We start from the raw sequence: 57,671 nt of genomic DNA, 5'->3' as shown, positions 1-57,671 counted from the left end.
ATGCTATTAGCAAGCTAATTCTAACAACACCAGTAGTTGGATTAACTACAATATCTCTTGCTATGCTGTTTGTTGCAAGCCTTACTTCACAAGCAATGTTGCAAAACTCTGTAAACCTTGGAAGAAAAGCCCCTTCAAATACTGATGGTAAACATAGCTCAAAGAAATTTGTCAATAAAAGTGGATTTTCTGCTGTACCTACTGGCACATTTGCAGTTAATGTAGCTACACATTCCTTATCACAGTCATCAGTAAATAAAACATCGATTTCTATTATTACATTACCTGTTATTCTGATGTTTTGTGTTCCAAATATAGGTGTTCCTTTACCAAGCTCATCACAATCATGTGTATCAGTGTAAACTAATCTTTCACTAGCAAAACCATCAGGTCCTATTGCAGTCACAGGAATTCCATTTGCTGTCTCAACAAACTCTGCACCTGAAAGGGTAGTATCAGGGTTTGCTACTAGATTTTCAGGGTCATTGATATTGCCAGGATTGAAAAATTTTCTACATCTAATATCTAGTACTCTTATAATTCTTGCTCCCCTGCCTAGGGCTGGAGAAAATGTTTGATTAGCAACAGTTCTTATTGCTTGAAGATTAAATAGCTTAGCATCATATACCTTTTGGACGTATATAGGTTCGGTTACAATTTTTTTAAGATTACCATCAAAGGGACCACATCCAGTAGTAGCATTACAACATCTATCAGGTAAGCTAAGGTTTATCGGTCCAGATTTATTGCCACAAGACATAACTAATCCTCCTTTTTTAAAAGATGAATGTATTTCTTAATTCCAATATATTCCTTGTCAAAAATTGTGTTACATGCATGACTTATAATGTAATATTTTTAATAGTAAAAAAATATAATTATATGAAAGGGAATATTATGAATTATATAATATTTTATGAATTAAAGCTTTGAGAGGTTACAGAATATTATTTATGCTATGGAGGTATTCTTATGGGTTTTATGAACATACATGAAATACTTTTAATGGATAAAGATGAAAATCTATATAGAATATATAAATATGAAAAAAAAATTAAACTGACCTATTATGATAAATTAAGCGGAAAAACAAATGTAAGCTTAATTATAGATGACTGCTTAGATGAGTATGATGCAGCTATATCTAAAAATGGTATAGTATATTTAATATGCCAAAAGATAGATAAAAGTGTAATATTGATTTCAATAGATAAAGAAAGTTATGAAAAACATATACTTGCAGACGAATTTAAGGGTAAACTAATAAATTTAAACATCAGAGTGATAGATGAACAAACCCATATTATATATTGCGTGGAATCTGAAGAAGAGAATGAGATACTAAGAATATATCATCATTATTTATTAGGGGATATATGGAAGACACATGTGGTTTCTAACATTCGTAAAAGGGAGATAATAAACCCAATATCAATAGTTGAAACAGATGGAAAGCTAATAATTAGCTATTACGATATCGCAGATAATAATGAGCAAATTTTTATCAGTTTATATGATATACATACCTGCACATGGTCAGACAAAGTACAAATTACTGCAGATAATAATATGAAAATATATTTAGATATGATTAGCTATGACAACAAGGAAATAGACTTATGCTATAGTCAGTTCATAGAAGGAAATTTTGTGGTGAAATATGAAAAATACAATATTTCAGGTGAAAATTTAGTAAAGCAATATGAACATGTTTTATCAAATCCAGCAAATTGTATGTATCCAAACTTTGTATATAGTAGGGAAACCCTATGGATTACATGGATAGAATACAATAGTGTCTTAAGCTGCTTTTCAAATGATAGTGGACTAAGCTTCAGTCCTCCATATATATGGGAGAGTTCGAAAAGAGATAATTTTGCTAGATATAAATTTCTTACTAATAATATATCTATTTTAAATGATTATAGACTTAATTATACATTTGGCACGTATGGAGAGGATATTTCATTTATTGGCTTTGGTGATATTAAAGCTGCACTAGAAGTTCCACTAAAATCTCAGCTTAAAAAAAAAGACGAGGATGAAAACATGATTGAGACAGAGATTAAATGGGAGAAGGAAGTGAACAAAATGGAGGATTCTTATGATATTCAAAAAGAAATAAAGGAATTAAATGAAAAGATTACTAAAATAGAAAATGATTTATTGTCAATAAAAGATGAAATCCAAAACATTAAAACAGAGCATAAAACAAAAGATGAAAAACAATTGAACCAATCAGAATTTGCACAGGACATAGATAAACGTTTAGCCCATGTTGAAATGTATTTAAACAGAAGGGGCAGAGGTTTTACTAGAGGATAAAGAATCGGCTTGAATTATACCAAGCCGATTCTTTATCTATTTTGTGTATATGTCCTTTTCAAATATGTCTTTAATAGTTTGAATATCATTATATATGCTTAAAAGAAGCATAAGCTTTATACGAGCTTTTTGTCCTGGAAGATTATTCCCAAAGATTGCCCCGATATTTCTTAAATTTTTACCACCACCAGGATAACCATAAGTGTCAAGAACTCTGCCAGTAGGACATCTTGACACAATAACTACAGGTATATTTTTTTCAATACTTCTTTTGATACCTTTATACATTTCGATAGGAACATTTCCACGGCCCATGGCCTCTACTACAATACCCTTATATCCAGCACCTATACAATAATCTATTAAGTCAGAATCCATACCTGCAACACTTTTTAGCAGCGCAACCTTAGATTCAATGTTTTCGGTTTCAATATGGTCATGATTTATAATATCTCTATAAAATATAACTTCATCATTATCTACGATTCCCAAAGGTCCAAACTCAGGAGATTTAAAAGTATCAAGAGAAAGTGTATTTGTTTTAGTTACTTCAGATGCAGCATTAACCTCATTGTTCATAACAACAAGAACACCTTTATTAACGGCTTCTTTAGAGATAGCGGTACAAATTGCCGCTGATAAGTTGCTTGGTCCATCATATCCTAGCTCAGAAGAGTTTCTCATAGCCCCAACAATAACAATTGGCTTTTTAGGTTTTATTGTCAGGTCAAGAAGATAAGCTGTTTCTTCAAGAGTATCGGTACCGTGAGTGACAACTACACCTGTTATATCATCTCTTGAGATAGTGTTTTTAACAAGCTTTGACAATTCCATCATCATTTCTGGATCTATATGAGGACCAGGATATTCACCAAAATTTATCCTTTCAATTTCAGTGAATTTCTCTATATTAGTCACCATCCCCATTATTTCTTCACTAGTTAGACCAGGAATCGCAGCATTCAATCTTGGGTCTACCTTCATAGAAATTGTACCACCTGTAAAAATTACTGCCACCTTATTACCCACTTTTAGCCCTCCTATGGAAACGAATTTAATCCAATATAATTCTACCATAAAAAATAAAGTATTGGAAACAAATGAAAATAATTTAAAATAACAATTTATGCATAAATACAAAAAAGACCCCTTAGGGTCTTTTTTGTGCATTCCTACCTTCGAAATAGGATGCAAAGTAAACCGTTCAAAAGGGGTATTGGGAATAGAGATCTTTATAAAGGCTACCAGGGGTGTAGCCTCAAACAAATTATAACAAAATGCGACAGACTCTGCAACAATTTTAATTAAAAACATTTAAAATTTATATAAGTTTGTTAACTAGACTTTAAACTTTTACAATATTTATATATAATAGTAAGGTATAGCTAACATATTAGCAAAATTAGCTGGGGTATATAATTATTGAAAATTTACAAAATACTAAATATAGAATAAAAAGCTTGTTTTTTATTTTGGAATACACTTGAGGTGATTTAATGAAGGTATATTTAGATAATAGCTCTACTACAAGACCAAGAGACGAAGCGATTGATGAAGTAATCAGTATGATGAAATATGAATATGGTAATCCATCATCACTTCATAGAATGGGATTGGAAGCCGAAAGAAAAATAGAGAGTTCTAGAAAAAATATTGCTGATTTTCTAAAATGCAATAAAAGTGAGATATTCTTTACATCTGGTGGAACTGAATCAAATAATATTGCAATACAAGGCTTAATCAATAAAAACATAAAAAGAGGCAATCATATAATAACAAGTAAATTTGAACATTCTTCTGTACTAAAAGTACTAAAGCATTATGAAAATAAGGGATTAAAAATAACTTATTTAGATTTAAATGCGCATGGCATGATAGATTTAGAACAATTAAAGGAAATTATAAATGAAAATACTATACTAGTATCTATAATGATGGTAAACAATGAAATAGGTACTGTTTTACCTATAGAAAGTATTAGCCAAATTGTTAAGCAAAAGAATAAAGATACAAATCTTCATGTAGATGGGATACAAGCTTTTGGAAAGATAGAAACAGATGTAAAAAAACTGAAGGTAGATACTTTTTCCTTTAGCAGCCACAAGGTTCATGGACCAAAGGGGGTTGGGGGGCTGTATGTGAAGAAAGACATAGCTCTTGAGCCTATATCTTTTGGAGGGAGTCAAGAAAACGGATTAAGGTCTGGCACAGAAAATGTACCTGGAATAGTTGGGTTTGGTAAATCTATTCAAATATTAAAAGAGACATATGACAAAGAGATACAGCATATTAAAGAAGTTAAGAATTATTTTCTAACAAATTTGAAATCAAATATTGAAGGTATTAAAATAAATAGTTTACAAGATGACAGATGTGCTCCTCATATTTTAAATATTTCATTTATTGGAGTAAGGGGAGAGGTATTGCTGCATTACTTAGAGGATAAAGGGGTTTATGTGTCTACAGCATCTGCTTGCTCCTCTCATGGAAAGAAAAAGAGTCATGTCCTAGAAGCAATAGGACTAAGTGATGCTGAAATAGAAGGAGCAATTAGATTTAGCTTCTCACATTATAATACTATAGAGGAAATAGACTATGCTATTGAAATACTAAAGGAATCAGTAATAGATATTAGAAAAATAACTATGAGGTGAGATTATTGAATAAAGTGTTAAGCGTTAGCTTCGGTGAAATTGCTTTAAAAGGTAAAAATCGTTTTTATTTTGAAAACAGACTAATAAGAAACATTAAAAATATATTAAATGAAATTGGAGAAAACAAGGTCTATAAAGAACAAAGCAAAATTTATATTGAAATAGAAAACGATTATATAGATGAAGCCATTAGAAAGCTGAGAAGAATTTTTGGTATTGTTAATATTAGCCCATGTTATAGGATAGAAAAAGATATAGATGAGATTATGAAGAGCTCATTAGAAACACTAGAAGAAGCTAGAAAACTAAAAGGTATAAAAACATTTAAGGTTGATGTAAATAGAGCAGATAAAAGGTTTGAACCTAACTCAGTAGAATTAGCTAGGGAAGTAGGAGCTTATATATTAAAAAACTCAGAAGGCTTCACAGTAGATGTTCATAATCCAGATGCATATGTGCATATAGATATTAGGACCAATTGTTATATTTATACTGACAAGATTAAAGCATATGGCGGATTACCAGTAGGTACAAATGGAAAAGGCCTATTACTGTTATCTGGAGGAATTGACAGCCCTGTAGCAGGTTTTTTAATAGCTAAAAGAGGAGTAGAGATAAGTGCAGTACATTATCATAGCTATCCATTTACGAGTGAAAGGGCAGAAGAAAAGGTTAAAACACTTGCAAAAATACTTACAAGATATTGTGGTAGAATTAAGTTGTTTAGTGTAAATATATTAGATATTCAAAAAGAGATTAATGCAAAATGCCCTGAAGATGAAATGACTATTATATCTAGAAGATTTATGATGAGAATCGCAGAAAAAATTGCATTAAAAGAAGAAATAGATGCATTGATTACAGGAGAGAGCTTAGGTCAAGTAGCTAGTCAAACGATTAAAGGAATTAATGTAACTAATTCTTCAGTTAACATACCTGTATTAAGACCTCTTATAGGTATGGACAAAGTTGACATTACAGAGATATCAAAGGATATAGGTACATATGAAACTTCAATTCTTCCATTTGAAGATTGCTGTACTGTTTTTTTACCAAAGCATCCTGTGACAAGGCCGAAATTAGAAGATATTGAAGAATCAGAGAAAGTATTAAATATTGAAGAGTTAATAGATAAAGCAATAGAAAAAATGATAGTATATAAAGTGAAACCTGAATAATCAACAGATTATTTTAAAACTAAATTCTAATAAAAAATATAGTTTTATGGATTTGGAAAAAGATTAATAATGTAGTATCATAATTATATAGAAGCTTTAAGAATAATAGATGGATTTATTAGCAGAGAATTTTATAGAAGGAGAGATGAAATTATGAAAAAAGGTTTAATGGTGCTAGTTATTGTTCTAGCAATAATAATAGCATTTGGTTTTAGTATTGCAGGTAGCTACAATGGTCTAGTAAGATTAGATGAAGAAGTAAATGCTAAATGGGCTCAAGTTGAGAATCAGTTAAAAAGAAGGGCAGACTTAATACCTAACTTAGTAAGTACAGTAAAGGGATTCGCAGCACAAGAAGAAAATGTTTTATTAGGAGTAACTGAAGCAAGAAGCAGGCTTGAAACAGCTAGAACGCCTGGAGAATTTGCACAAGCAGATGCCCAGCTTACAACTGCCTTAGACAGACTCAATGTAGTTGTAGAATCATATCCAGATCTAAAGTCAAATGAAAATTTTATTAGATTGCAGGATGAATTAGCAGGTACTGAGAACAGAATTGCAGTATCAAGGATGGACTATAATGAATCAGCAAAAACATTTAATAGCAAGGTAAGAAGTTTTCCAACAAATATTATGGCCGGTATTTTTAGATTTGAGCAAAAAGAATATTTCGAAATTAATGAGCAAGATAAAGAAGTGCCAAAAGTTGAATTTTAGTAGGGTGAAATAAATGAAAAAAAACATATTTAGTATTTGTTTTTTGTTGATAATTTCCATGCTTTTATTTAATCCAATTGCATATGGAAGTGAAATTAAATTACCTGAACCAAGTAAAGAATTTTACGTTTATGATGAAGCAAATATAATAGACAATCATTTAGAGAATTACATTATAAATATAAACCAACAGCTTTATAGTCAAACTGGATCACAAATAGTAGTAGCTTCATTAAAGTCTCTAGATGGAAATAGTGAACAAGAAGTAGCAGTAAGACTTTTTAGAAAATGGGGAATCGGTAATAAGGAAAAAAATAATGGTATACTAATGCTAATAGCTCCAAATGAAAAAAGGTTATGGATAGAAATAGGATATGGACTAGAAGGAGCCTTACCCGATGGAAAGGTAGGAGAAATACGAGATAAACATATATTTCCCTATTTTAAAGAGGAAGATTATAATACAGGAATACTAAAAGGGTTTGATGCTATATTATTTGAAGTAGCTAAAGAGTATAATATAGAAAATAATTTTCAAAGCTCAAATTTTCAAAACAATTATGAATATAATGAAGAATATGGCTTTAGCTCGAATGGCGTAAAACCAATCCTAATGATTATAGGAATAATAGTATTTCTAATAATTGATTTTAAGTTCTTTGGTGGTATGCTCACAATGATGCTACTTCGTTCTTCTACTAGAGGAGGTAGGGGAGGATTTAGAGGTGGCGGTCGAGGAGGAGGAGGTAGCCGAGGAGGTGGTGGCTCCTCTGGAGGTGGTGGCGCTGGAGGCGGTTGGTAAAGTGTAGATTATTTCTACGCTTTTTTTTCTGTAAATTTATAAATTAATCGCTATGAAATACATAATAATGTTATAATTATTTTTACTGGGGTAATAATAATCTACAAAAGCAAATGCAAACTATTTGCATTAGATAGGAGGAAACATATGAAGACAAATATATTTAAAGGAACTCTCATTATTATAATGATGTTAACTTTATTGTTGAGTGGATGTTCAGGGAAAAGTCCCAATGGAACCTATGAAAGTGGACTTAAGGTTTATACAAGCTTTTATCCTGTATATTATTTAGCAGAACAAATAGGAAGGGATAGAATTGATTTAAATGTTATTATTCCAAATGGTTCAGAGCCTCATGACTACGAACCTTCAATGAAGGAAATGGCTGATGTGGAAAATGGAAGTATTTTCATATTTAATGGAGCGGGAATGGAGCCTTGGGCAGAAAAGCTAGCTCATAATTTAAATGGAAAAGGTATTAAAACTTTAAATTTAAGTCAATATGTAAAGCTTATAGAAGTATTTGAAGAAGAGCATGATGATCATGAAGATGAAGACCATAACCATGACCATGGGCTATATGATCCTCATATATGGCTTGATCCTATTAACATGGAGAGAATGGCTTATGAAATAATGATAGAATTCTCAAAATTAGATAATAAAAATGAAGACTTTTATAAAAGGAATTATGAGGAACTTTCTTTAAAGCTTAAAGAATTAGATTTAAAATACCAAATGGAGCTTAGTAACAAAAACAGAGACACTATATTGGTCTCTCATCAAGCCTTTGGATATATGACAAAGCGATATGGACTAAAGCAAGTTTCCGTTACTGGTATAACTCCTCATGAAGAACCTAGTCCAAAAACAATTGCTAGACTTTTAGATATAATAAAGGATGAGGGCTACGAATTCATATTTTTAGAGAGCTTAGCTAGTCCAAAAGTCGTGGAATTATTAGCTCAAGAAGGAAATTTAAAAATACTTGAATTAAATCCTATTGGAGGACTTACTAAAGAACAGCAGGACAGTAAAGAGGATTATATTACTTTAATGGAGCAAAATCTAGAAAATCTAAAAAAGGCACTGGTGAAATAATATGAAAGAAGCAATAATAAGTGTAGACAGTTTAAGCTTTGGATATGACAGTAACTTAGTTCTTGACAATGTAAGCTTTGATATAGAAAGAGGAGATTATATAGGAATAATAGGGGCTAATGGCTCTGCTAAAAGTACACTGCTAAAGCTAATCCTTGGGTTACTTAAGCCTAATAAGGGAAGTGTAGAGATATTCGGACATAACATAGAGGGCTTTAAAGATTGGAATAGGGTAGGATACTTGCCTCAGAATGTGAAGGATTTTAATACTAGGTTTCCAGCAACAGTAGAAGAGATAGTAGGATGTAGCCAATATTCACAAATGGGAGTATTGAAAATATTAAACAGGAGTATTAAAAACTCTACATTGTCTGCATTAAAAGCTGTTAATATGGAAGATTTTAAAGATAGCCTCATAGGTAACCTTTCTGGAGGACAGCAGCAAAGAGTTTTTTTGGCAAGACTTCTTGCAAATAGCTCGGAAATAATTATTATGGACGAACCTTTAATAGGTATAGATGCAGAATCTCAGGACATATTTTTCCAAATCATAGATAGGTTAAATAAGACTCTTGGAATTACTATTGTAATTGTTCTGCATGATATGGATATATTAAAGGACAAAGCAAATAAAATATTTCATCTAGGTAATAGAAAAATCAAAATAGATAATATTAAAATATAAATACATATAAGGTTATATTGAGGAGAGAAAAAACATGGCTATGTTATCATATTCTTTTATGCAAAGAGCATTATTTATTGGCTTAATTATATCTTTAATAAGTTCAAGTATGGGATTATTTCTAGTATTGCGTAGGTTTTCTATGGTAGGAGACACACTTTCTCATACAGCACTAGCTGGTGTGGCATTGGGAATGGTAACTAATACTTATCCAGTATATGCAGCTATATTGACCACATTATCAGCGTCATTTTTAGTTGAAAAGCTGAGAAAGGAATATAAGGAGTACGCAGAAATATCTCTTGCCATAGTTATGGCAGCAGGCATAGGCTTTGCAAGCCTATTAATAAGTATAGGGAAAAATAAAACAATAGGAATTATGAATTATATGTTTGGAAGTATATCCTTAGTTACGGAAAAGGATTTAATAGTTGTTACTATTTTAGGTGTAATAATTTTTGCAACTATAATAGTGTTTTTTAGAGCATTGTTTTATATAACCTTTGATGAAGGAGATGCTTATTTTAGAGGAATACCTGTAAAAACTTTAAACCTAATATTTTCTATGCTTGTGGCTATTACTATAACCCTATCTATGAGAATAGTAGGAATTTTGTTAGTATCATCAATGATGACAGTACCAGTAGCTACTAGTATTCAAATAGCTAAAAGCTTTAAGAAGGCTTTTATATACACTAATTTATTTGGTATGATTTCTGTAGCAATGGGTCTATCTGCATCATTTTATTTAGATATAGCTCCTGGTGGTGCAATAGTAATAGTATCATTGATAATTTTATTTATTGTAATCATATATAAGAGGCTATCTATTCTACTTACGAAGAAGAAAACAACCTTCACCTTAGATGGAGGTGCAGATAATGAACAAACTATATAGCTTATATGAATGTATTCAAGAAAAAGGATATAAATTAACTGAAAAAAGAAAGATCATACTACAGGTATTAGTAGATAATAAGGATTATTTATTAGAACCATCAGAAATTTTTGAAAAGGTCCTTAAAGTAGATAAAAATATTAATTTTTCAACAATTTATAGGAATCTTGAAATTTTCCTAAATGCTGGTATTGCAAAAAAAGTTAGTTTAGAAAATGGCAAAAGCTCCTACCAAATTATTTTTGAAAAGGAACATGTTCACAGCATGATATGTAAAATATGTGGTAGAGTTGAAGTAATTAACACCTGCCCATTTGAAAAAATAGATAATGAAATATTTGAGAAGAAAGGATTTCTTCCAGAGTCACATAAATTTGAAATTTACGGATTTTGCAAGGAATGTTTATTAGAAAAAAACTTTTGAAGGGCTTCTGTTGAGAAGCTCTTTTGTTTTTTGAAAGAAGCCACACACTTAAAGGGTTTCAGCATAAAAAAATATTTTTTTACTCTATTGACTTTTTAAATAAACTTTGTTTATAATATACTAGTTGGCAAAATAGTTTAGTAATGATAAACAAAAAGTTTAATAAATAGCTAATTTAATCAAGGAGGATTTCCCGTGAAAATAGGTGAAAAGATTAGACGACTTAGAGTCAAAAATTCTTTGACACAAGAGGAGTTGGCTAATCGATGTGAACTAACAAAAGGTTTTATTTCTCAGCTGGAAAGAGACTTGACATCTCCATCTATAGCTACACTGATGGATATTTTGGAAGGCTTAGGGACTAATTTAAGAGATTTTTTTAATGAAATAGAAGAAGAAAAAATTGTGTTTGTAAAAGATGATGTTTTTGTTACGGAAAATGAAGATTATAAATATACCTTAAATTGGCTGATACCAAATGCTCAAAAAAATCAGATGGAGCCAATACTTTTGGAGCTAGAGCCAGAAGGTAGCTCAAAAGAAGACTATCCCCATGAAGGTGAAGAGTTTGGGTACGTTCTATCAGGTATTATATCTATCCAAATAGGGAATGAGAAGCATAAAGCTAAAAAAGGCGAAAGCTTTTATTTTAAACCTCATGCTAATCATTTTATAAAAAATATAGGCAAGACTAAAGCTAAGATACTTTGGGTGAGTACGCCACCAAGTTTTTAACAAGCTAGGGGGAATAAAAAAATGGAGAATAACATAATAATAGACTTAAAAAACATATCAAAAGAATATGATGACCTAGAGGTATTAAAGAATATCAATCTTTACATCAGAAAAAATGAATTTTTAACGCTACTTGGACCCAGCGGTTGTGGTAAAACAACTACCTTAAGAATAATAGGGGGTTTTGAACAACCAACGAATGGGAATATTATTTTTGAAGGAAAAAGGATTAATGACCTTCCACCATTTAAGAGACAAATTAATACTGTATTCCAAAAATATGCTTTATTTCCTCATATGAATGTCTATGAAAATATAGCCTTTGGACTTAGGATTAAAAAGGTTCCTAATAGCGAAATAAAAGAAAGAGTAAAGAGGATTTTAAAATTAGTGAACTTGAGTGGATTTGAAAAAAGGGACATCGACTCATTGAGTGGAGGCCAGCAGCAGAGAATAGCAATTGCAAGAGCACTAGTGAATGAACCTAAGGTTTTATTATTAGATGAACCATTAGGAGCATTAGATTTAAAACTAAGAAAAGAAATGCAAATTGAATTAAAGAACATGCAAAAAAGAGTTGGAATTACTTTCATATATGTAACTCACGATCAAGAAGAAGCATTAACTATGTCTGATACTATAATAGTTATGGATAAAGGAAGAATTCAGCAAATTGGCACACCAGAAGATATATATAATGAACCGAAAAATGCATTTGTTGCTGATTTTATTGGAGAGAGTAATATAATCGAAGGCACTATGATAAGGGATTTGTTAGTTGAGTTTGCAGATACAAAATTTGTATGTGTAGATAAAGGCTTTGGGGAAAATACATTAGTGGATATAGTTATAAGACCTGAAGATATAAAGGTTGTACCTGAAGAAGAGGGCATGCTTACTGGAATGGTAACATCCGTTACATTTAAAGGTGTTCACTATGAAATGCTAGTGAAGGAAAGGGAGAGAGAATGGATGATACATAGTACAGTAATGGAACCCGTTGGCTCACAAATAGGCATGGTGTTTGAACCTGAAAGTATTCATATTATGAAAAAGGTGATTCAAGAATGAAAAAAAATGTTGCCTCCTTCCCATTTGTAGTGTGGATAATATTGTTCACTGTATTGCCTCTTCTATTAGTTTTATTGTTTAGCCTTACAGAAGGAAATGTACAAAATATTAAAGAAATGAAATTTACCTTAGATAATTTCAAGAGATTTTTGCAACCCAATTATATAAATGTACTAGGTCGTTCGGCAGGATTGGCATTAATATCTACAATTATATGTTTCATATTAGGATATCCTATGGCCATGATATTAGCCAGTATTGAAGAAAAGAAAAGAAATTTTTTAGTGCTTTTATTTATAGTTCCTATGTGGATGAATTTTCTTTTAAGGACCTATGCTTGGATGACACTTTTGGGAAAACAAGGACTTATAAATAGATTATTAGAATTTCTAAATTTACCAACTTTAAATTTACTATATAACAATGGAGCAGTTGTCCTAGGAATGGTATATAACTTTTTACCATTTATGGTGCTTCCAATATATACTGTTCTTAGCAAAATTGATAAGAGTATTATAGAAGCAGCAGAGGATTTAGGCTCAGATAGAGTAACAGTTTTTAAAAAGATAATTTTTCCCCTAAGTATACCAGGGGTAGTATCAGGTATTACTATGGTATTTATGCCAGCAGTAAGCACATTTGTCATATCAAGACTTTTAGGTGGAAATCGTTATATGCTTATAGGTAACTTAATAGAGCAACAATTTTTAACAGTATATGATTGGCACTTTGGCTCTGCTATATCTATTATTATGATGATAATGATTCTTATAGCCATGGCCTTCATGGAAAGATTTGATAAGGACAAGGAAGGGGGCAGAATATGGTAGAAAAGTGGATAAAAAGATTCTATGCATTTTTGCTATATTTGTTCCTATATGCCCCAATAATAGTTCTCATAGTATATTCTTTCAACAACTCTAAATCAAGAGGAAACTGGGATGGCTTTACTTTTAAATGGTATATTGAACTATTTAAGGATAAACAAATAATGAAATCTTTATACTATACCATATTAGTAGCTTTCCTTTCATCAGGAATAGCAACAGTAATTGGTACTCTAGCAGCCATTGGGATACACAATATGGGACATTTAAAGAAAAAGATTATGTTGAATTTAAATTATATTCCAGTGCTAAATCCTGATATAGTAACAGGAGTAGCCTTGATGTCCCTGTTTGTATTTGTTGGAAAGCAATTAGGATTAGTAACAATGCTGCTTGCACATATTACTTTTAATATTCCATATGTAGTATTATCAGTGCTTCCTAAGTTAAAGCAATTAAACAAACACTTAGCAGAGGCAGCAATGGATTTAGGCGCCACACCTTTCTATGCCTTCCGAAAGGTGATATTGCCTGAAATAATGCCTGGAATTATATCTGGTGCATTAATTGCATTTACAATGTCAATAGATGATTTTGTTATAAGCTTTTTCACTACTGGCTCAGGAGTATCAAATTTATCTATTACAATATTTTCAATGGCAAGAAGAGGAATTAACCCTAAGATAAATGCTCTTTCAACTCTTATGTTTTTAAGTGTATTAATTCTTCTTATTGCAATAAATAGAAGAACTTCATTAGAAATTAAAGGAAAGGATGATGTAGCTTGAAAAAAACCTTAAGATTAGTATTATTATCCATTGTGATATTAACAATGGTTTTAGTTAGCTCAGGTTGTAGTAAAGAAGACAAAATTGTACTTAATGTTTACAACTGGGGAGACTATATAGATGAAACAGTAATAGAGGATTTTGAAAAAGAATTTAATATTAAAGTAAACTATGAAGACTTTGCTACAAATGAAGAAATGTACGTAAAAATCAAATCAGGTGGAACAGACTATGATGTTGTTTTCCCTTCTGATTACATGATTGAAAAAATGATAAAAGAAGACTTGTTATTAAAGCTAGATATGGCTAATATTCCTAATTATGAGAACATAGATGATAGATTTAAAAATCTAGACTTTGACCCTAATAACGAATACTCTGTTCCTTATATGTGGGGAACTGTAGGAATATTATATAATCAAAAAATAGTTCAAGAGCCTGTAGACAGCTGGGATATTCTATGGGATAGCAAGTATAAAGGACAAATTTTGATGCTTGATAGCCAAAGAGATTCTATAGCTGTAGCATTAAAGAAACTAGGCTATTCAATGAACTCCAGAAACCTTCAAGAACTGGAAGAAGCAAAGGAAGAGCTAATAAATCAAAAACCTTTATTATTGGCATATGTAGGCGATGAAGTAAAAGACATGATGATAGGTGAAGAAGCTGCTTTAGCAGTAGTTTGGTCTGGAGATGCTGTATATATGATGGAAGAAAACGAAGATTTAAGATATGTAGTGCCAAAGGAAGGAAGCAACTATTGGTTTGATAATATGGTAATACCTAAAACTAGCAACAATAAAAAAGAAGCAGAGATGTTTATTAATTATATGTCTAGACCAGATGTTGCATTAAAAAACACAAGGTATATAGGTTATTCTACTGCAAATGCAGAAACTATGAAACTACTTGAGCCTGATGAAATAAACAATGAAGTGGCATATCCAAGTGACGATGTAATAAACAACTGCGAGGTCTTCCTAGACCCAGGAGAATTTATAAAAGAATATGATAGAATATGGACTGATGTAAAAAGCTAAAACCACGGGCAACCGTGGTTTTATTATGGAATTATAACTGATTAAAAAATTGACAAAGGGGTAATAAATAAATTAAGAGATTAAAGTTAAAGAAAAATACTAGGAGGGGTTTTATGACACTGAAATATGTTATCATAGGAAACGGTATGGCAGGTTTATCGGCTGCAAAAGAAATAAGAAACTTAGACAAAAATGGAAGTATAACTATAATTTCTTCTGAAGAGTATTTAACTTATTATAGGCTTAAGCTTTCACATTACATAAGCAAAACCTTCGAGGACAAGGAGCTTTTAATTTACAAAGAGGATTGGTATAGGAAAAATAATATTGAAGTTATTTTAGAAAAAATAGTGGAAAACATTGATACAGACAAAAAGCAAATTAAGCTAGATGACGGAAAAATAGTTACATATGATAAACTATTATTAGCAAATGGAAGTAAGCCTTTTGTGCCGCCAATAACAGGAAAGTTTAAAGAAGGTGTGTTTGCACTAAGAACATTAAAAGATTTAAAGTATATCAAAAATTATTTTGAAAAATGTGAAGATATAACTGTAATAGGAGGAGGACTACTAGGGCTAGAGGCTGCATGGGCCATTAAGCAATTAGGAAAAAAAGTGAATGTAGTTGAGTTTTTCCCTTATCTTCTTCCAAGACAGCTAGACAAAGAAATGGCTGATATAGTTAGCAAGAAGCTAAGTGATAGTGGATTAAAGCTTTATTTTGATACTGCAGCTGAAGAAATATTAGGAGAGGTTAAGGCTGAAGGTCTTAAATTTAAAGATGGGGGACAAATTAAAACAGATGCTATATTGTTCTCTGCAGGTATTAGACCAAATATAGATTTAGTAAGAGAAACATCAATAGAATTTGACAAAGGTGTAAAAGTAGATAGTTATTTAAAAACTAATATAGAAGATGTATATGCAGCAGGGGATATTGCTGAGGTAAACGGCATAGTGCTAGGGCTTTGGACAGCAGCTACAGAACAGGGTAAAATAGCAGGTGCCAACATGACTGGCGAGAATAAAGAATATAAGATACCAGAACCATTTACTACATTATCCATAGGTGATATTTCTTTGTTCTCCATAGGAAATGTTAAGGATTATACTGAAGTATTGAAGCATGATGAAGGAGAAAATCATTTTAGGCTATTTGTAGCAGACAATAAGCTAGTAGGTGGAATTCTTCTTGGAGACATTTCAAAGATGAATAGTGTGAAAAAAGCAGTAAATGGCAACATGGACATATCAGACCTTATTAAAGAAGGCTTAAGCTGTAAAGAAATAATCGAAAAGTTATAACAAAAGTTTTTATATAGTAAAAGCAGATAGCATAAAAATACTATCTGCTTTTATTTTATTTACACTAATTAGGTTTTTGAGATTTAGGAAAAATATGCTCATATTTTAAAATTAAGCCTGTAGCCATTGCAGTTATAGGGATGGCTATAATTAATCCAATACTACCTGAGAGAGCTCTCACGATTTCTGTAGCTATCATATCTAAATTTATTATTTTTATAATTGAAGTTTCATATGCCATAAAAAGAAGCATTAAAGGGACAGAGCTTCCTGTATACGCTAGAATCAAGGTATTTGACATAGTACCCATAACATCCTTGCCAATGTTTAAACCAGAGACTATTAATTTATTAGAAGAAATCTCAGGATTAAGTGCCTTCATTTCATACATTGCAGAGGATATTGACATAGCTACATCCATTACCGCACCTAAGGTACCAATAATTATTCCGGAAAACAAAAGTCCTTGGAAGTTAAAGCTAATTTGCTGAGGAATAAACATAAGCATATTTGCCTCCTCGCTATGCAGTCCAGTTAATTTAACTAAGGAACCAATAGTATAAGCAATAAAGCCTGCAAAAACAACACCCCCAACAGTACCTATAATAGCTGAAAATGATTTAAAATTAATTCCGGCTATTATAACAAATGATATAGAAGTGATTATTGTAGCAGATAATATAGCTACCCAAATAGGATTAAATCCTTTAAGTATCATAGGCAGCATAAATTTCAATATAACAGTACCAGTTATAGCAAGAGAAATAATAGATTTAATACCTTTGATTTTTCCAATAACAATTAGCAATCCTGCAAAAATTAATAAGAGAACTCCTAAATATGTATCTCTTATAAAATCTGTTATATATATAGAAGGTATTCCTTCTGAATCCTCTTCAATATCTAATAAAACCTTATCGCCATTTTTGACTATAATATCAAATACTGGGTTACCACTGACATGATTTTCAATGATGAATTCTTGCCCTTTATATTTACCGCTAGTAATCCTTATTTTCAAAATTTGAGTATCTATATTCAAACTATTAATATCATTATAATCTATGCCTTCTACATCTGATATTACCTCAATAACTTCACCTCTGGCATAGAAAAAATTCTCTTCTAAATCATTATATTCATCTTCAGAAAAACTAAAAGAAGAATTGACTAAGAATATTAACAGGATTATAATAATAAACCTTTTCAATAAGATTCCTCCTTTTGTACTTATTTTTCTACATTATATCATAAAGAAAATGAAAACACGATTTTATAGTTGATTTTGTTCATAAATAAAGCTTGCACTAGATATTAGTATCTGGTACTATAAACTTATACTATTATTAGGAGGAATACAGATGAGTAGGATCAAGATTATTACAGATAGCACAGCATATGTAACTAAAGAATATGCTAATAAAAATAGAGTTGAAATAGTTCCTCTTTCAGTAAATTTTTGTGGAGAGATAAATAAAGAAGGATTTCCTGGGGAATTTAATGAGTTTTATGAAAAATTAGTAAACACAAAAGAGTTTCCAACTACATCACAGCCTTCAACAGGTGACTTTATTGAAGCATATAAAAAGGCTTTTGAAACCGGAGATGAAATAATTGTTTTAACCATTTCATCAGAACTAAGCGGTACATATAATAGTGCTAGACTGGGTGCTGATATGCTTGAAACAGATAAAATAACAGTAATTGATTCAAAGACATCTGCAGGTAACTTAAAGCTTCTTGTAGAGAAGGCGGTCTTACTAGTAGAACAGGGATTTAGAAGAGCCGAAATAGAAAAAGAGATACTAATCCAAATAAAAAACATGAGCATAAACCTTACTGTAGATACATTAGAGTATTTGAAGCGTGGCGGAAGACTATCTAATGCTACTGCTTTTATAGGAACATTACTCAATATTAAGCCTGTAATTGGATTAATAAATGGTAAATTAGAACCTATAGGAAAGGAAAGAGGAAAAAAGAGAGCTATGGAAGCAATAATATCTATGGTTCCTGAAAATGTAAAGATAATCTCAATTGCACATGTGCAGAATATAAAGGAAGCTGAGGCTTATAAAGCACAATTAGAAAAGAAATTTACAAATGCAATTATTACAATAGATGAATTAGGTCCTGTTATAGGATCTCATATTGGTCCTAAAGCTATTGGTCTATGTGCTAGTTGGTAATATGAAAGTAGTGATATAAACATACTTAACACTTATTTTTCCCCCCAGATAAAAGGAGCTATGGAAGCCTTATGGCTTTACAGAAGCTTCTTTTATATATTATGTTTGAAAAATTAATGCAATCAGACTAGCTGCATAATTTAATTATTATGAAGTATAAGAATAAAACATTGACATTTATAAGATTATATTATACCATGTTATTGATAACGATTATCATTACGATTGGAGGGGTTCTATGAATAGTTTAGATAAGTTTCCTGTAGGTTCAAAGGTAAAAGTTAAAGAAATATCAAAAGAAGTGCAAATTAGAAAAAGGCTTCTAGAGATGGGTATAGTACCTGGAGTCAAGTTAGAGATTACAGGCAAGGCTCCTTTAGGTGATCCTATGGAAATTCTAGTAAGAGGGTATAAGCTTTCATTGAGAAAAAATGAAGCTGTTAGCATAATTGTAGAATAGTTTAGATAGGAGGATATTTTTATGACAAGTAGACCTTTAAGTTTTTTTATGGAAGGTGAAATTGGTATGGTTGATAATATTGCGGGAGGCGAAAAAGTCTCTAAAAGACTTTATGAAATGGGTTTCAACACAGGTTCAGAAGTAAAAGTTATAAAAAATGACATAGGTCCTATTATAGTTTCTTTAGCAGGCAGTAAGATTGCTCTTGGAAGGGGACTGGCTCAAAAAATAATGATAAGGGCTAATTGAGTCATTAAATTTTTTTGACTAGCTATTGAGAATGATTATTATTAACGCAAGGGAGGAGATTATTTGAGTACTATAGCTTTAGTTGGTAATCCCAATAGTGGGAAAACTACAATTTTTAACGCTCTTACTGGAGCTAACCAGCATGTAGGCAATTGGCCGGGTGTTACAGTGGAGAAGAAGGAAGGCACTCTTAAAATTAATGACAAAAGATACAAAATAATTGATTTGCCTGGAACATACAGCTTAGGGGCTTATTCTGAAGACGAAGTAGTTGCAAGAGATTTTATTATGAAGGATAATCCTGATGTAGTAATAAATGTAGTGGATGCAACTAATATTGAAAGAAATTTGTACTTAACTACTCAATTATTAGAAATGGGCACTAAGGTTGTTATTGCTTTAAACATGATGGATGAAGCTAAGGGGAAAAACATAATTGTTGATATTGAAAAATTATCAAAAGAATTAGGCATTCCTGTTATAGCAACTGTAGCTTCTAAAAATAATGGTATTGATAAATTAATTGAAAAGGCTATCCAAATAATAAATTTGGATAAAAAAACTGAAACACCAATAAGTTATGGTAAAAATATAGACGAGCAAATTGATAAGTTAAAGGAAGTTATAGAAAGCTCTTCTATAAACAATGAATATCCTTCAAAATGGCTTGCTCTAAAACTACTTGAAGGAGACAGCTATATACATGAAATGATAAAAGAAAATAACAGCTCTCATATATTTGATATACTTAATGATAATACAGATGATGCCCATGATTCTATTGAGCCTGAGCTCGTAATAGTAGATAAAAGATATGAGTTCATAGGGCATATAGTTAGTAGAAGTGTAAAGAAGCCTGAAGTAGAAGTTACGACTAGATCTGATAAGATAGATAAGGTTTTAACTCATAAATGGTTAGGGCTTCCAATATTTGCTTTAATAATGCTAATTATTTATCAATTAACTTTTGTTATAGGGCAAGATCTTCTTGGAGGAGTTGTAGCTAGTGGAATTGAATTTATTGGAGAAAAAGCAGGAGAATTTCTTATAAGTATTAATGCACCTGAAATGTTAATTTCTTTTGTAAGTGAAGGTATTATTGGTGGTATTGGAGCAGTTTTAGAATTTATACCATTGATTTTGGTTTTGTATCTATTCCTTGGACTATTAGAAGATAGTGGGTATATGGCGAGAGCGGCATATGTTATGGATAGAATAATGAGATCCTTAGGTCTTCATGGAAAGACTTTTATATCTATGTTAGTAGGAGTAGGTTGTAATGTACCGGGAATAATGGCTACAAGAACCTTAGATAGTAAAAAAGACAGAATGATAGCCATGCTAATCAATCCGTTTATATCCTGTGGAGCAAGATTACCTATATACTTAGTATTTATAGCAGCCTTTTTCCCTAAACATGGAGGTATAGTTTTATTTTCTATATATGTACTAGGCTTTTTAATTGCATTGTTAATGGGCAAGGTATTTAGCAAGACCTTATTTAAGGGTGAATCCTCTTATTTCATTATGGAACTCCCACCATATAGAATGCCTACAATCAAAGGAACATTGCTAAACATGTGGGATAAAGTAGGCTCTTTCTTGAAGAGGGCAGGAACAGTAATATTTGTTGTTGTTACAGCTCTTTGGGTTCTATCTGTTTTACCTTATGGTGTTGAACCCTATAGTGAGGCTAGTATACTTGGGAAAATAGGCAATATTATTGCACCTATATTTAAACCTGCAGGATTTGGCACATGGCAGGCATCGGTAGGGTTATTTGCAGGTATTGTTGCAAAAGAAGCTGTTGTGGCTACATTGGGCATGGTATATGCAGGAGTTGAAGAGGGAACACAGCTTATTACCGCTATACAAGGTGCTTTTACTCCTTTAAGTGCGGTTTCATTTATGATTATGACCCTTTTATATACTCCTTGTGCAGCCGTAATTGGTACTATCAAAAGGGAAACAAATTCAAAAAGATGGGCTTTATTTGCTGTAGTTTATACTTTTGCCATAGGTTGGATATTGTCTGTAATTGTGTTCCAAGCTGGCAGATTGTTGGGGCTAAGCTAACAGATACAAGGATCTGGTAATTGTAGCTTGTTAATATTTAGGAGAGGATTATATGATATTAGATGTATTAAAGGAATTAAGCCAAATGTCGACTTTTTCAAAAAAAACATTGGCTATTAAATTAAATACTAGTGAAGCAATGATTGAGCAAGTACTTGATCAACTAAAGAGAATGAAATATGTGGCTAGTGAAGAGGATAACCCTATTTGCAGTGGTGGATGCAGCGGATGTACTATCGCATGTGCAACAAGTCCGGTAAATACCATAACTATTACAGAAAAGGGAAGAAAGCTATTATCTTCTATTTAAAAGATTAGATGGATTATTGTTATCTATATAAGTGTATTTAAATCTTATAGCTAAGTCTCACTATATAACAGGGTTTGAATTGACAGTATTTACAATCCCTGTTATAATTTTTAGACGTACAGATCTAATTATTGCAAATATAGGAGGGTGGGACTGAGTGAAAAAAGAAATAGTATCATTAACTGAATGCAAAAATTATGATTATATTAAAGTAAAAGAATCTATTGAAAAGAGCTTTAATAATCTTGGGGGTATTGAGAAGTACATAAATAAAGGTGAAACTGTACTTTTAAAGTTAAACCTTCTGATGAAGAAAAAACCAGAAGAAGCTACAACAACACATCCTATATTTGTAAAAGCTTTAGCAGAGATTTTAATAGAATATGGTACGAGGGTAGTTATAGGAGATAGTCCAGGAGGACCTTTTAATGAAAGAATACTAAAAGGAATATATAAGTACTGTGGTATTCAGGAAATAGCTGATGAAGTAGGAGCAGAATTAAACTACAATACAAACTCTGTAGAAGTTAAGAATGAAAAAGGTAAGATATTAAAGAGTATGGAAGTAGTAGAAATGATAACTAAGGTTGATAAGGTTATTTCTGTTTCTAAACTCAAAACTCACGGGATGATGCTATTTACTGGAGCAGTAAAAAACATGTTTGGAATTATTCCAGGAATACTAAAGGCGGAATACCATTTTAAAATGCCTGAGATAAAAGATTTCTCAGAGGCATTAGTAGATATTTGTTTAGCAGGAAACCCCATACTATCATTTATGGATGGAATAGTAGGTATGGAAGGAGCAGGCCCATCAGCTGGAGAGCCCAGAGATATAGGCGTAGTATTAGCCTCCACTTCACCTTATCATTTAGATGTTGTGGCTACTACTATAGTTAATATACCTCCATTAAAGGTACCTACTATATTAAGATGTGTAGAGAGAAATATGATTAAGGGTAATTTAGAGGATATAGAGCTTGTTGGTGAAGATATAAATAATTTTAAGGTTTATGATTTTAAAGCACCGGGTATTCGAAGTGTTCACTTTATTAAAGATAATAAACCTTCTTTTATAAGAGCTATATCAAATAAACTTTTACAGCCTAAGCCAGTATTCATTCATAAAGATTGTATAGGCTGTAGAGACTGTGCAGATAATTGTCCAGCAAAAGTTATTGAAATGGTAAACAATAGGCCTATAGTGAATCTTGACGGATGTATAAGATGCTACTGTTGTCAGGAGCTTTGTCCTAAAAAGGCGGTTATTATTCATAGACCTTTAATCATGAAGCTAATATCAAAGCTATAAGGATTTTTTGAAAGTATTACTGACTATTAGTTTTAATTATAGAGATAGCAATGCTGTCTAAAATAAATAGCACCATGAACTGTTAAGCATTTCGTCCTTTCTCATAAGGACGGAGTGCTTTTTTGATTTATTAGCCTTTGAAAGTTTTTATCAAGTCATTTATTTTTAAAAGCTTATGCAAGCTTAAAAAATGATAGGATTGTACTCAATCTTTTAGTATGTAATGATATAGGTATATATGCCTTAATGAAATTAGTAGATTTTAAATAGAAAATATAGGATAATAAATATTATACAAAGGTTAAATAGAGGTGACTTAAGGTGTACAAAATTAAAGTAAATTTAGCTCAAAAAGACTATCCGATTTTAATAAAAAGGGGCATTATTAATAGTCTTGACTTTGAAATAGGAAGAATATATAAGAACAAAAAAATTGCAATAATTACGGATCACAATATTAAAGGTATATATGGAGATAGGATTATTGAGAGCCTTAGTGCATATGGGTTTCAAATTCATACTATTTTAGTAAATCCAGGAGAGGGTAGCAAATCTATCCAAGTTTTGAGCCATGTTTATAATCAGTTATTAGATATTGGAATAAATAGAAAGGATTTAATTGTAGCCTTTGGAGGTGGAGTAGTGGGTGATTTAGCAGGATTTGCAGCCTCCACCTTCTTAAGAGGTATTAGATATATTCAAGTTCCTACATCATTATTGGCACAAATAGATAGCAGTGTAGGGGGTAAGGTTGGAATAAATCTTCCGAGGGGGAAAAATCTAGTAGGAAATTTTTATCACCCTGAGTCTGTATTTATTGATCCAGATTTATTAAATACATTGCCTAATAGATATTTATATGATGGAATGGCAGAGGTTATAAAATATGCCTGTATAAGAGATAAAACAATGTATGAAAAGTTATTATCAATAGAGAGTAAAGAAAAGCTATATGAAAATATTGAAGAGATAATATATAGCTGCTGTAGCATAAAAAAAGAAATAGTAGAAAAGGATGAGAGAGAATCTGGTGAGAGAATGCTGTTAAACTTTGGGCATACTATAGGTCACGCTATTGAAAAGTTTTTTAACTATGAAACTTTTACTCATGGTGAGGCTGTAGCCATTGGAATGTATTGTATTACTAGACAAAGTGAAGAGATGGGTATAACTAAGAAAGGAACCTCTAGCCTGATTAAAAGGATTTTGGTGCAATATAATTTACCATTTGAAATAGGTGAAATAGATAATAGCAGGCTTTTAGAATCCATAGCCTTAGATAAAAAAGGAGAAGAAGATATTTTAAATATAGTACTACTTAAGGAGATTGGAGCTGGATTTATTAATAAAATAAATAAAGAAGATATAGGTGAATTTGTCAGTCATTTATAGATTTTAGAAGGGAGCAGTAGAGCATGAGTCATATTCAAATAAGGCCTTCAATTCTTAAAGGCAATATAAATATTCCGCCGTCAAAAAGCTTAAGTCATAGAGCTATTATATGTGCAGCATTAGCTAAAGGAAGGAGTAAAATGGAAAATATTATATTTTCAGATGATATTATAGCTACTCTAGAAGGAATGAAGTCTTTTGGTATGGAAGTAGTGGATATAGCTACCGACCCTAACACTAACAGAAGCTATATAACTGTAGAAGGCAAAGGAGAATTGACAAAGAGAGCAGAGACGATCCATTGCAAGGAATCCGGCTCTACATTAAGGTTCTTAATACCTTTGGCTTGTGTAGTGGGAGAAAGGTTCAAACTTGAAGGTAAAGGAAAGCTTGTAGAGAGACCTTTAACCTCTTATTATAATATATTTGATAAGCAAGAAATTAAATACTCAAATATCGCTGGCAAGCTCCCGCTTACTATAGAAGGAAAGCTTAAGCCAGGGACCTTTGAATTAGAAGGGAATATCAGCTCTCAATTTATTACGGGGTTAATGTTTGCATTGCCCCTATTATACGAGGATTCGGTTATAGAGATAACAACAGAGCTTGAATCTAAGGGATATATTGATTTGACAATAGATATACTAAATAAATATTCTATTAAAATAATAAATGATAACTACTATAGGTTTTATGTTCCAGGAAATCAGAAATATAAGCCATTAGACTATATAGTAGAAGGAGATTTTTCTCAGGCAGCATTTTGGATAGTGGCAGGAATACTGAATGAGGATATAGTATTAAAGGGTCTAAATATCAACTCCCTTCAAGGAGACAAGGAGATATTAGATATAGTGAATAGAATGGGAGCCAATATTATTAAAAAGAGTGAGGACATTATAGTGAAGAATTCCCAAACTAATGGAATAGTAATAGATGCTTCCCAATGGCCTGACTTAGTACCCGTACTAGCTGTTCTTGGAGCATTGAGTAAAGGTAGAACAGAAATTATAAATGCACAAAGAGTTAGGATAAAAGAATCAGACAGATTAATGGCTATATCAAAAGAATTGAACAGAATAGGTGCAGATATAGTAGAAACTAATGAGGGACTTATAATAAATGGAGTGAAAAGCTTATCTGGAGGAATTGTAGATAGCTGGAATGACCATAGAATTGCCATGGCTCTAGCAATTGCTTCAACCAAATGTAAAGAGCCATTGATAATAAAAAATAGCCATGTTGTGAACAAATCCTATCCAGGATTTTGGCAGGATTTTATGAGCTTAGGAGGAATTATAAATGAGTGGAATATGGGGTAAAAACCTAAAGCTATCAATTTTTGGAGAATCTCATGGAAAAGGAATAGGTATAGTTATCAACGGACTGCCTGCTGGGCTTGAACTAGATTTTGAGCTAATAGATAAAGAGATGAAAAGAAGACTACCTGGTAGGGATAATATATCTACAAAAAGAAAAGAAAGTGATTCTTTTGAAATAATTAGTGGCTATTTTAACAAAAACACAACTGGAACACCATTATGTGTTATCATCCCCAATGAAGATAAGAAATCTCAGGACTATGACAAAATAAGAGAGCTTTTAAGGCCTGGACATGCTGACTATACTGGTTATATGAAATACAAAGGCTTTAGTGACTATAGAGGAGGGGGACATTTTTCAGGTAGACTTACAGCACCGTTAGTATTTGCAGGAGCTATTGCAAAGCAGATTTTAATGAAAAATAATATTGTAATTGGAAGCCATATTTTGAGTATAGGTCATGTGCAAGATGATTATTTTGATTTAGCACAAGTTGATATTAATACTATAAATAAAATAAACACAAAAGAGTTTCCGGTTATTAATGAAGAAAAAGGAAGAAAAATGATAGAATTAATCCAAGAAGTTAAGTCAGAACAGGATTCTATAGGAGGAACTATTGAAGCTGCAATTTTAAATCTTAAAGCTGGAATAGGGGACCCGTTCTTTGATTCAGTAGAAAGCAAGCTATCACATTTGTTGTTTTCTATTCCTGGGGTTAAGGGCGTAGAATTTGGTAGAGGATTTGAAATTACAAAGCTAAAAGGTTCCCAAGCTAACGATCAGTACTATATCCAAAATGAAGAGATAAAAACATACACAAATAATAACGGAGGGATTTTAGGGGGAATTACTAATGGAATGCCTGTAATTTTTAGGGTAGGTATAAAACCAACTCCTTCTATAGGACTTAAGCAAAAAACTGTAAACATAAAAGCTATGGAAAACGTAGAAATTAAAATAGATGGCAGACATGACCCCTGTATAATTCCTAGAGCAGTACCTGTAGTAGAGGCTGTAAGTGGGTTGGCAGTATTAGATTTAATAATGGAACATGGAGGTAATTTTATTGGATGAACTGATTAGATTTAGAGACGAAATAAATAAAATAGATAATGAGCTTACGCTGCTCTTTGAAAAAAGAATGAATATTTCTAAAAGGGTTGCAGAATATAAAAAGAATAATAATATACCCATATATGACCCTGTCAGAGAAGATGAAATAATAAGGGAAAATATTGAGAAGCTCAATGACAATGGTCTGAGTCAAGAGCTAGAGCTTTTCTATAGAAACATATTTAAAATTAGTAGGATAGTTCAAGAAAAGGAAATGAAAAGAGAAAAATAGTTTATAATATCACTTAAATAGAATTAGAATAGTTTTAAGGAGGCAAGTCTTGGATAGTTATTTTAAAAATATAGTCTTAATAGGAATGCCAGGCAGTGGAAAAACAACTATAGGAAGACAATTGGCTGATAAGCTCTGCATCGACTTTTACGATAGTGATAAATACATAGAAGAAGCTGAAGGAATGAGTGTTCAGCAAATTTTTCAAAATGGAGAAGATGCTTTTAGATATTTGGAACATGAGGCAGTAAAGAAAATTAATGAAAATATTCCATGTGTCATAGCTACAGGTGGAGGGATTGTTAAAAATATAGAAAATATAAGGTTTTTAAAGAGTAATGGGATAATAATTTTTATAAATAGGCCTTTAGAAGATATTATTTCAGATATAGATATTGGAACTAGGCCTTTACTTAAAGATAATAAAGAAAATTTATATAAGATTTATGAGGAAAGAATTCAATTATATAAAAAATACTGTGATTATGAAATAATAAATAATAAAAGTATAGACAAAATAGTTAAGGACATTATATCTATAATAAAATAAATACTCCAGTCATGTTATTTTGTTTTCTGTGTGTACTAATAAATAATATGATATAAAAAATCTATAGGAGATGATTTTATTGAAAATACTCATTGTTAACGGACCTAATATTAACTTATTAGGGATTAGAGAAAAGGACATATATGGAAGTACGACATATGATAAACTCTGTAAAGAAATTGAAAACAGTGCAAAAGAATTTTCTTTAGACATAGACATAGTTCATAGCAATGTAGAAGGAGAAATAATCAACTATATTCAAAATGCTCTAGGTGAATATGATGGTATAATAATTAATCCTGGCGCTTATACCCATTATAGTATAGCTATATATGATGCACTAAAAGCAGTAAGCATACCTACGATAGAAGTCCATATAAGCAATATTTATAATAGAGAAGAATACAGAAGAAAATCAGTAATAGCTCCTGCTTGTATAGGACAAATAACAGGGTTTGGGGTATATGGATACACTATGGCTATGATGGGACTGAAGGAGTATCTAGAAAAATAGTTTAGAAAGAATGTATATTTGATGTAAAAAACAAATATTCAAATACATATGAAAGGGATATGAATTATTTTTTAATAATTTATGTCCCTGTTATATTTTTTGCTTAAATTGAGGTAATTTTTATGGATGTTTTGATATGAACATAATCTCATAAGATGAATAGATTAACTATATATATTATTGTGCTACTTAATCACAGGGAAAGGAATGATAGTAAATATGCCAAGCATCCCTTTTAACAAGCCTTTTATTACAGAAAAAGAAAAAAAGTATATAGTAGACATCTTAGAAAAAGGAAAAATTTCTGGAGATGGATATTATTCTAAGAAAGTCTGTCAGCTAATGGAGAGCCTTTTTAGTATCAATAAGGTATTATTAACTACATCTTGCAGTTCAGCATTAGATATGGCTGCTATTTTATTAAACCTAAAGGATGGAGATGAGGTTATTCTTCCATCATATACATTTGTATCCACTGCTAATGCTGTTGTATTGAGAGGTGCTAAGCCGGTATTTGTAGATATAGAAGAAAGTACTTTAAACATAAATCCAATGAATATAGAACAAAAGATAAGCTCTAGAACTAAGGCTATTTTTATCGTACACTAAGGCGGGATATCATGTAATATGAATGAAGTCTTAGAAATATCACAAAAATATGGTTTAAAAGTAGTGGAAGATGCAGCCCAAGGAGTAAATGCTAAGTATCAAGGTAAATATTTAGGAACCTTTGGAGATATAGGAACCTATAGCTTTCATGAAACTAAAAACTATACATGTGGAGAAGGAGGGGCTTTATTAATAAATAAAGATGAAGAGTTGATGAAAAGAGCAGAGATAATAAGAGAAAAAGGTACAGATAGAAGCCGATTTATTCGTGGAGAGGTTGATAAATATACTTGGATTGATGTAGGCTCAAGCTATTTGCTTTCAGATATATTGGCAGCCTTATTATATGGTCAGCTCGAAAGAGTAGAAGAAATAAAAAATAGTAGGAAATATATTTTTGATTACTATTATAATAATCTAGCTGATTTAGAAAATATGGAGATTTTGAAACGACAGATAATTCCAAAAGATTGTGAAAGCAATTATCATATGTTTTTTATAATATTAAATTCAGAAAAAGAAAAAGTATATTTAATGAATAAGTTAAATGAAAAAGGAATAGGTACAGCTTCCCATTATGTACCTTTGCATACTTCACCTATGGGAATAAAGCTTGGCTATAAAGAGGGGGATCTGCCAATAACAGAAGATATAAGCAGAAGATTACTTAGATTACCTCTGTATATTGGATTAAATGAAAAAGAGTTAGAGTATATTGTTGATTCAGTTTATAAAGTGTTAATTTAGGAAAGCAATAAAATCAAATAGAAAATTTATGTGAGGCGTAGAGAATGAATAATAATATAAATAAAAAGTACAAATCTAATAAATTGAGAAAACAAAATAGTAATAATAACAAATCAAATAAGGAAAAAAACAACAGCAAACACATTAAAAATCTACACATAATAGTCGATAATTTTTACTCTAGAAGACTTATTGAATTTGTCAATATGAATTTTGATAAAAACAAACATGTTTTTGCTTTAAGGGAAACAGAAAAATTAAAATATATTGATCCCCAAAATTATGATAATGTAAAGAGATTGGACTTAAAAGATATAAAGAATTTATCTGATATGAGCAAGAAAGTATTTATACATTTTTTGAAAGATGATTTTGTGAAAATTATCGATAGATGTGAGGGAAAAAACAAATTCTACTGGATTATATGGGGAGCAGATTTATATAATTATATAGATATAGATTTATATGGAGAATCAACTAAAGAGTTTTTAGTAGAAAAAAACTTAAAAAATGTAGAAGAAATATCAAGAAAAGCTAAAAAACCTAGAAAAAACTACAAACAAAGGCTTAGGGTAATAAAAAAAATATCATATATTTTAGCTACTGCTAAGGGAGATTATAATTTGGTTAAATCAAATTACGATACAAATGCAAAGTATATTCCGTTTGCATATCCTAATCCGATTGATTTTACCACCTATGATAAAGAATGTGAAGAAAATATAAGTAATAGCCAATATGATTTTAAGAAAGATTATAAATATGTAATATTACTAGGCAACTCAGGCTATGAAACAAATAATCATTTAGACATTTTATACAAATTAAAAGATATAGATTCAAAAGAGTTTTGTGTAGTTGTTCCTTTGTCATATGGAAAAAGAAAGTACATCGAAGAATTAATTTTAAAAGGAAAGGAGCTTTTAGGAGAACAATTTATTCCATTAAAAGCATTTTTGAAGCCAGAGGAGTATATAGCCATTTTAAATCAAGTGGATATAGGAATTATGAACCATAAGAGACAGCAAGGCATGGGAAATATTAACCTATTACTTTATCTAGGGAAAAAAGTATATATGAATGAAGAGGTTACCTATTATTCATATTTGCAGGAAATAGGAGTAAAAGTTTTTTCTATTAGCGAGATAAATATATCCTCTTTAAAAGAAATGTTTGCAATTTCAGAAGACTGTAAAAAAGTTAACAAAGAAGCTATTAAAGAATTTTTTGGTGATAAGAAAGTGAAGGAATATATGAGTAAAGTTTTTGAACAATAAAAAGGGTTTCTATGGTCGCATTAAAATCAAGGAAGCCTTTTTAATACTCATTTATTTAGAATAGTATGACATAGTAAACAAAATAAGTAGAACATTAAATTATATAAAAATCGTAAATATTCTTATATATATCAGCTAATAGTTTTAGTTTGACATAAAGGATAATTAGTATAAAATAAAAAATGGATAATGCTTTTTAAAAAGGGGAGATGATAGTGTTTATTTTATTTAATGAGGAAAAACAATTAAAGCCTATTAAAGTTTGGCTAGATAGTATAGATGACTTAGATAGTGAATGCTTAAGACAAGCTATAAACCTTTCAAATCTACCATTCATACATAAATGGGTAGCGTTGATGCCTGATACACACTCAGGATTTGGAATGCCCATAGGGGGAGTGATTGCCTGTGAAGGAGTAGTGATACCTAATGGGGTTGGAGTAGACATAGGCTGTGGTATGGCCTTTATAGATACAAATATACATAAATCTGAGCTGACGGAAACAGAGTATAAAAACTTAGTAGGACAAATTATGAGAGATGTGCCTACTGGTTTTAAGCATCATAAAAACAAACAAGCTAGTAGAGTATTAAGAGAAGCAGAAAAAGGTAGCTTCTTTAGACAAAACAAAGAATTGTATGAGGAAATAGAGAGAGGATATTTTCAAATAGGGACTTTAGGAGGAGGAAATCATTTCATTGAAATACAAGAGGATGAAAAAGGATTTATCTCTATAATGGTCCACTCAGGAAGTAGAAATTTTGGATATAAAATAGCCCATTATTACAATGGCTTGGCAAAGGAGCTTAATAAGAAGTGGAATTTTAAGGTGCCTGTAGAGTTTGATTTAGCTTATCTTCCCACTGATTCTGTAGAAGGTATGGAATATATAGAGTGGATGAAATTAGCTCTGGACTTTGCTTTAGAAAATAGAGAAAAAATGATGAACGTGGTTAAGGACAAATTATATAGGCAATTGCCACACATTGAATTTACCAATGAAGTTAATGCTCATCATAATTATGCTTCACTAGAAAAGCATTATGGAAAAGAAGTGTGGGTCCATAGAAAAGGTGCAATTTCTGCAGAAGGTGGAAGGCTTGGAATTATACCTGGAGCTATGGGTAGCTATTCGTATATAGTTGAAGGTTTGGGGAATCCAGAGTCCTTCAATAGCTGCTCCCATGGAGCAGGAAGAAAAATGTCAAGGGCACAAGCCCTAAAAGAATTTTCAGTAGAAAAAACTATGCTAGATTTAAAGGAACTAGGAATAATACTAGGTAAAAATAAAAAATCTGATGTAAGCGATGAAAGCAGATGGGCATATAAGGATATAGAATTTGTTATTCAACAAGAGCTTGATTTAATAAAGCCAATAAAAAAGCTAAGAACCTTATGCGTTATAAAAGGATAAAGTTAAATTAGAGAAAAGCTGGTGGATAGTACATGAAGTGGATACTTCCAAATGAAATAAATATAATATTTGATGAACTGAAGAGCAATGGATTTTCAGGGTATATAGTAGGTGGCTGTGTTAGAGATATACTACTAGGTAAAAAACCTAGTGATTGGGATATATGCACTGATGCAAAGCCAGAGGATATGACGAAAATTTTCAATAAGCACACCATAATACCAACAGGTATAAAGCATGGGACTCTGACTCTAATAGTAAACCATAAGAGCTTTGAAATCACAACCTTTAGAAAGGATAAAGATTATATTGATAATAGGAGACCTGGTGAAGTAGAGTTTACAAATAATATATATGAGGATCTAAAACGAAGAGACTTTACAATAAATGCACTTGCTTATAATGAAGAAGATGGACTTATTGATTGCTTTCATGGAATACAGGATTTAAACAATAAACTAGTAAGAAGTGTAGGTAATCCAAATGAACGTTTTAACGAGGATGCACTGCGAATTATTCGAGGAGTGAGATTTTCTGCCCAACTCCAGTTTAATATTGATAAAGACACAGCATTAGCCATGACCAACAATAAAAGCCTTCTTAATAACATAAGTAAGGAAAGAATAAGAGAGGAACTATTAAAGATACTTTTAACTGACAAACCATCTGATGGAATAAGAGAGCTAATATCACTTGGGCTAATGGATTATATAATACCAGAATTAATAGAGAGTGTTGGCTTTGAACAAAAAAATCCTAATCATGATAAAGATGTTTTTAATCATATAATGGAAGTCCTAGATAATATAGACCAGGACATAGTATTAAGACTTGCTGCTTTACTTCATGACATTGGAAAGCCACAATGCTTTTCAATAGATGAAAATGGTAAGGGACATTTTTATGGACATCATAAAAAGAGTGCCGAAATGGCAGAAGCTATTTTGGAAAGATTAAAGTTTGATAACAAGACAATATTTATAGTAAAGCTTCTTGTTACAGAACACATGTCAAGATATGATTTTTTAAGGGAAAAGAGCATCAAAAAATTTATAAACAAGGTTGGCATAGAGAACCTAGATAGATTATTTAAGCTGCAAATTGCAGATATAAAAGGCTCTACGCCTCCCCATGATTTTTCAAAAATAGAATTTTTAAGGGCTGAATGTGAAAGGGTAATCAATCAAAAAGAGCCTATGACTGTAAAGGATTTAGCTATTAATGGATACCATATTATGAGCCTAGGTATATCCCAAGGCAAAGAAATAGGGGACATACTTTATTATCTTTTAGAGCTTGTACTAGAAAACCCAGAGGGGAACAATGAAGAAAATCTAATAAAACTTGCAAAAGAGAAAATATTAGAAATAAGGGAGGAGACAAATAATGATAGCATCTGACTTTTTAAGTAATTTTTCAGAAATAGAAATAGCTTTTACGGTTTATATAATTGTAATAAGCTTAATTTCCTTTGTAGTTGTAGGACTGGATAAATCAAAGGCTAAAAAAGGTGATTGGAGAGTTAGAGAGGCTACATTAATAGTCTTATCATTCCTTGGAGGAGCCATAGGCGTACTAATAGGGATGGTGTTTTTTAACCATAAAACTAAAAAGAAAAAGTTTTATATTGGAGTTCCTGCTATTTACATATTAAACAGGATAATGATTACAATAATAGGAGTATATTTAAACAAATAATTGATGAAGCTTAGGGAGAGATTATAGTGGAAAATATAGCTTTATTACTTGAAGATATAATAATAAAAGAAAGGCTTATTTATGGAGTCCTTAGTAATACAAAAAAGAAAAATGAGGCTTTATTTAATAAGGTAAATATAAAACCAGTAATGATAAAAGAAGATAAAAAGCTTCAATTTACTTATGAATACAATAGCAAGGTTATTCATAAAAACTTAGATAATTTAGAAGCCATAGAAGAAATAGTAAAATTATTGGATGAATATTTTAAACAGGGCATGATATTCACCATAGAGGCAGATTATCAAATCTTAATCAGTAAAAAAGGAAAAGAGACTATTTTAAAAAAGAAGCCTACGAGGGAGAGTATAGATCTTAGCCATAATAGAAAGAAAACATATATTATTGATGAAGGGGATAAATGTGATTTTCTTATAAGACTTGGTGTAATGAACGAAAAAGGAAAGGTCTTTTCAAAAAAATATGATAAATTTAGACAAATCAATAGATTTTTAGAAATGGTTGCAGATATTATTCCAAAGATTAAAACAGAAAAAACTCTTAATATTGTTGACTTTGGATGCGGGAAATCCTACTTGACTTTTGCATTATATCATTACTTAATAGATATATTAGGCTTAGATGTAAATATAGTAGGATTGGATTTAAAGCAAGATGTAATAGATTTTTGTAATAGAGTAGCTGAAGATCTTGATTATAATAGATTAAAGTTTATACATGGTGATATTAAAGATTATCAGGGCTTTGAAAAAGTAGATATGGTAGTTACTCTTCACGCCTGTGATACGGCTACTGATGCTGCTATAGTTAAGGCTGTGAACTGGGATGCACAAGCAATACTTTCAGTACCATGCTGTCAGCATGAGATATTTAAACTTATACACAATCCTATTATGATACCAATGGAGAAGCATGGAATAATAAAAGAGAAGCTTTCTTCACTAATAACAGATAGTATCAGGGCAAATGTATTAGAGATATTAGGGTATTCTACACAGCTATTAGAATTTATTGATATGGAGCATACACCTAAAAATATACTTATTAGGGGAATAAAAACTAACAATCCAAATAAAGAAGCCATAGCTCAATATCTAGATTTTAAAAAATTTTGGGGGCTAGAAGAGATTTATATAGAAGAGTCCTTGGGAGAAAAGCTAAAGAAACATCTTAAGAGTAAGCTATAAAATAATAAGAAATAGTTAGCAAAAAAACCGTTGGATTACTTCGGTTTTTTGCTTTAATATAAGTTTAGTCAAAATAAAACAAATGATTACATGATTTATTTTAAGGCTTTAACCTCTGAAATATATATAATTGGGATTGGATGAAAATGGTCATCATGTGCTTCTTTTATTAGTTTTATTTTACCAGTTACCTCAATCCAATCAAAGTTTTGTATATCATCTGGAAGATTAGCATTATTAAAATCTGCGGGCAAATCAAACAGCAGAGAATCCCCACCTTCAAAAAAATATTCTATACCAACAGAATACCCATCTTCAAACTCGAAAAACTGAACCTCTAAGGTTTCTAGTTTTTCATTATAATTTTCAGGATTTTTATGGATATCTATTATTTTAAGGGCAGTTTCGTCATAGACTAAATCTTCAATGTTTACATTTTCAGGCTGGGATTCTGGCGCTTCATTTTTGTTACTTCTGTCTAATAAAGCTAGAGGTCCCAATGAGGTTAAGACCAATGCAAGTATTATTGGAAAAATAATAATAGCTTTTTTATTAATTGAATTAACTTTTTTCATATTCTCACACCTCTATAGATTTTTAAATATGCTATTAACATATTTTACTTTATGTATAATGAAATAATTCTAATACATTATATCAATTATTATAGTATAATAAAACATAAATGGACAAATAAAATTATTATTGTAAGGAGGAACGGGTTATGGGAGAGATTAAATTTAACATTGTTGAGGAGATATCCGTAATATCAGAATCAGCAAAAGGTTGGACAAAAGAGCTTAATTTAATAAGCTGGAATGATAGAGAAGCTAAATACGATTTAAGAGATTGGTCACCTAATAAAGAAAAAATGGGGAAGGGAATAACCTTAACTAAAGATGAATTGATTAGCTTGAGGGATACTCTAAATAAAATCAAACTATAATTAATATTGGGATGGGGTAGAATGGATAATAAAATAATCATTTATACAGATGGTGCTTGTTCTGGGAATCAACATGATGAAAATATTGGTGGATATGGAGCGGTGCTTATATATAAGGATAATAAAAAGGAAATCTACGGTGGAGAAGTGAACACTACCAACAATAGAATGGAGCTTAAGGCGTGCATCAAAGCTCTAGAGGCTCTTAAAAAGAAGGACATACCTATTGAGATATATACAGATTCAGCATATTTATGTAATTGCTTTAATCAAAAATGGTATGAGAAGTGGCAGAAAAACGGATGGCTAAATTCTAAAAAAGAGCCTGTTGAAAACAAGGACTTATGGGTTAGATTGATTGATTTAGTCAATGAATTTCAGAGTGTTAAATTTATAAAGGTAAAGGGGCATAGTGGTGTAGAGCTTAATGAGCTTGCAGACGCATTAGCTAATAAGGGCATGGCAGAATATAGAAGATAAAATTAAGCAAATGTAATAGTGTTGTAATAGCTTATATAAGAAAGATAAGGTAAAATAAATATTATATGATTAATAGTTGAATATAATAGACAATAAAATATTATAGCGGAGGTCGTACTAACTTATGAAAAAATATCCAATTGTTTCAATTATGATTGTAACTGTATTAACGTTATCATTATTAATTACAGGCTGCCAAGGAGGAAAGAATCCTATAGGTGACAAAGTTGTACAAGCAGATACTACAGATGTGGATAAAAATAAACAAGATGAAGGCAGCAATCAACTATCTGAAGAAGAAATAAGAAAAATAGAGCTTGAAAAAAAGATTGAAGAAAGAAAAGCTTTAGAGGAACAAAGAAAACAAGAACTAGGAAAGTTTTATGTACCCTTGCTACCCTTAGAGGATGAAAGGGAAATTGAAAAAACAGAGGCAAAGGGACTATTTGTAACAGGAAATGTGGCAGGTATGACTGTAGACAAAGCCAATGTAGAAATATATGCAGAATATTCAAAGGCTCTTAATAATAATGATAGCACTAAAATTAGTGAACTAAAGGGTAAAGTAGATAAGCTTAATAAATTTGAAAAAATACTTGGAATTGCAGTAGCTACTGAAATAAATTCATTAGTAATTGATGTTAAAGACGATGATGGACTAATGACATATAAAAGTGAAATACAAATAGTTGAAGAGGTAGAAGCCAATAAAAGTGCTAGAATAAAAGATATTAAAGCTCTTATGGACTTGTTAAAGGAGTATGATATTTACCCTATAGCTAGGATAGTAACTTTTAAAGATAAAAATTTTGCTAGTCATAGAACAGACCATGCTATACAGTTAAAAGCAGGCGGTGTTTGGAGAGATAATAAGGGTGTAGCTTGGGTAAACCCATTTGATAAATTTGTTTGGGATTACAATATAGCTATTGCTAAAGAAGCAGTATTGAACGGATTTAAAGAAATTCAATTTGACTATATACGTTTCCCAGACAATGCAAAGTCATATAATCCTATAACTGAGTTTCCTGGTAGAGAAGGAAGAGCTAAGGATGAGGCCGTAGAAGATTTTCTTGAATATGCAAAAAAAGAATTAGAGCCATATAAAGTTAATCTTGCGGCAGATGTTTTTGGAGTAATAACAAAATCTTGGGATGATAGGCCTGAAGACATTGGACAAACTTGGAGAAAGATGGCTAAAAGTATTGATTACATGTGCCCTATGATATATCCAAGCCACTATGGCCCAGGTTGGTACGGATATGCTGTACCAGATCAAGAACCTTATGGAGTATTATCTGGGGCACTCAAAGAAGCTATTGAGAGAAATGCTTCTTTAGAGAATCCTCCAATAATTAGACCTTGGATACAAGGTTTTACAGCTCCGTGGATTAAAGGCCATATTAAGTACAATCCGAAGGAAATAAGAGAGCAAATAATAGCTGGGAAAGAGCTTGGAATAAATGAATACCTAGTTTGGAATGCAAGTAATACCTATGATCCATTAGCATATTTTCCTTTAGAAGCAGAAAATAATATAGTTACTCCAGATAAAAGACAAGATAAGGAGAAAGATTTAATAGGTAGAACACCTGATAGTGTTCTAAAAGACTATCTAAATTCTGAGAAAAACAAGGTATATTCTAAGATGTACCTATTAACACCAGTAAAAGATAGACCTTATAGCTATGAAGAGTTCAAAAATATTGTTGAAGCATTAAACTTAAAGCTAATAAAGTTTGAAGTAAAGGAATACAGCTTAATTGATGATAATAATGCAGAGATTAAAGTATCCTACGAATACAGTTCAAAGACTGAAGAAAAAGAATTAAAAGCTATAAATGAAGACCATATATGGAAGCTTGTAAAAGAAAACAGTATATGGAAGGTTAAAAGACCTGAAATTAAACTAACCCATGCTGAAGAGGAGTCTTCTAACTAAATAGTCAATTATTCAAGGATCCTTCGTAACTAGGTTTTTCTTAGGGTGATATTTTAATTTCATCCTAAGTAGTATCGAAGGATCTATTGTTTTTTGAAGACTAGAATTCCAAATTGTATTGATATATATTTATCTTTAACTTAAAATAGAAATATGTACTTTAACTAACTGTGAAAGAGTGAAAATTATTGTTTGGATATATAATCCCATATAAAAGCGAATTAAAAGTAAGAGAATATGATATGTTTAAAGCCTATTACTGCGGTCTTTGCAAAACGCTTGGCAAAAAATTTAATCAAATAGTAAGACTCGGTTTAAACTATGATTTAACTTTCTTAGCATTAGTATTGTCATCAATAGATGAGAATAAAGAAAAGATAACTAGAGAAGGCTGCATTGCCAATCCTTTTAAAAAGAAATATATTGTTAATACAAATAGAGCACTTCTCTATGCTTCAAACATGAGCATTATACTTACATATCATAAATTGCAAGATGACTGGAAGGATGAAGGTGCTATTAAATCTTTAATAGGGACTATTCCTTATTTATCTCCACTTAGTAAAGCAAATAAAACCTTTGGGAGAAAGGCAGAGTCTATAAGAGAGTATTTAAACAAACTCATCATGTTAGAAAAAAGCAAATGCAATAAAGTTGATGAAATAGCAGATATATTTGGGAAATTGATGGAAGAAATATCAGTGCCAGATTATATAGAAAATAAGAAAATCGAAAGATCTCTTAAATGGATAGGATATAATTTGGGGAGATGGATATATATTTTAGATGCCTTTGATGACCTAGAGTCAGATATAATAAATAATAGCTATAATCCAATATTGCTTCAATACAAATACGGTAAAGATGAAGAAATAGGTGATTTTAAAAAAAGAATATTAGAATCTATAGAATTTTCCTTGATAATGTCATTAGAGAGTATAGGTAAGGGTATAGAGGTTCTAGATATAAGAAAAAATAGAGGTATTATCGAAAACATAGTATATATGGGCTCTAGAGATAGGATGGAAGCTATACTAAAAAAAGGAGGATGTTTTCATGAGAAATCCATATGAAGTTTTAGAAATTGGAGAAGGAGCTAGTGAAGAAGAGATAAAGGCTGCATATAAACGCTTAGTGAGAAAATATCATCCAGACCAATATGCCAACAATCCGTTATCAGACTTAGCAGAAGAAAAGCTTAAAGAGATTAATGAGGCATATGATTTTCTCATAAAAAACAAAGGTAATTACACTGGAGGACAAAAAAGTAATAATTGGGGCAATCAACAATATAATAATAGTAGTTCTAGTATTTATGCCCAGGTTAGAGCCTATATAGAAAGAGGACATATTAATCAAGCAGACCAGATTCTAGAAGGTATTACAAATAGAAATGCTGAATGGAACTTTTTAAAAGGAATAATTTTCTTGCGACGTGGCTGGTATGATATGGCTTATCAGCATATTCAATTAGCAGTAAATTTAGACCCTACTAATACTGAATATAGGGCAGCCTTAAGCAACCTAGCTTCCAGAGCAAATGCTTACAGAAATGTAGGGAATAATAGAGGATATAGAAGAGACCCGTCATTCTGTGAAATATGTCAATGCTTAATATGTAGCGATTGCTTATGTGAATGCCTGGGGGGAGATTTGGTACGCTGCATATAGTAGGGGGAAATCTATTATGGTAAAAATGTATAATAGAGAATCAAAGAGAGTTGCTATAGGAGGTATTGTGACTCTTTTATCAACACTATCACTGTACATGTCATCAATACTGCCTACAAATAGGCTGTTCTTTTTTGCCTTGAGCACTTTTTTTCTTGCTTCAATAGTTATAGAAATCAATACTAAATTTGCTATTTTAGTATATATTTCTTCAGCTTTATTGAGCTTTATAATGATTCCAAATAAGACAATAGTATTACCATACATAATTTTCTTTGGATATTATGCAATAATAAAATCCATAATAGAAAGAATAAACATGTTATTAATAGAAATACTTATAAAGCTATTCTTATTCAATCTGTCTATTTATATTGAATATACTATATTTAGCAAAGTTTTACTAGGAGATATAATGTTTAAGCTTCCAGCTTGGATATTATTTATCTTAATACAATTAGCTTTTATAATTTACGATTATTCTTTTAGTATATGTATATATTTTTACAGGACTAAAATTAGGACTCGAACAAAAAAATAAATATGAAAGGGCGATGTATTTGAAATCAAGCAAATTAAAATATATTATATTAATATTAGTTGCAATATTAGCAATTATCATTGTTTTTAATAATATAAAACCAAACGAAAGCACTAATGCTATAGATAATAATGGAAATCTAACAGTTCATTTTATAGATGTAGGGCAAGCAGATAGTATACTTATACAGCTACCTAATAATACAGTATCACTAATAGACGGAGGAAATAGAGCAGACTCAAACCTGGTAGTAAATTATTTAAAGAGATTAGGAATATCAAAAATAGATTATCTTATAGCAACTCACCCTCACGAAGATCATATAGGAGGTCTCCCAGAGATTATTAAAAATTTTGACATAGGAAATATATACATGCCTAAAAAATCTGCTAATACAAAAATATTTGAAAGCCTATTAACAGAAATAAAAAACAAGGGCATAAAGCCTATAGAAGGAAAAGGTGGAATAGATATTATAAAGGAAGGGCAGCTAAGCTATAGCATTATTGCTCCAAATTCCTCAGAGTATAGTGAGACAAATGAATACTCTATAGTTACAAAATTAGAATACAAAAATACTTCTTTTCTTTTTACGGGAGATGCAGAGAAAGTATCTGAAAATGAAATGATAGATAAAGGATATGATATATCGGCAGATATATTGAAAATAGGTCATCACGGTGGTAGAACATCAACCACAGAGGAGTTTTTAAATAGAGTTAATCCTCAATACGCAGTAATATCTGTAGAAAAAGGCAATGATTATGGGCATCCCCATAAGGAAACACTAGAAAGATTAGAAAAGACAAGAGCAAAAATATTAAGAACAGATGAGCTGGGAACTATTGTCATTGAAACAGATGGTGAGAGCCTTATAGTAAATGGAGTAAGCACCGAAAAAAGCATCACAAAAGAAAAGACTGTTCAAAATGAAGAAAGTTATATAGGAAATAAAAACACAAAAGTATTTCACTCTATAAATTGCAGCAGCCTACCTAAAGATGAAAATAGAATTATTTTTAGCTCAACAGAAGAAGCGGAAAAAGCAGGATATGAGCCTCATAAAATCTGTGTAGAAAATAAGAGGTGAAAAGGATGAAAGGAATAATAGATAGATTCGAAGAAAACTTTGCAGTTGTAGAATTAGAGGATAATACTATGCAAAACATTCCTAAAGAGCTATTGCCTAGAGAAGCAGAGGAAGGAACAGTTATTATTATTGATGGAGAAAGGATATATATAGACAAAGATGAAACCTTAGAAAGAAAAAAGAGAATAGATGAATTATTTGATGAATTATTTAATTAGCCCTCGCCAGAGCGGCTTTTTTTTTACTTAAATTAATTTTTTTTGAATTAACGATGAATAAATATACAATATGCAAATAATATTCATTTTGATTTAAAAAATAATTATAAAGCATCCAAAATGAAAATGTTTTCCCTGCATAATACAAATGTATACATCTAGGGTGATTTATACATTTTGTAATAAAACCAAAAAAAGATAAAAATATTTTAAAATAACTATTGCAAATATATACAAAATAAATTATAATTATAAAATAAATTGAAAACACAGGAGGAATTCACATGACAAAAAAAACAAAGAATATTATTATACTAGGTTTAATTATGATTTTAACAGCTACTATTTTTACTGGGTGTGGCCAGAAAAATATGGACAATGTAAAAGCAGAAGAAAATCAGGGAACACTAGAAAAAATAAAAGCATCAGGAAAAATAATCTTAGGTACAAGTGCAGACTATCCACCTTATGAGTTTCATATGGAGGTTAATGGAAAAGACAAAATAGTTGGATTTGATATTGCTATAGCTGAAGAAATAGCGAAGGACTTAGGGGTAGAATTAGAAATAAAAGACATGGAGTTTGGAGGTTTACTGGCGGACTTAAAAACAAATAAGGTTGACTTTGTATTGGCAGGTATGACACCAGATGCAGAAAGGATGCTAGAGGTAGACTTTTCAACTATATATTATAATGCTGAGCATACACTTATTATTAACAAAAAAGATATTGATAAATATGCAGGAGTAAATGATTTTAAAGGTAAATTAATAGGAGTGCAAAGAGGCGCCATACAAGAAGACATTGCAAAAGAACAAATAGAAACTCCACAAATAAAAGCCCTTGGTAAAGTAACAAATTTAATGCTCGAGCTTAAAACAGGTAAGGTTGATGCTGTATTAGTTGAAGAACCTGTAGGCGCTGCATATGTTAGAAAAAACGATGAGCTTTATATGACTAATATAGTATTCAAAGATGAGGATGGTGGCTCTGCAGTAGCTGTTAATAAAGGAAATGAGGAATTATTAGAAGCTATAAATAAAACCATTGAAAGACTTATAAACGAGAACAAAATAGACCAGTTTGTAATTGAAGCAAATGATATGATGGACAATGAATAGTTGCATAATTAGGAGGTACGGAATTGTTAGATTTTAGCTTTGTAAATAAGTATTATATGTTTTTTATAGTAGGTGTTAAAAATACTGTTATCATAGCAGCTTTTTCTGTGTTGTTTGGAGTAGTATTAGGGACAATGTTAGCATTGTTGAAGCAGTCAAGGATTAAAATATTTAAAGTAATATCATCTGCTTATATAGAGTTTATGAGGGGAACACCCATTATGGTTCAGCTTTTTATTATATATTATGGCTTACCTATAAACTTGACGGCTATACCAGCAGGTATAGTAGCATTATCACTAAATAGTGGTGCTTATGTAGCTGAAATAATTAGAGCTGGTATTGAAGCAGTAGATAAGGGACAAATGGAAGCAGCCAGATCTTTAGGTATGAATCATACTAAGGCTATGAAACATATTATCCTACCACAAGCTTTTAAAAATATACTCCCAGTATTAGGGAATGAGTTCATTACCATCATTAAAGAGTCCTCTATAGTATCAGTTATTGGTGTACCTGAGTTAATGTACAATGCTGAAACTATAAGAGGAAATACATTTAAGCCTTTTGAGCCACTTATAGTAGCTGCATTACTATATTTTGTACTAACATTTTCATTATCAAAGTTAATAGGTCATACTGAAAGGAGGCTAAAAACAAGTGATTAAGGTTAGTGGTTTATTTAAGCAATTTGGTGATTTAAAGGTATTAAATAATGTGAATATAGAAATAAAAAAAGGTGAAGTAGTAGTTATTATAGGACCAAGTGGTTCAGGAAAAAGTACTTTATTAAGATGCCTTAATCTACTTGAAGAGCCTACTGATGGTGAAATAATCTTTGAAGGTATGTCTATAAGGAGTAAAAATAATAACATTGATTTACAAAGACAGAAAATGGGAATGGTTTTTCAGCAGTTTAATTTATTTCCTCATTTAAACGTTCTAGATAATATTACAATAAGCCCTATAAAAGTAAAGGGAGTATCTAAGGAAGAAGCAAAAAACATTGCATTAGATCTTTTAAGAAAAATTGGACTTGAAGATAAGATAAATGCTTATCCTCAAAATCTCTCCGGAGGACAAAAACAAAGAATAGCCATAGCGAGGGCGCTAGCTATGTCCCCTGATGTAATGCTGTTTGATGAACCAACATCTGCTTTAGACCCAGAAATGGTTGGAGAAGTATTAGAAGTGATGAAATCATTAGCCAAAGAAGGTATGACGATGGTAGTCGTAACTCATGAAATGGCCTTTGCAAAAGAAGTAGCTGATAGAATTATATTTATGGACGAAGGTAATATCATTGAAGAAGGAACAGCAGAAGAAATATTTAGCCTACCTAAAAACAAAAGAACAAAAGATTTTCTTTCAAAATTGTTAATTTAGATTAGGAATAAAGAACAATTAAAGAATTTAACTCTTTAAGAGATTATTAAATAAACTTAAATAATAATATAACATTTTTTCATTGCCTTTTTGAAACATAATTAGTTATAATGTTATGTGACTAAATATATTGTCCTGAGGAGTGAAAAAATGCAAAATATTGCGGTCAATAAAGATAAGAAAGTTATTCCTTATTTAGACACAATTGCTTTTCTTGCTATCATTTCCATATTCTTTGGATATATAGGGATTAAGATGGGAATAAGCAATATGTTTTCTACGATTATGGCTACAGCTTATCAGCTCCTTATAGATACAGTGCTTTACATAATGGCTATAGCTGTATTAGCAGGAGCATTTGGCAAACTAGCTACAGAATTTGGAGTAGTAAAGTTATTAAACAAAGTATTTTTACCTCTTATGAGACCGTTATATAATCTGCCTGGAGTAGCATCTCTTGGAATAATAACTACTTATCTTTCAGATAATCCTGCTATTATTTCATTAGCAAAAGATGAAGAGTATATTAGCTATTTTGAAGAGTATGAAACACCCTGTCTTTGCAATCTTGGAACAGCCTTTGGTATGGGATTAATAGTGACAACCTTTATGATAGGATTGGGTTATTTTAAAGAGGCTATAGTCGGAAATGCAGGTGCTATTGTTGGTAGTATAGTAAGTGTTAGAATCATGGCATATAGAACCAGAAAAGCCATGGGGATTGATAAAGACTATATAGAAAAGAACAAAAAAGACAAGGATTTATCAGATGACTTAATTGAAAAATCAGAAGGAAGCTTTTTTGAACGATTTCTTACTGCTTTTCTAGAGGGTGGTAAGCTAGGAGTAGATATAGGGCTTAGTATTATACCAGGAGTATTAGTCATATGCACCATAATAATGATATTAACCTTTGGACCTTCAGACCCTTCTCTAGGATATCAAGGTCTAGCCTTTGAGGGAGTTGAACTATTACCTAAAATAGGAGAACTTATTTCTCCCTTATCAAAGCTTTTGTTTGGATTTGAAAGACCAGAAGCAATAGCTTTTCCTATTACTGCACTTGGAGCAGTAGGAGCAGCCCTTAGCCTGATTCCAAATTTTTTAAAGAACGGGATTATAGGCTCAAATGAAATAGCTGTATTTACAGCGATGGGTATGTGCTGGAGCGGCTTTCTAAGCACACATGTTGCTATGCTAGATGCCTTAGGACACAGAAAACTTATTTCAAAAGCAATAATAAGTCATACTATTGGAGGAATAGTAGCTGGTGTATCTGCACATTACATTCTTATATTAATCAATATTTTATAATTTAATTATTAAATAGGAAATCAAAGCATTAGAAAAAGGTAGAATCTTTTATTAAAAAATTGTTGACAATGAGATGTAATAGACTTATAATATGTTAAAGTGTTAAATCGAAAAATTAAAAGACTATGATTAGAAGAGTAGAGTAAGGTAAATGTCAAAGAGAGTCGGCGATGGTGAGAGTCCGATACAGTACTTTATTTGAAGAACATCTATGAGTCTCTAACCGAAATCACTATGGAAAGTAGGCTTAGACGGTACCAAACCGTTATGCATTGGACAGTATCGAAGAGATTCCGTACTGATAGAGTGAGCTTATTATTAGCTAATTAAGGTGGTACCACGGAAGCATATGCCTTTCGTCCTTGTTTTTAGGACGAAGGGCTTTTTGTTTTTATGAATTAATACTAAAAGTATATGTTTATACCCAAGGGAGGAAGTCTTATGATAAAAGGATTAATAGTTCCAGAAGATTATAAACCTAGCCTAAATGTTATCCAAACAGAAGTAGCAATTAAAATAATTAAGGACAAATTTGAAACTGAGCTTGCAAAAGAGTTAAATTTAATTAGGGTATCAGCACCCTTGTTTGTTAAGCCTGAAACAGGACTAAATGATAATTTAAGTGGAATGGAGAAGCCAGTGTCTTTTGGTATGAAATACGATAATTATTCTAAGCTTGAAATTGTACAATCTCTTGCTAAATGGAAGAGGATGGCTTTAGGAAAATACGGATTTAAGGCAGGAGAAGGATTATATACTGATATGAATGCTATAAGACCAGATGAGGATTTAGACAATATTCATTCTTTATATGTAGATCAATGGGATTGGGAAATAGTAATCCAGAAAGAGCAAAGGACTGAAAAATATTTAAAGGAAATAGTTAAAAAAATATATAAGGTTTTTTTGAATGTGGAAAAGTATATAGCTAATATTTATCCTCAATTAGAAAGAATATTGCCTGAAGAAATAGCATTTATAACTACTCAAGAACTAGAAGACATGTATCCTAATTTAACTCCTAAAGAAAGAGAGCATTCTATAGCCAAAGAGAAAAAAGCAGTATTTCTTATGAAAATAGGAGACGTTTTAGATTCAGGAAAGAAGCATGATGGGAGGGCGCCAGACTATGATGATTGGCGATTAAATGGAGATATAATATTTTGGAACCCTATTTTAGAGCAGGAGATTGAATTATCGTCAATGGGAATTAGAGTTGACAAGGAAGCCTTACTAGAACAAATAAGAAAAACAAACTGTGAAGAAAGATTAAGCTTAGATTATCATAATATGCTGCTAAATGAAAAACTACCCTATACAATTGGCGGTGGAATAGGACAATCAAGAATTTGTATGTTTTTCCTTCAGAAAGCACATATAGGTGAAGTACAAGCCTCAGTATGGCCTGAAGAGATGATTGATAATTGCGTCACATCTAATATTTTTTTATTATAAAATCTAAAGGAATATACATTTGTTTTTTTTCATGCTATTATATAGAGAGACATAGAATTATGATAAAGGTGATAAAATATGAATAGAAATAAAACCAATAAGCTATTTTTATTATTAGGCATAGGAATAGGTTTTGTAATTGCTAGTTTATTAAACATAGCTTATCCTAAAATTAAATACACCTCATACACAGATGAACAAGTAATAGAAAAGGCAAGAGAATTGGGTATGGTCTCTTTAAAAGAAGCAATTTCTCAATCTCAAGATAGTGTTGAAAAAAATAATGAAGATGATGAAGAAAAAATAATAGATGAAAAATTAGAAACAATAATAGAAGAAGACTTAAATGACAATGATACAAATGCTGAAGCTGTAGCAGAGGAAAATGAAACTATAAAGTTTGTAATTAGTAAAGGTCAAAATAGCGAAGAGATAATCAACAAATTATTTGAAGCTGGAATAATTAATGACAAAGAAGTATTTACAAATTTAGCTATAGAAAGAAATGTACAAAAAAAATTTAATTATGGTACTTTTCAGTTAAATAAGAACATGGAATATGATTTACTAATAAAAGCACTGACCCGTAGATAGACTGTTATGTCTTATGCTAATGCTCTATATTGGAGGAATAAGCATGTTCATATATTCAGATGATATTACAGAGATAATAGCTAAATATATAGACTGCAAATATACTGTCACAGAAGTAGGACATCACAACTTAGGCAGACACTTGGTTTACTTAATTAAAGATGAAAAAGAAAACAGCTATATTTTAAAAATATATGGTAAAGCCTTTAGATTTTGCAACGAATTGACAGGTCTAAAACTTTTAAGAGATAAGATAAAATGTCCCAAATTATTAATAAGCGGAAAGGTTTTTTCAGAAATAGAATGGCTGCTTATGAGCAACATAGAAGGTATAATTCTTGGGAATGTATGGAAGGAGCTTTCTAATGAGAATAAGGTCTATATAATGCAGCAGATGGGAGAAATACTAGGCAGGATACACAGCGCTTATAAATATGATTATTATGGTGCTTGGCAAGAATATGGAACCTTTATACTCAATCATAAAGATTTTATGGAGTATAGAAAAAATAGTGATAAGATTATTATTGAGAATATTATTAGACAAGATATCCCTCATAAGGAATTAATAATGCATTCATATGAAAAGCTGATTAAATACTATGATGACATTAAGCCAAGAGATGTTCCTAGACTTTGCCACCATGATTTTTCAGCTAGGAATATGCTTATTAATAGAGAAAAAGAAGGGTGGAAAATTTCTGGAATTATTGATTTTGAACATTGTTATCCTGATGACCCTGATATAGATTTTACAGATTTATATCATACAGTATTTTTGGAAGAACCATGGTTAAAGGAACCTTTTATGAAAAGATACAAAGAGTATTTGAAAATTAAAGAGGATGTATTAGAATATAAAATGAAATATTATTTGCTTAACAAAGGACTATTTATCTGTAGCTGGGCATATTATACGGCACCAGAATATTACCTTCAAGGAATAAAATTATTAGAAAGACTAGATGATATGCAATAGAAAAAGTGGGGAAGCCCACTTTTTTTGATAATTTACTATGGTTTATATTTATACTAAACTAAGCTAAGTAAGAATATTATCAGTATGATAATTAAAAATATCCAATTTGAAAGCCCAACTGCTTCATAATTTAACTCTTTCTTCTTATTTTCTATATCATCTTTATCTTCTATACTTTCAACAAATTCTATTTCTTCAAATATATCTACCGCAGGAATAGGTAGATTTTCATCTGTTTTTATCATCCTTCTTCTCATTAAAATACCTCCTTATAATATGCTCGTTATATAATATGATATTTTAATAATAATGTGCATATTAGGCTCATTCATATAGAACAAGAACTATAGGGGAATATAGTTTTTAGAATAATTTACAATATAATAATTCATACTATTAATGAGTTCAACTTTTCAAACCGATAAGATAAGAAAGGAGTAATTATATGCCAGATGGTGTGAATTTTGAAGAAGTAAAAAAAAGATTTAGAGATGCAAGTGTAGAAGAAAAAATAGATATTTACACTACAACACAAGGTCTTACAGTAGAGCAATTTAAAGAACTATTAAGGATGTTCCCAATTCAACATCTCGATAAACTTGAAAGAGCTATGTCATAAAAACCCGAATCATCGGGTTTTTTTATATAAAGAATAAAAATAGTCGTATTATTGATTGATTTTATTCAGTTTTTTTTATACTATTATATTTTGAAGGAATATAATATTTATAGGGTAAACAATTAATAAGAGGTGTATATATTAATGGAGCAATTAATTATTAGCTTTGCAAAAAATATAGTTAATGAAAATGTATTATTGTCCTATTTGTTTTTCTTTGTTTCCCAATCTCTGCAAGTCCTATTCCCACCTTATCCTGGGGACATGGTACTGATATTAGAAGGCTATTTGTCAGAGATTGCTCATTTAAATATATTTTTAGTTGTAACTAATGCAGTAGTAGCCACATCATCTTCTTCAATATTTCTATACAACATTGGTAGAAAAAAGCAAGAGAGGATATTACATTCTAAAATTATAACTTTTCTATTTCCTACAAATAAAATAGAAAAGTTAAACAAGATATTTAAAAAACTAGGAGCATGGACTATTATACTAAGCAAATTTATTCCAGGAATTTTCTCCCTAACCGTACTATCAGCAGGTGTGTTTAGAGTAAAACGCAGATTTGCATATATATCAATAGTTACAATTTCTTTTTTACATAATTTCACTCTTATAATTTTAGGCAAAAAACTTGGCGAAAATTGGCAGCTTATATTTAAAAAGATGAATGAGTATAACAGATACATTATTATTATAGGTATTATTTCTTTAATAATTTATTTTATTATGCTTCAATTAAAGAAAAGACTATTTGATTAAATGAGGGAGATGAAAATGAAAAAAACTATATTATTTATCCTATTTCTTTCAATATCACTACCAATGATATTATTAATGACTGATGTAGAAATAGCCACTTTTGATATGAAATTTTATGAAGATAAGTATAAAGAGCATAACATCCCAGAAGAAACAGGAATTAGTATGGATAATCTAATGGATGTAACAAGTGAAATGCTTGATTATTTAAAAGGTAAAAGAGAAAATTTAATTATATTTACAGAAGTTAATGGAGAGAGGGAGCAGGTATTTGAAGAAAGAGAAATATTGCATATGGTAGATGTAAAGGAGTTATTTAATAAAGGATATATAATAAGAAATACTATGATGGTTATATTTATTATTTCTATTGTAGGCTTAATAATATTTAATAGAAAAGCAATAGGTAAAGCTTTAATAATAACCTCAATATGGCCTGCAGTTTTAATGGGAATATTAGGTTTGCTAATGTATATAGATTTTAATAAATACTTTACACATTTTCATGAAATTTTTTTTACTAATGATTTATGGCTTTTAGATCCAAAGACAGATATCCTAATACAAATGCTGCCACTTGATTTTTTCAGTAGCATAGCTTATAGGATTTTATTATTTTTTGTCGTAGAACTGGCTTTAGTTCTAACTATAGGCATATTTTTAGACAGAAGAAATACTATAATTAAAAAATAAGTTCTTTTAACAAATTGTGTTATTTTTTCTCTTAGATTGGAGATAATCTATTCTGAAGGGAGTGAATAGCATGGATATAAATGTAACAAATGATAAGATAAAAAAGATAACAGTCAAAAAAATAAATAATATAAGGCTTAAAAGATATTATTATGAAAAGACTGGAAAAGGAAAAACCTATTTTGCAATGATTTTAGATAGAATTATATTTAAAGTGTTTTTTCTTAGCAGCTTAATTATCTTTTTTTTCTTCATAAGTAAAAGCTTCTTATTTACATTGCTAATTTCAATACAGATATTTACATTGTATAATTTTGTAGTATATAGAATAAACAAATCAAAACTAAAGAGAAAAATACAGATAGTAAATCGACAAGTAGTATTAAAAAAAACATTTAAAGAGCTATTAAACCATTCTCCTAACGATTACACAGAGCATATAATGGATATTTTAGATAAATACGGACTAGAAAACATAATGAAATTAGAGCGAAGAGGCATAGATATGGTAGGTAATCTATCTGGAACAAAAATAGGAATTAAATGTTTCCAATATGATAATGATTATAAAGTTGGGGTAGATATTATTAGAGACTTTTTTATAGGACTAAGAAGAGAAGACATAAAAAAAGGAGTGATAATTACCACTTCATCCTTTACTCAAGAAGCAAGAGTCTTGTCAGAAAAGCTAAAGAAGCATGTTCATATTCAGCTAATAGACATTGAAGAGCTAATAGAGATTATTAGAAAAGCGAATTTATATCCTTCAGATGTAGAAATTAAAAAGTTAATTTTTGATGAAATATCCGATAATAAAATACATTTTAAAAGCTATAAAGATATAGTTTTATCGAAGAGCAAAATAATTAAGTATATTTTTCTAGGTACATCTATGATTGTATTTGGAAACTTTACTCCTTATAAGGGTTACTATATGATAGTTGGGTATATTATTTTTACTATAGCATTAATATCAATAATTAAATTGATAAGCGACTTATTTAAGTTAAATGAAGAGAAGCATGAAGAAAAAATATTGTAGCATTTTTACATATACAAAATAGATAGATTAGTGTAAAATGATTATGTTAATTGACAGAGTAGGTAAAGCACGTCAAGTGTTAAAGGATGGGAAGTTGCCTTTAAACGAAAGATTTATTTATGTATAAGTCTGCGATACTTTACCGCGTCCGCTGTTACATTAGGGAGCCTGACTTCTCTTTAATGTGGCAGATAACTGTCACTAAAAGAGAAGGAGGTGAAGAAAATGAATAACAAAAAGAAAATTGATACAAGATCACTAGTTGGAGCAAGTCTTCTTACAGCAATCAGTATAGTACTTACAAGAGTTTTTTCTTTTATGATACCTTTAGCAGGGCTTCCTACATTAAGATTTGGCATTGGAGAAGTTCCACTTATTATTTCAGGAATCTTATTTGGACCTTTAGTGGGAGGGCTTAGCGGGGTAATAGCCGACTTAATTGGAGTAATGATTAATTTGCAAGGCTCAGCATTTTTCCCAGGGTTTACGTTAAGCAGTATATTATGGGGAGTTATACCAGGAGTTTTATTTTCGCTTATAAGAAAAAATAAGTTTAAAATAAACTACAATATTATTAATGGAGTTGTACTTACCTCAATAGCTGTAGGTATTGTGCTTGTATTATTTGACAGTAAGGTACTAGCTATGAAAAATGGGACTTACTATATGTATGATAAGCCTATGCCTATGATATATGCCATGCTTTATGTTCTTTTAGTAGCATCATTTATTGCAATACCAATTATTATGTCTAGAAAAGAAAACAGTAAGGGTGAAATTATCTCTATAGATAAAATAGCATTTATAGTAACAGTTCCATATATAATAATATCCCTAGGCCTAAATACATTATGGCTATCAATGCTATATGAAAAAGGCTTTCTAATATTATTACCAGGAAGGATATTAGCTGGATTAATAGTTATTCCGCTTCATACAACTATAATATATACAATATCAAAAGCTTTCAAACATGTTAAAGTAAGTTAATCATAGGGCTACTAGTTAATCTAGTAGCCTTAATTATAATTAAGGAGGTTTTTATGAAAAAGGTTTTAGCAATTATGGGGAGTCAGAGAAAAAACAAAAACACAGACAGATTATTAGATGCTGTCTTAGAAGGTGTGAGGACAAATAGAGTAGAAATAAAAAAAGTATACTTAAACGACATGGATATGTCCCTCTGTAAAGCCTGTGCAGTGTGTGAAAAAACAGGGAAGTGCTTTATTAAAGATGATATGACAGATATATATGACGATTTTAATCATAGCGATATAATCATTATTGCTTCACCATTATATTTTAATACAGTAAGCAGTTTAACTAAAATAATGATAGATAGATGCCAAGTCTACTGGTCCAGCAAATATGTTCTAAAAAATCCTTCTATAGACAGGAATAAAAAAAGAGTTGGAATGTTTATTAGCGTAGGGGGAGCACCAGAAAGAAAAGAGCATTTTGATGCTTGCATTCCTGTAATGGATTTATTTTTTAAAGCAATAAACACTGAATATAAATACAATTTATTCTCCTCAAACACTGATGAAATACCAGTTTGGGAGCGGCAAGATATTTTGGAAATAGCATTTGAAAAGGGAAAAGAGCTAGTTTTATAAGCCTCAAGGGTATTTGATTTTTATTGCCAAAAGAATTATAATTTACTTTGTAGGAAGTTTTAACAACTAAACTAATAATAAATATCTAATGAGGAGGAATAGGTTATGAAAAACACACTTCCAATAGCACTATCAAACAGACATGTTCATCTTAGCGAAGAGCACATAAAAATACTTTTCGGAGAAGGACATGAACTTAATAAAACCAAGGATTTATCTCAGCCTGGTCAATATGCTTGCGAAGAAAAAATTGATGTAGTAGGACCTAAAAACACATTAAAGGGTGTTAGGGTTTTAGGACCAGCAAGAAAAAACACACAAATAGAGGTTTCACTAGCTGACGGTTTTACATTAGGGGTGGTTCCACCAGTAAGAGATTCTGGAGATTTAGCAGGAAGCCCTGGCGCTAAGCTTGTAGGACCAAAAGGAGAAGTACAGATTACAGAAGGAATTATTGCAGCTGCTAGGCATATACACATGCATACTGCTGATGCTGAAGATTTTGGTGTTAATGATAAGGACAGAGTAAAAGTTAGAGTTGGAGGAGAAAGAGGTTTAATATTTGAAAATGTATTAGTGAGGGTTCACCCAGAGTATGCTTTAGAAATGCATGTTGATGTAGACGAAGGAAATGCAGCAGGAGTGAAAAACGGCGATATGGTAGAGCTAATAAAATAGTGGAGGTAAATAAATGAATAATTTAGCTTCAATGATAGACCATACTATTTTGAAACCTGAAATCACTAAGGAAATGGTGAAAAAGGTTTGTGAAGAAGCAAGAGAGTATAAATTTGCTTCAGTTTGTGTCAATCCCTACTATGTGAATTTCGTTAAAAGCCAATTAGAAGGCTCTGGTGTAAAGGTTACTTCAGTAATAGGCTTTCCGCTAGGTAGCACTAATAAAGAAGTAAAGGCATTTGAAGCAAAAAATGCCATAGAAAATGGCGCAGATGAGCTAGATATGGTAATTAACGTAGGGGCATTAAAGGATAAAGAATACGATATAGTAAGGGAAGACATAAAGGCAGTAGTAGAAGCTGCAAAAGGTAGGGCATTAGTAAAGGTTATTATTGAAACCTGTTTACTTACAGATGAAGAAAAAGAAATAGCTTGCAAATTAGCTGTGGAAGCAGGAGCTGATTATGTAAAAACATCCACTGGCTTTAACACAGGTGGAGCTACAAAGGAAGACATTATACTTATGAGAGAATCAGTAGGACCTCAAATTGGCGTAAAAGCTTCAGGAGGTATTAGGGATTCTGAAAAGGCAAAGGAAATGATAGAAGCAGGAGCAACTAGAATAGGTGCTAGTTCTTCAGTAGAGATTGTTGAAGGAATAAAAGCAGCAGACGGCAGCTATTAAAGCTGTAGGGTAGCAAGTAAGAATTGTACTAGCTACTCTTTTTTTTATAAGGAGTATAAAGTTCAACCTTATTATTTTTTATTAAAAAGAACTTTACCTCTATACTTGAAAGTCTGAGTTTAAATACAATATAATGGTACTATACATATTCTATAAAATTGAAAGGGTGGTTTAATGATAATTAAATATCTTAGTCATTCTGTGGTTTTACTAGAAGGTCAAAAAATAAAAGGAATAATTGATCCATTTATTACAGGTAATCCAAATTGTCCACTTAAATTAGATGACTTAGAAGGTATTACTCATATTTTTGTAACCCATGGGCATGGTGACCACTTAGGAGATACTGTAGAAATAGGGAAGAAGTGGGGCTCTAAAATAATATGTAATTTCGAAATAGGAAATTATTTAGAAAGGCATAATTTGAATATTCATACTATGCATATTGGTGGCAGAGTAGAATTAGATTTTGGTATAGTTAAAATGACCCCAGCCTTACATGGCTCAGGCATATTTGATGGGACAGACATAATTTATGGAGGCAATCCATGTGGTTTTTTAATTCAAGCTGAGGGGAGAAAAATATATCATGCTGGTGATACTGGGCTTACCATGGACATGAAGCTGTTAGAGGATGAAAAAATAGACCTTGCGTTCCTTCCAATCGGTGGGAATTACACAATGGATATAGAGGATGCAGTGAAGGCAGTTGAGTTTATTAAGCCTAAGATTGTCATACCTATGCATTATGATACATTCCCTGTTATAAAAGCTGATCCATTATCTTTTAAAAACAAGGTAAAGGATACAGAGGTAAGAGCATTATCCTTTGGAGATGGAATAGAATTATAGTTATTATAAAATAGGCATAATAGATTTAGCAAATATTAATATTTTGCTTATACAAATTAGGAGGAAAAACATGACCATATCAAGCTTTCTTAAACTAGTAGAAATCCAAACAAAAGTAGCCAGCATGATTCCATTTTTTTTAGGAACAGCATATACACTGTATAGATTTGAAAGCTTTAATTTTAAGAATTTTAGTATAATGTTTATATCCTTACTATGTGTGGATATGGGTACTACTGCAATAAATAACTATGTGGATTATAGAAAAGCAATAAAAAAGCATGGCTATAATTATGAAACTCATAATGCCATAGTGAAATATAATTTAAAAGAAAGCATAGTTATAGCTACTATAGGGGTATTATTTTTAGCTGCTATAGTCTTTGGGGTGTTACTGTATTTAAATACAAATTTTATTATTCTATTGTTAGGCATTGTATCCTTTATTGCATCAGTACTGTATTCATATGGACCTATACCAATATCGAGGCTACCATTAGGTGAAATATTTTCAGGGATTTTTATGGGATTTATAATAGTGTTTATCTCAATCTATATTCATGTGTTTGACAAAAATATTATTTTCTATTCCTACTCTAATGAAGTTTTAAATTTTGGAATAAATGTTAAAGAAATAATATATATATTCTTATTATGTGTTCCTCCTATTGTGGGAATTGGGAATATTATGCTTGCTAATAACATTTGTGATATGGAAGATGATATAGAGAATAAAAGATATACTTTACCAATATTTATTGGCAAAGAGAAAGCACTTAAACTATTTAAAGCCCTATATTGTATTGCATATTTAGATATTATTCTTCTATTAATACTGAGAATAGTACCTAGTATAACTGCTATTTCACTACTTACTTTAATACTAGTAAATAAAAATATTAAAAGGTTTGCTCATTTGCAGACTAAAAAAGACACTTTTATTTTAGCTGTGAAAAATTTTGTACTATTAAATATTGTACAAGTCATTACAATAGGTATTGGAGCTGTTATTAAAAATATATCATGAAGAATGCAGTGAGGACCTATGCTTCTACATTCTTTATGAGACTATAAAAAACTTATTGTTCTTTAGCTATATTTAATAGCTTAATAAAAGAGCTTTTAAAAGCATTGTTGTTTTCTTTAGTTCTCTTTCTATGTTTTGAGCCTTTTAAGCCGGCACGTCTTGATTTTTGAGACAAGAATCTTTCAAACATAAGTCTATCAATATTTTCTTTGTTATATATAAGCCCGTTTTGATTTATAGCATAGCATCCAGCACCTAAAACCATAGAAGCAACACCATAGTCTTGAGTAACAACAATATCATTTTTGTTGCAAGAATTAGCTATTGCAATATCTACAGAATCACAACCCTTATCAAGGGTAATTACTGTGCATTCTAGATTTATTAAATGACTAGTATCAGCAAACATTATTACTTCAACATTGTAATCTTTACAGACTTCTACTATAATTTCCTTAACAGGACATGCATCAGCATCAACTAATACTCTCATGGCAAACCTCACTATGTCTAGTTTTGTATTTATTAAGTAATATGATAACAGTTAGAGAATAAGACTGTCAAATAAGTCATAGTTTATATTTTGTATAAGGTTTTTAAATAGCTTATGGCTATTTAGTAATATTATTTTAAAAAAATAGATAGTTGCAGAATGGAAATTGAGAATTATCCACAGGAATTAGATAAAATCTATTAAGGATATCAAATTACCAACAGATAAAAGGCAT

63 protein-coding genes, 1 pseudogene, 1 riboswitch and 1 other annotated feature (1 of these 66 running past the window's edge) are annotated in these 57,671 nt (G+C 30.9%); of the genes and pseudogenes, 58 read left to right on the top strand and 6 right to left on the bottom strand.

Going from position 1 to position 57,671, the window contains the following annotated elements; genetic code table 11:
- Positions 1-760, bottom strand: partial view of a hypothetical protein gene (locus BLV37_RS08405; RefSeq protein ID WP_091729964.1) — the 5' portion only. Its footprint begins 191 nt before the window's first position; only the first 760 of its 951 coding nucleotides appear in the window; it begins with the start codon at positions 758-760; its stop codon lies off the left edge, out of view.
- Between the two features lie 212 nt (positions 761-972).
- Between BLV37_RS08405 and BLV37_RS08400 the strand changes: the two genes are divergently transcribed.
- Positions 973-2,325: a hypothetical protein gene (locus tag BLV37_RS08400; RefSeq protein WP_091729961.1), complete on the top strand. Its 1,353-nt coding sequence runs from the start codon at positions 973-975 to the stop codon at positions 2,323-2,325.
- Positions 2,326-2,361: 36 nt separating this feature from the next.
- Here BLV37_RS08400 and BLV37_RS08395 read toward each other — a convergent pair whose 3' ends face one another.
- Positions 2,362-3,354, bottom strand: coding sequence for an asparaginase (locus BLV37_RS08395; RefSeq protein WP_342026601.1), 993 nt, complete (start codon positions 3,352-3,354; stop codon positions 2,362-2,364).
- A gap of 467 nt (positions 3,355-3,821) precedes the next feature.
- Between BLV37_RS08395 and BLV37_RS08390 the strand changes: the two genes are divergently transcribed.
- From BLV37_RS08390 to BLV37_RS08325, 14 genes are all read left to right on the top strand, one after another.
- Positions 3,822-4,979, top strand: a complete 1,158-nt coding sequence (locus BLV37_RS08390) for a cysteine desulfurase family protein (RefSeq protein WP_091729959.1) — start codon at positions 3,822-3,824, stop codon at positions 4,977-4,979.
- Between the two features lie 14 nt (positions 4,980-4,993).
- On the top strand, positions 4,994-6,157 hold the full coding sequence (thiI, locus tag BLV37_RS08385; RefSeq protein ID WP_483145410.1) for a tRNA uracil 4-sulfurtransferase ThiI: 1,164 nt from the start codon (positions 4,994-4,996) through the stop codon (positions 6,155-6,157).
- A 153-nt stretch (positions 6,158-6,310) separates the two neighbouring features.
- On the top strand, positions 6,311-6,874 hold the full coding sequence (locus tag BLV37_RS08380) for a LemA family protein (RefSeq protein WP_091729954.1): 564 nt from the start codon (positions 6,311-6,313) through the stop codon (positions 6,872-6,874).
- Between the two features lie 13 nt (positions 6,875-6,887).
- Positions 6,888-7,676 carry a TPM domain-containing protein gene (locus BLV37_RS08375; protein ID WP_091729951.1) on the top strand — a complete coding sequence of 263 codons (789 nt, stop codon included), beginning with the start codon at positions 6,888-6,890 and terminating at the stop codon, positions 7,674-7,676.
- 147 nt (positions 7,677-7,823) lie between these two features.
- Complete coding sequence (locus BLV37_RS08370; protein ID WP_091729949.1) at positions 7,824-8,777, top strand: metal ABC transporter substrate-binding protein; 954 nt, start codon at positions 7,824-7,826, stop codon at positions 8,775-8,777.
- Position 8,778: 1 nt separating this feature from the next.
- Positions 8,779-9,462 (top strand): metal ABC transporter ATP-binding protein, encoded by a 684-nt coding sequence (locus tag BLV37_RS08365; RefSeq protein ID WP_091729946.1) that lies wholly within the window; start codon positions 8,779-8,781, stop codon positions 9,460-9,462.
- Between the two features lie 34 nt (positions 9,463-9,496).
- Complete coding sequence (locus tag BLV37_RS08360; RefSeq protein WP_091729943.1) at positions 9,497-10,360, top strand: metal ABC transporter permease; 864 nt, start codon at positions 9,497-9,499, stop codon at positions 10,358-10,360.
- Entirely contained in the window at positions 10,344-10,784 is a 441-nt protein-coding gene (locus tag BLV37_RS08355) for a Fur family transcriptional regulator (protein ID WP_176967927.1), read from the top strand. Before BLV37_RS08360 ends, BLV37_RS08355 begins: the two co-directional genes overlap by 17 nt.
- Before the next feature lie 195 nt (positions 10,785-10,979).
- Positions 10,980-11,519 (top strand): helix-turn-helix domain-containing protein, encoded by a 540-nt coding sequence (locus BLV37_RS08350; protein WP_091729938.1) that lies wholly within the window; start codon positions 10,980-10,982, stop codon positions 11,517-11,519.
- 21 nt (positions 11,520-11,540) lie between these two features.
- On the top strand, positions 11,541-12,590 hold the full coding sequence (gene potA / locus BLV37_RS08345) for a spermidine/putrescine ABC transporter ATP-binding protein (RefSeq protein WP_091729935.1): 1,050 nt from the start codon (positions 11,541-11,543) through the stop codon (positions 12,588-12,590).
- Positions 12,587-13,420, top strand: a complete 834-nt coding sequence (locus tag BLV37_RS08340) for an ABC transporter permease (RefSeq protein ID WP_091729932.1) — start codon at positions 12,587-12,589, stop codon at positions 13,418-13,420. The genes potA and BLV37_RS08340 overlap by 4 nt, the downstream gene beginning before the upstream one ends.
- Entirely contained in the window at positions 13,414-14,205 is a 792-nt protein-coding gene (locus tag BLV37_RS08335; RefSeq protein WP_091729930.1) for an ABC transporter permease, read from the top strand. The genes BLV37_RS08340 and BLV37_RS08335 overlap by 7 nt, the downstream gene beginning before the upstream one ends.
- Positions 14,202-15,245 carry an ABC transporter substrate-binding protein gene (locus BLV37_RS08330; protein WP_091729927.1) on the top strand — a complete coding sequence of 348 codons (1,044 nt, stop codon included), beginning with the start codon at positions 14,202-14,204 and terminating at the stop codon, positions 15,243-15,245. The genes BLV37_RS08335 and BLV37_RS08330 overlap by 4 nt, the downstream gene beginning before the upstream one ends.
- Before the next feature lie 113 nt (positions 15,246-15,358).
- Complete coding sequence (locus BLV37_RS08325) at positions 15,359-16,552, top strand: NAD(P)/FAD-dependent oxidoreductase (protein WP_091729925.1); 1,194 nt, start codon at positions 15,359-15,361, stop codon at positions 16,550-16,552.
- 64 nt (positions 16,553-16,616) lie between these two features.
- On the opposite strand, the gene BLV37_RS08320 is transcribed toward BLV37_RS08325, so the two are convergent.
- Entirely contained in the window at positions 16,617-17,762 is a 1,146-nt protein-coding gene (locus BLV37_RS08320; RefSeq protein ID WP_091729922.1) for a YibE/F family protein, read from the bottom strand.
- Positions 17,763-17,913: 151 nt separating this feature from the next.
- Between BLV37_RS08320 and BLV37_RS08315 the strand changes: the two genes are divergently transcribed.
- From BLV37_RS08315 to BLV37_RS08230, 18 genes and pseudogenes are all read left to right on the top strand, one after another.
- Positions 17,914-18,741: a DegV family protein gene (locus BLV37_RS08315; protein ID WP_091729920.1), complete on the top strand. Its 828-nt coding sequence runs from the start codon at positions 17,914-17,916 to the stop codon at positions 18,739-18,741.
- Positions 18,742-18,979: 238 nt separating this feature from the next.
- Entirely contained in the window at positions 18,980-19,201 is a 222-nt protein-coding gene (locus tag BLV37_RS08310) for a FeoA family protein (RefSeq protein WP_091729917.1), read from the top strand.
- Between the two features lie 21 nt (positions 19,202-19,222).
- The gene (locus tag BLV37_RS08305) at positions 19,223-19,450 is read left to right on the top strand and encodes a FeoA family protein (protein WP_091729915.1); all 228 of its coding nucleotides are present in this window, start codon (positions 19,223-19,225) and stop codon (positions 19,448-19,450) included.
- A 63-nt stretch (positions 19,451-19,513) separates the two neighbouring features.
- Positions 19,514-21,526, top strand: coding sequence for a ferrous iron transport protein B (feoB, locus tag BLV37_RS08300; RefSeq protein ID WP_091729912.1), 2,013 nt, complete (start codon positions 19,514-19,516; stop codon positions 21,524-21,526).
- A 52-nt stretch (positions 21,527-21,578) separates the two neighbouring features.
- Positions 21,579-21,836, top strand: coding sequence for a FeoC-like transcriptional regulator (locus BLV37_RS08295; protein WP_091729910.1), 258 nt, complete (start codon positions 21,579-21,581; stop codon positions 21,834-21,836).
- 157 nt (positions 21,837-21,993) lie between these two features.
- Positions 21,994-23,148 (top strand): DUF362 domain-containing protein, encoded by a 1,155-nt coding sequence (locus tag BLV37_RS08290; RefSeq protein ID WP_091729907.1) that lies wholly within the window; start codon positions 21,994-21,996, stop codon positions 23,146-23,148.
- Positions 23,149-23,469: 321 nt separating this feature from the next.
- Positions 23,470-24,540 carry a 3-dehydroquinate synthase gene (aroB, locus tag BLV37_RS08285; protein WP_091729904.1) on the top strand — a complete coding sequence of 357 codons (1,071 nt, stop codon included), beginning with the start codon at positions 23,470-23,472 and terminating at the stop codon, positions 24,538-24,540.
- Between the two features lie 23 nt (positions 24,541-24,563).
- Entirely contained in the window at positions 24,564-25,862 is a 1,299-nt protein-coding gene (gene aroA, locus BLV37_RS08280) for a 3-phosphoshikimate 1-carboxyvinyltransferase (RefSeq protein WP_091729902.1), read from the top strand.
- The gene (aroC, locus tag BLV37_RS08275; protein ID WP_091729899.1) at positions 25,843-26,940 is read left to right on the top strand and encodes a chorismate synthase; all 1,098 of its coding nucleotides are present in this window, start codon (positions 25,843-25,845) and stop codon (positions 26,938-26,940) included. Before aroA ends, aroC begins: the two co-directional genes overlap by 20 nt.
- On the top strand, positions 26,933-27,211 hold the full coding sequence (locus BLV37_RS08270) for a chorismate mutase (RefSeq protein ID WP_176967926.1): 279 nt from the start codon (positions 26,933-26,935) through the stop codon (positions 27,209-27,211). Before aroC ends, BLV37_RS08270 begins: the two co-directional genes overlap by 8 nt.
- A gap of 49 nt (positions 27,212-27,260) precedes the next feature.
- On the top strand, positions 27,261-27,761 hold the full coding sequence (locus BLV37_RS08265) for a shikimate kinase (protein ID WP_244270501.1): 501 nt from the start codon (positions 27,261-27,263) through the stop codon (positions 27,759-27,761).
- Positions 27,762-27,840: 79 nt separating this feature from the next.
- Positions 27,841-28,275, top strand: a complete 435-nt coding sequence (aroQ, locus tag BLV37_RS08260) for a type II 3-dehydroquinate dehydratase (RefSeq protein WP_091729894.1) — start codon at positions 27,841-27,843, stop codon at positions 28,273-28,275.
- Between the two features lie 207 nt (positions 28,276-28,482).
- Positions 28,483-29,631 (top strand): annotated as a pseudogene (gene rffA, locus BLV37_RS08255) (dTDP-4-amino-4,6-dideoxygalactose transaminase).
- A gap of 44 nt (positions 29,632-29,675) precedes the next feature.
- Positions 29,676-30,908 (top strand): TDP-N-acetylfucosamine:lipid II N-acetylfucosaminyltransferase family protein, encoded by a 1,233-nt coding sequence (locus tag BLV37_RS08250; protein ID WP_091729891.1) that lies wholly within the window; start codon positions 29,676-29,678, stop codon positions 30,906-30,908.
- Positions 30,909-31,123: 215 nt separating this feature from the next.
- Positions 31,124-32,323 (top strand): RtcB family protein, encoded by a 1,200-nt coding sequence (locus tag BLV37_RS08245; RefSeq protein WP_091729889.1) that lies wholly within the window; start codon positions 31,124-31,126, stop codon positions 32,321-32,323.
- 32 nt (positions 32,324-32,355) lie between these two features.
- A complete protein-coding gene (locus BLV37_RS08240) occupies positions 32,356-33,723 on the top strand; it encodes a CCA tRNA nucleotidyltransferase (protein ID WP_091729887.1) in 1,368 nt (455 codons plus the stop codon).
- Positions 33,710-34,021: a DUF1294 domain-containing protein gene (locus BLV37_RS08235; protein WP_091729884.1), complete on the top strand. Its 312-nt coding sequence runs from the start codon at positions 33,710-33,712 to the stop codon at positions 34,019-34,021. Before BLV37_RS08240 ends, BLV37_RS08235 begins: the two co-directional genes overlap by 14 nt.
- A gap of 26 nt (positions 34,022-34,047) precedes the next feature.
- On the top strand, positions 34,048-35,229 hold the full coding sequence (locus tag BLV37_RS08230; protein ID WP_091729881.1) for a class I SAM-dependent methyltransferase: 1,182 nt from the start codon (positions 34,048-34,050) through the stop codon (positions 35,227-35,229).
- Between the two features lie 95 nt (positions 35,230-35,324).
- Here BLV37_RS08230 and BLV37_RS08225 read toward each other — a convergent pair whose 3' ends face one another.
- Positions 35,325-35,804, bottom strand: a complete 480-nt coding sequence (locus tag BLV37_RS08225; protein ID WP_091729878.1) for a hypothetical protein — start codon at positions 35,802-35,804, stop codon at positions 35,325-35,327.
- Positions 35,805-35,953: 149 nt separating this feature from the next.
- Between BLV37_RS08225 and BLV37_RS08220 the strand changes: the two genes are divergently transcribed.
- The 15 genes from BLV37_RS08220 to BLV37_RS08150 all read left to right on the top strand — a co-directional run bounded on the left by BLV37_RS08220 (position 35,954) and on the right by BLV37_RS08150 (position 48,966).
- Positions 35,954-36,175: a YdbC family protein gene (locus BLV37_RS08220; protein ID WP_091729875.1), complete on the top strand. Its 222-nt coding sequence runs from the start codon at positions 35,954-35,956 to the stop codon at positions 36,173-36,175.
- A 21-nt stretch (positions 36,176-36,196) separates the two neighbouring features.
- Entirely contained in the window at positions 36,197-36,655 is a 459-nt protein-coding gene (rnhA, locus tag BLV37_RS08215) for a ribonuclease HI (protein WP_091729872.1), read from the top strand.
- Between the two features lie 124 nt (positions 36,656-36,779).
- Complete coding sequence (locus tag BLV37_RS08210) at positions 36,780-38,597, top strand: putative glycoside hydrolase (RefSeq protein ID WP_091729869.1); 1,818 nt, start codon at positions 36,780-36,782, stop codon at positions 38,595-38,597.
- A gap of 188 nt (positions 38,598-38,785) precedes the next feature.
- A complete protein-coding gene (locus BLV37_RS08205) occupies positions 38,786-39,670 on the top strand; it encodes a DUF5685 family protein (RefSeq protein ID WP_091729867.1) in 885 nt (294 codons plus the stop codon).
- A complete protein-coding gene (locus BLV37_RS08200; protein WP_091729864.1) occupies positions 39,654-40,268 on the top strand; it encodes a J domain-containing protein in 615 nt (204 codons plus the stop codon). The genes BLV37_RS08205 and BLV37_RS08200 overlap by 17 nt, the downstream gene beginning before the upstream one ends.
- A gap of 16 nt (positions 40,269-40,284) precedes the next feature.
- Positions 40,285-40,809, top strand: a complete 525-nt coding sequence (locus BLV37_RS08195; protein ID WP_091729862.1) for a hypothetical protein — start codon at positions 40,285-40,287, stop codon at positions 40,807-40,809.
- 19 nt (positions 40,810-40,828) lie between these two features.
- Entirely contained in the window at positions 40,829-41,899 is a 1,071-nt protein-coding gene (locus tag BLV37_RS08190; RefSeq protein WP_091729859.1) for an MBL fold metallo-hydrolase, read from the top strand.
- Positions 41,900-41,904: 5 nt separating this feature from the next.
- Positions 41,905-42,117 (top strand): DUF3006 domain-containing protein, encoded by a 213-nt coding sequence (locus BLV37_RS08185; protein ID WP_091729857.1) that lies wholly within the window; start codon positions 41,905-41,907, stop codon positions 42,115-42,117.
- A 284-nt stretch (positions 42,118-42,401) separates the two neighbouring features.
- Positions 42,402-43,238: a transporter substrate-binding domain-containing protein gene (locus BLV37_RS08180; protein ID WP_091729854.1), complete on the top strand. Its 837-nt coding sequence runs from the start codon at positions 42,402-42,404 to the stop codon at positions 43,236-43,238.
- 56 nt (positions 43,239-43,294) lie between these two features.
- Positions 43,295-43,906, top strand: a complete 612-nt coding sequence (locus BLV37_RS08175) for an amino acid ABC transporter permease (RefSeq protein WP_091729996.1) — start codon at positions 43,295-43,297, stop codon at positions 43,904-43,906.
- Positions 43,899-44,624: an amino acid ABC transporter ATP-binding protein gene (locus tag BLV37_RS08170; RefSeq protein WP_091729851.1), complete on the top strand. Its 726-nt coding sequence runs from the start codon at positions 43,899-43,901 to the stop codon at positions 44,622-44,624. Before BLV37_RS08175 ends, BLV37_RS08170 begins: the two co-directional genes overlap by 8 nt.
- 150 nt (positions 44,625-44,774) lie before the next feature.
- Entirely contained in the window at positions 44,775-45,938 is a 1,164-nt protein-coding gene (locus BLV37_RS08165; protein ID WP_091729848.1) for a CD0519/CD1768 family membrane protein, read from the top strand.
- A gap of 116 nt (positions 45,939-46,054) precedes the next feature.
- Positions 46,055-46,305, top strand: a binding site (T-box leader).
- Positions 46,306-46,379: 74 nt separating this feature from the next.
- Entirely contained in the window at positions 46,380-47,393 is a 1,014-nt protein-coding gene (asnA, locus tag BLV37_RS08160) for an aspartate--ammonia ligase (RefSeq protein WP_091729845.1), read from the top strand.
- 78 nt (positions 47,394-47,471) lie between these two features.
- Positions 47,472-47,987 (top strand): MltG/YceG/YrrL family protein, encoded by a 516-nt coding sequence (locus BLV37_RS08155; RefSeq protein WP_091729842.1) that lies wholly within the window; start codon positions 47,472-47,474, stop codon positions 47,985-47,987.
- A gap of 43 nt (positions 47,988-48,030) precedes the next feature.
- Entirely contained in the window at positions 48,031-48,966 is a 936-nt protein-coding gene (locus tag BLV37_RS08150) for an aminoglycoside phosphotransferase family protein (protein WP_176967925.1), read from the top strand.
- A 53-nt stretch (positions 48,967-49,019) separates the two neighbouring features.
- Here BLV37_RS08150 and BLV37_RS08145 read toward each other — a convergent pair whose 3' ends face one another.
- Complete coding sequence (locus tag BLV37_RS08145) at positions 49,020-49,223, bottom strand: hypothetical protein (protein WP_091729837.1); 204 nt, start codon at positions 49,221-49,223, stop codon at positions 49,020-49,022.
- A gap of 188 nt (positions 49,224-49,411) precedes the next feature.
- Here BLV37_RS08145 and BLV37_RS15055 point away from each other — a divergent pair, with 188 nt between their 5' ends.
- The 10 genes from BLV37_RS15055 to BLV37_RS08095 all read left to right on the top strand — a co-directional run bounded on the left by BLV37_RS15055 (position 49,412) and on the right by BLV37_RS08095 (position 56,943).
- The gene (locus BLV37_RS15055) at positions 49,412-49,585 is read left to right on the top strand and encodes a hypothetical protein (RefSeq protein WP_091729835.1); all 174 of its coding nucleotides are present in this window, start codon (positions 49,412-49,414) and stop codon (positions 49,583-49,585) included.
- A gap of 144 nt (positions 49,586-49,729) precedes the next feature.
- On the top strand, positions 49,730-50,350 hold the full coding sequence (locus BLV37_RS08135) for a DedA family protein (RefSeq protein ID WP_091729832.1): 621 nt from the start codon (positions 49,730-49,732) through the stop codon (positions 50,348-50,350).
- Positions 50,351-50,365: 15 nt separating this feature from the next.
- Positions 50,366-51,043, top strand: coding sequence for a TIGR01906 family membrane protein (locus BLV37_RS08130; RefSeq protein ID WP_091729830.1), 678 nt, complete (start codon positions 50,366-50,368; stop codon positions 51,041-51,043).
- 70 nt (positions 51,044-51,113) lie between these two features.
- On the top strand, positions 51,114-52,085 hold the full coding sequence (locus BLV37_RS08125) for a restriction endonuclease (protein ID WP_091729827.1): 972 nt from the start codon (positions 51,114-51,116) through the stop codon (positions 52,083-52,085).
- A 52-nt stretch (positions 52,086-52,137) separates the two neighbouring features.
- Positions 52,138-52,241, top strand: a riboswitch (THF riboswitch).
- Positions 52,242-52,310: 69 nt separating this feature from the next.
- Entirely contained in the window at positions 52,311-53,075 is a 765-nt protein-coding gene (locus BLV37_RS08120) for a folate family ECF transporter S component (protein WP_091729825.1), read from the top strand.
- Between the two features lie 53 nt (positions 53,076-53,128).
- Positions 53,129-53,701 (top strand): flavodoxin family protein, encoded by a 573-nt coding sequence (locus tag BLV37_RS08115; RefSeq protein ID WP_091729822.1) that lies wholly within the window; start codon positions 53,129-53,131, stop codon positions 53,699-53,701.
- 105 nt (positions 53,702-53,806) lie between these two features.
- Complete coding sequence (pduL, locus tag BLV37_RS08110; protein WP_091729819.1) at positions 53,807-54,379, top strand: phosphate propanoyltransferase; 573 nt, start codon at positions 53,807-53,809, stop codon at positions 54,377-54,379.
- Positions 54,380-54,392: 13 nt separating this feature from the next.
- On the top strand, positions 54,393-55,064 hold the full coding sequence (gene deoC, locus BLV37_RS08105; protein ID WP_091729816.1) for a deoxyribose-phosphate aldolase: 672 nt from the start codon (positions 54,393-54,395) through the stop codon (positions 55,062-55,064).
- A gap of 174 nt (positions 55,065-55,238) precedes the next feature.
- Positions 55,239-55,916, top strand: a complete 678-nt coding sequence (locus tag BLV37_RS08100; RefSeq protein ID WP_091729813.1) for a metal-dependent hydrolase — start codon at positions 55,239-55,241, stop codon at positions 55,914-55,916.
- 70 nt (positions 55,917-55,986) lie between these two features.
- The gene (locus BLV37_RS08095) at positions 55,987-56,943 is read left to right on the top strand and encodes a prenyltransferase (protein WP_091729809.1); all 957 of its coding nucleotides are present in this window, start codon (positions 55,987-55,989) and stop codon (positions 56,941-56,943) included.
- Between the two features lie 52 nt (positions 56,944-56,995).
- Here the strand turns inward: BLV37_RS08095 and BLV37_RS08090 are convergent, their stop codons facing one another.
- Positions 56,996-57,436, bottom strand: coding sequence for a YaiI/YqxD family protein (locus BLV37_RS08090; protein ID WP_091729806.1), 441 nt, complete (start codon positions 57,434-57,436; stop codon positions 56,996-56,998).
- Between the last annotated feature and the right edge of the window lie 235 nt (positions 57,437-57,671).

The sequence above is a fragment of the Proteiniborus ethanoligenes genome (assembly GCF_900107485.1).
GTDB lineage: Bacteria > Bacillota > Clostridia > Tissierellales > Proteiniboraceae > Proteiniborus > Proteiniborus ethanoligenes.
Note: the sequence above shows the minus strand (reverse complement) of the source record. Positions and strands in the feature narration are given on the sequence as shown.

Bases quoted from the DNA above. Each gene is read 5' to 3' on its own strand.
- BLV37_RS08090 (WP_091729806.1), bottom strand. From the start codon at position 57,436: ATGAGAGTATTAGTTGATGCTGATGCATGTCCTGTTAAGGAAATTATA.
- BLV37_RS08325 (WP_091729925.1), top strand. From the start codon at position 15,359: ATGACACTGAAATATGTTATCATAGGAAACGGTATGGCAGGTTTATCG.
- BLV37_RS08180 (WP_091729854.1), top strand. From the start codon at position 42,402: ATGACAAAAAAAACAAAGAATATTATTATACTAGGTTTAATTATGATT.
- BLV37_RS08370 (WP_091729949.1), top strand. From the start codon at position 7,824: ATGAAGACAAATATATTTAAAGGAACTCTCATTATTATAATGATGTTA.
- BLV37_RS08310 (WP_091729917.1), top strand. From the start codon at position 18,980: ATGAATAGTTTAGATAAGTTTCCTGTAGGTTCAAAGGTAAAAGTTAAA.
- BLV37_RS08185 (WP_091729857.1), top strand. From the start codon at position 41,905: ATGAAAGGAATAATAGATAGATTCGAAGAAAACTTTGCAGTTGTAGAA.
- BLV37_RS08235 (WP_091729884.1), top strand. From the start codon at position 33,710: ATGATAGCATCTGACTTTTTAAGTAATTTTTCAGAAATAGAAATAGCT.
- deoC (WP_091729816.1), top strand. From the start codon at position 54,393: ATGAATAATTTAGCTTCAATGATAGACCATACTATTTTGAAACCTGAA.
- BLV37_RS08335 (WP_091729930.1), top strand. From the start codon at position 13,414: ATGGTAGAAAAGTGGATAAAAAGATTCTATGCATTTTTGCTATATTTG.
- potA (WP_091729935.1), top strand. From the start codon at position 11,541: ATGGAGAATAACATAATAATAGACTTAAAAAACATATCAAAAGAATAT.
- aroA (WP_091729902.1), top strand. From the start codon at position 24,564: ATGAGTCATATTCAAATAAGGCCTTCAATTCTTAAAGGCAATATAAAT.
- BLV37_RS08210 (WP_091729869.1), top strand. From the start codon at position 36,780: ATGAAAAAATATCCAATTGTTTCAATTATGATTGTAACTGTATTAACG.
- BLV37_RS08360 (WP_091729943.1), top strand. From the start codon at position 9,497: ATGGCTATGTTATCATATTCTTTTATGCAAAGAGCATTATTTATTGGC.
- BLV37_RS08145 (WP_091729837.1), bottom strand. From the start codon at position 49,223: ATGAGAAGAAGGATGATAAAAACAGATGAAAATCTACCTATTCCTGCG.
- BLV37_RS08315 (WP_091729920.1), top strand. From the start codon at position 17,914: ATGAGTAGGATCAAGATTATTACAGATAGCACAGCATATGTAACTAAA.
- BLV37_RS08115 (WP_091729822.1), top strand. From the start codon at position 53,129: ATGAAAAAGGTTTTAGCAATTATGGGGAGTCAGAGAAAAAACAAAAAC.
- BLV37_RS08155 (WP_091729842.1), top strand. From the start codon at position 47,472: ATGAATAGAAATAAAACCAATAAGCTATTTTTATTATTAGGCATAGGA.
- BLV37_RS08200 (WP_091729864.1), top strand. From the start codon at position 39,654: ATGAGAAATCCATATGAAGTTTTAGAAATTGGAGAAGGAGCTAGTGAA.
- asnA (WP_091729845.1), top strand. From the start codon at position 46,380: ATGATAAAAGGATTAATAGTTCCAGAAGATTATAAACCTAGCCTAAAT.
- BLV37_RS08295 (WP_091729910.1), top strand. From the start codon at position 21,579: ATGATATTAGATGTATTAAAGGAATTAAGCCAAATGTCGACTTTTTCA.
- BLV37_RS08380 (WP_091729954.1), top strand. From the start codon at position 6,311: ATGAAAAAAGGTTTAATGGTGCTAGTTATTGTTCTAGCAATAATAATA.
- BLV37_RS08130 (WP_091729830.1), top strand. From the start codon at position 50,366: ATGAAAAAAACTATATTATTTATCCTATTTCTTTCAATATCACTACCA.
- BLV37_RS08175 (WP_091729996.1), top strand. From the start codon at position 43,295: ATGTTTTTTATAGTAGGTGTTAAAAATACTGTTATCATAGCAGCTTTT.
- BLV37_RS08125 (WP_091729827.1), top strand. From the start codon at position 51,114: ATGGATATAAATGTAACAAATGATAAGATAAAAAAGATAACAGTCAAA.
- BLV37_RS08165 (WP_091729848.1), top strand. From the start codon at position 44,775: ATGCAAAATATTGCGGTCAATAAAGATAAGAAAGTTATTCCTTATTTA.
- BLV37_RS08365 (WP_091729946.1), top strand. From the start codon at position 8,779: ATGAAAGAAGCAATAATAAGTGTAGACAGTTTAAGCTTTGGATATGAC.
- BLV37_RS08400 (WP_091729961.1), top strand. From the start codon at position 973: ATGGGTTTTATGAACATACATGAAATACTTTTAATGGATAAAGATGAA.
- BLV37_RS08195 (WP_091729862.1), top strand. From the start codon at position 40,285: ATGGTAAAAATGTATAATAGAGAATCAAAGAGAGTTGCTATAGGAGGT.
- BLV37_RS08355 (WP_176967927.1), top strand. From the start codon at position 10,344: ATGAACAAACTATATAGCTTATATGAATGTATTCAAGAAAAAGGATAT.
- BLV37_RS08240 (WP_091729887.1), top strand. From the start codon at position 32,356: ATGAAGTGGATACTTCCAAATGAAATAAATATAATATTTGATGAACTG.
- BLV37_RS08225 (WP_091729878.1), bottom strand. From the start codon at position 35,804: ATGAAAAAAGTTAATTCAATTAATAAAAAAGCTATTATTATTTTTCCA.
- BLV37_RS08340 (WP_091729932.1), top strand. From the start codon at position 12,587: ATGAAAAAAAATGTTGCCTCCTTCCCATTTGTAGTGTGGATAATATTG.
- BLV37_RS08220 (WP_091729875.1), top strand. From the start codon at position 35,954: ATGGGAGAGATTAAATTTAACATTGTTGAGGAGATATCCGTAATATCA.
- BLV37_RS08150 (WP_176967925.1), top strand. From the start codon at position 48,031: ATGTTCATATATTCAGATGATATTACAGAGATAATAGCTAAATATATA.
- rnhA (WP_091729872.1), top strand. From the start codon at position 36,197: ATGGATAATAAAATAATCATTTATACAGATGGTGCTTGTTCTGGGAAT.
- aroC (WP_091729899.1), top strand. From the start codon at position 25,843: ATGAGTGGAATATGGGGTAAAAACCTAAAGCTATCAATTTTTGGAGAA.
- BLV37_RS08305 (WP_091729915.1), top strand. From the start codon at position 19,223: ATGACAAGTAGACCTTTAAGTTTTTTTATGGAAGGTGAAATTGGTATG.
- pduL (WP_091729819.1), top strand. From the start codon at position 53,807: ATGAAAAACACACTTCCAATAGCACTATCAAACAGACATGTTCATCTT.
- BLV37_RS08375 (WP_091729951.1), top strand. From the start codon at position 6,888: ATGAAAAAAAACATATTTAGTATTTGTTTTTTGTTGATAATTTCCATG.
- BLV37_RS08250 (WP_091729891.1), top strand. From the start codon at position 29,676: ATGAATAATAATATAAATAAAAAGTACAAATCTAATAAATTGAGAAAA.
- BLV37_RS15055 (WP_091729835.1), top strand. From the start codon at position 49,412: ATGCCAGATGGTGTGAATTTTGAAGAAGTAAAAAAAAGATTTAGAGAT.
- BLV37_RS08390 (WP_091729959.1), top strand. From the start codon at position 3,822: ATGAAGGTATATTTAGATAATAGCTCTACTACAAGACCAAGAGACGAA.
- BLV37_RS08100 (WP_091729813.1), top strand. From the start codon at position 55,239: ATGATAATTAAATATCTTAGTCATTCTGTGGTTTTACTAGAAGGTCAA.
- BLV37_RS08095 (WP_091729809.1), top strand. From the start codon at position 55,987: ATGACCATATCAAGCTTTCTTAAACTAGTAGAAATCCAAACAAAAGTA.
- BLV37_RS08120 (WP_091729825.1), top strand. From the start codon at position 52,311: ATGAATAACAAAAAGAAAATTGATACAAGATCACTAGTTGGAGCAAGT.
- BLV37_RS08135 (WP_091729832.1), top strand. From the start codon at position 49,730: ATGGAGCAATTAATTATTAGCTTTGCAAAAAATATAGTTAATGAAAAT.